45 protein-coding genes (1 of these 45 running past the window's edge) are annotated in these 57671 nt (G+C 64.3%); 21 read left to right on the forward strand and 24 right to left on the reverse strand.

What is annotated here, in order from left to right:
- Both prpD and acnA read left to right on the forward strand, forming a co-directional pair.
- Positions 1-867 (forward strand): 2-methylcitrate dehydratase (gene prpD, locus QYH69_RS14500; RefSeq protein ID WP_308832563.1); only part of this gene is annotated, 867 nt, incomplete at its 5' end.
- 46 nt (positions 868-913) lie between these two features.
- Positions 914-3631, forward strand: coding sequence for an aconitate hydratase AcnA (gene acnA, locus QYH69_RS14505; RefSeq protein ID WP_308832564.1), 2718 nt, complete (start codon positions 914-916; stop codon positions 3629-3631).
- 64 nt (positions 3632-3695) lie between these two features.
- On the opposite strand, the gene QYH69_RS14510 is transcribed toward acnA, so the two are convergent.
- Both QYH69_RS14510 and QYH69_RS14515 read right to left on the reverse strand, forming a co-directional pair.
- Complete coding sequence (locus tag QYH69_RS14510; RefSeq protein WP_308832565.1) at positions 3696-5594, reverse strand: response regulator; 1899 nt, start codon at positions 5592-5594, stop codon at positions 3696-3698.
- 22 nt (positions 5595-5616) lie between these two features.
- Positions 5617-6225 carry a response regulator transcription factor gene (locus tag QYH69_RS14515; RefSeq protein WP_075159139.1) on the reverse strand — a complete coding sequence of 203 codons (609 nt, stop codon included), beginning with the start codon at positions 6223-6225 and terminating at the stop codon, positions 5617-5619.
- A 210-nt stretch (positions 6226-6435) separates the two neighbouring features.
- Here QYH69_RS14515 and QYH69_RS14520 point away from each other — a divergent pair, with 210 nt between their 5' ends.
- Together QYH69_RS14520 and QYH69_RS14525 are read left to right on the forward strand one after the other, a co-directional pair.
- The gene (locus QYH69_RS14520; RefSeq protein WP_308832720.1) at positions 6436-7020 is read left to right on the forward strand and encodes a response regulator transcription factor; all 585 of its coding nucleotides are present in this window, start codon (positions 6436-6438) and stop codon (positions 7018-7020) included.
- Positions 7004-7369 carry an Hpt domain-containing protein gene (locus QYH69_RS14525; protein ID WP_308832566.1) on the forward strand — a complete coding sequence of 122 codons (366 nt, stop codon included), beginning with the start codon at positions 7004-7006 and terminating at the stop codon, positions 7367-7369. Before QYH69_RS14520 ends, QYH69_RS14525 begins: the two co-directional genes overlap by 17 nt.
- Positions 7370-7508: 139 nt before the next feature.
- Here QYH69_RS14525 and QYH69_RS14530 read toward each other — a convergent pair whose 3' ends face one another.
- Complete coding sequence (locus tag QYH69_RS14530; protein WP_308832567.1) at positions 7509-8582, reverse strand: OmpA family protein; 1074 nt, start codon at positions 8580-8582, stop codon at positions 7509-7511.
- A gap of 96 nt (positions 8583-8678) precedes the next feature.
- The gene (locus QYH69_RS14535) at positions 8679-15926 is read right to left on the reverse strand and encodes a YadA-like family protein (protein ID WP_308832568.1); all 7248 of its coding nucleotides are present in this window, start codon (positions 15924-15926) and stop codon (positions 8679-8681) included.
- A gap of 486 nt (positions 15927-16412) precedes the next feature.
- Here QYH69_RS14535 and QYH69_RS14540 point away from each other — a divergent pair, with 486 nt between their 5' ends.
- From QYH69_RS14540 to QYH69_RS14600, 13 genes are all read left to right on the forward strand, one after another.
- Positions 16413-16721 (forward strand): Flp family type IVb pilin, encoded by a 309-nt coding sequence (locus QYH69_RS14540; protein WP_374992420.1) that lies wholly within the window; start codon positions 16413-16415, stop codon positions 16719-16721.
- 22 nt (positions 16722-16743) lie between these two features.
- Positions 16744-18279 carry a hypothetical protein gene (locus QYH69_RS14545; RefSeq protein WP_308832570.1) on the forward strand — a complete coding sequence of 512 codons (1536 nt, stop codon included), beginning with the start codon at positions 16744-16746 and terminating at the stop codon, positions 18277-18279.
- Complete coding sequence (locus tag QYH69_RS14550) at positions 18276-19154, forward strand: hypothetical protein (protein WP_308832571.1); 879 nt, start codon at positions 18276-18278, stop codon at positions 19152-19154. Before QYH69_RS14545 ends, QYH69_RS14550 begins: the two co-directional genes overlap by 4 nt.
- Positions 19155-19171: 17 nt before the next feature.
- Positions 19172-19948, forward strand: a complete 777-nt coding sequence (locus QYH69_RS14555) for a hypothetical protein (RefSeq protein ID WP_308832572.1) — start codon at positions 19172-19174, stop codon at positions 19946-19948.
- A 1-nt stretch (position 19949) separates the two neighbouring features.
- On the forward strand, positions 19950-20171 hold the full coding sequence (locus QYH69_RS14560) for a hypothetical protein (RefSeq protein WP_308832573.1): 222 nt from the start codon (positions 19950-19952) through the stop codon (positions 20169-20171).
- A gap of 25 nt (positions 20172-20196) precedes the next feature.
- Positions 20197-21282, forward strand: coding sequence for a Flp pilus assembly protein CpaB (gene cpaB, locus QYH69_RS14565; RefSeq protein ID WP_308832574.1), 1086 nt, complete (start codon positions 20197-20199; stop codon positions 21280-21282).
- 29 nt (positions 21283-21311) lie between these two features.
- Positions 21312-22991 (forward strand): pilus assembly protein N-terminal domain-containing protein, encoded by a 1680-nt coding sequence (locus QYH69_RS14570; RefSeq protein WP_308832575.1) that lies wholly within the window; start codon positions 21312-21314, stop codon positions 22989-22991.
- Positions 22992-23012: 21 nt separating this feature from the next.
- Complete coding sequence (locus tag QYH69_RS14575; RefSeq protein ID WP_308832576.1) at positions 23013-25040, forward strand: ATPase, T2SS/T4P/T4SS family; 2028 nt, start codon at positions 23013-23015, stop codon at positions 25038-25040.
- Between the two features lie 10 nt (positions 25041-25050).
- On the forward strand, positions 25051-25899 hold the full coding sequence (locus QYH69_RS14580) for a type II secretion system F family protein (protein ID WP_308832577.1): 849 nt from the start codon (positions 25051-25053) through the stop codon (positions 25897-25899).
- Positions 25900-25902: 3 nt separating this feature from the next.
- Complete coding sequence (locus QYH69_RS14585) at positions 25903-26781, forward strand: type II secretion system F family protein (protein ID WP_374992417.1); 879 nt, start codon at positions 25903-25905, stop codon at positions 26779-26781.
- 5 nt (positions 26782-26786) lie between these two features.
- Positions 26787-27137, forward strand: a complete 351-nt coding sequence (locus QYH69_RS14590) for a DUF192 domain-containing protein (RefSeq protein WP_075159151.1) — start codon at positions 26787-26789, stop codon at positions 27135-27137.
- Positions 27134-27988 (forward strand): pilus assembly protein, encoded by an 855-nt coding sequence (locus tag QYH69_RS14595; RefSeq protein WP_308832578.1) that lies wholly within the window; start codon positions 27134-27136, stop codon positions 27986-27988. Before QYH69_RS14590 ends, QYH69_RS14595 begins: the two co-directional genes overlap by 4 nt.
- A gap of 275 nt (positions 27989-28263) precedes the next feature.
- Positions 28264-28764 (forward strand): lytic transglycosylase domain-containing protein, encoded by a 501-nt coding sequence (locus QYH69_RS14600; protein ID WP_308832579.1) that lies wholly within the window; start codon positions 28264-28266, stop codon positions 28762-28764.
- Between the two features lie 4 nt (positions 28765-28768).
- On the opposite strand, the gene QYH69_RS14605 is transcribed toward QYH69_RS14600, so the two are convergent.
- The 6 genes from QYH69_RS14605 to QYH69_RS14630 all read right to left on the reverse strand — a co-directional run bounded on the left by QYH69_RS14605 (position 28769) and on the right by QYH69_RS14630 (position 35086).
- A complete protein-coding gene (locus QYH69_RS14605; RefSeq protein ID WP_308832580.1) occupies positions 28769-29515 on the reverse strand; it encodes an Hpt domain-containing protein in 747 nt (248 codons plus the stop codon).
- A complete protein-coding gene (locus tag QYH69_RS14610) occupies positions 29512-30153 on the reverse strand; it encodes a response regulator transcription factor (RefSeq protein ID WP_308832581.1) in 642 nt (213 codons plus the stop codon). Before QYH69_RS14610 ends, QYH69_RS14605 begins: the two co-directional genes overlap by 4 nt.
- Positions 30154-30605: 452 nt before the next feature.
- On the reverse strand, positions 30606-31451 hold the full coding sequence (locus QYH69_RS14615) for an ABC transporter permease (RefSeq protein ID WP_308832582.1): 846 nt from the start codon (positions 31449-31451) through the stop codon (positions 30606-30608).
- Positions 31452-31480: 29 nt separating this feature from the next.
- Positions 31481-32743: an ABC transporter permease gene (locus QYH69_RS14620; RefSeq protein WP_374992421.1), complete on the reverse strand. Its 1263-nt coding sequence runs from the start codon at positions 32741-32743 to the stop codon at positions 31481-31483.
- A 36-nt stretch (positions 32744-32779) separates the two neighbouring features.
- Positions 32780-33835: an ABC transporter substrate-binding protein gene (locus QYH69_RS14625; protein ID WP_308832584.1), complete on the reverse strand. Its 1056-nt coding sequence runs from the start codon at positions 33833-33835 to the stop codon at positions 32780-32782.
- Positions 33836-33994: 159 nt separating this feature from the next.
- Entirely contained in the window at positions 33995-35086 is a 1092-nt protein-coding gene (locus QYH69_RS14630) for an ABC transporter ATP-binding protein (RefSeq protein WP_308832585.1), read from the reverse strand.
- Positions 35087-35271: 185 nt separating this feature from the next.
- Here QYH69_RS14630 and QYH69_RS14635 point away from each other — a divergent pair, with 185 nt between their 5' ends.
- The gene (locus QYH69_RS14635; protein ID WP_308832586.1) at positions 35272-36897 is read left to right on the forward strand and encodes a PLP-dependent aminotransferase family protein; all 1626 of its coding nucleotides are present in this window, start codon (positions 35272-35274) and stop codon (positions 36895-36897) included.
- Between the two features lie 90 nt (positions 36898-36987).
- Here the strand turns inward: QYH69_RS14635 and QYH69_RS14640 are convergent, their stop codons facing one another.
- On the reverse strand, positions 36988-40974 hold the full coding sequence (locus QYH69_RS14640; protein WP_308832587.1) for a DUF748 domain-containing protein: 3987 nt from the start codon (positions 40972-40974) through the stop codon (positions 36988-36990).
- Between the two features lie 151 nt (positions 40975-41125).
- On the reverse strand, positions 41126-42598 hold the full coding sequence (locus QYH69_RS14645) for a DUF1254 domain-containing protein (protein ID WP_308832588.1): 1473 nt from the start codon (positions 42596-42598) through the stop codon (positions 41126-41128).
- Positions 42599-42836: 238 nt separating this feature from the next.
- Between QYH69_RS14645 and QYH69_RS14650 the strand changes: the two genes are divergently transcribed.
- From QYH69_RS14650 to QYH69_RS14660, 3 genes are all read left to right on the forward strand, one after another.
- Positions 42837-43478 carry an FMN-binding negative transcriptional regulator gene (locus tag QYH69_RS14650; RefSeq protein ID WP_308832589.1) on the forward strand — a complete coding sequence of 214 codons (642 nt, stop codon included), beginning with the start codon at positions 42837-42839 and terminating at the stop codon, positions 43476-43478.
- 85 nt (positions 43479-43563) lie between these two features.
- Entirely contained in the window at positions 43564-46044 is a 2481-nt protein-coding gene (locus tag QYH69_RS14655; protein WP_308832590.1) for a heavy metal translocating P-type ATPase, read from the forward strand.
- A gap of 184 nt (positions 46045-46228) precedes the next feature.
- Complete coding sequence (locus QYH69_RS14660; RefSeq protein ID WP_308832591.1) at positions 46229-48205, forward strand: Cache 3/Cache 2 fusion domain-containing protein; 1977 nt, start codon at positions 46229-46231, stop codon at positions 48203-48205.
- 12 nt (positions 48206-48217) lie between these two features.
- Here the strand turns inward: QYH69_RS14660 and QYH69_RS14665 are convergent, their stop codons facing one another.
- From QYH69_RS14665 to QYH69_RS14720, 12 genes are all read right to left on the reverse strand, one after another.
- On the reverse strand, positions 48218-48832 hold the full coding sequence (locus QYH69_RS14665; RefSeq protein WP_308832592.1) for a flavin reductase family protein: 615 nt from the start codon (positions 48830-48832) through the stop codon (positions 48218-48220).
- Positions 48833-49020: 188 nt separating this feature from the next.
- Positions 49021-49308 carry a hypothetical protein gene (locus QYH69_RS14670; RefSeq protein ID WP_308832593.1) on the reverse strand — a complete coding sequence of 96 codons (288 nt, stop codon included), beginning with the start codon at positions 49306-49308 and terminating at the stop codon, positions 49021-49023.
- 429 nt (positions 49309-49737) lie between these two features.
- Positions 49738-49896 carry a hypothetical protein gene (locus QYH69_RS14675; RefSeq protein WP_308832594.1) on the reverse strand — a complete coding sequence of 53 codons (159 nt, stop codon included), beginning with the start codon at positions 49894-49896 and terminating at the stop codon, positions 49738-49740.
- Between the two features lie 199 nt (positions 49897-50095).
- Positions 50096-51538 carry a hypothetical protein gene (locus QYH69_RS14680; RefSeq protein ID WP_308832595.1) on the reverse strand — a complete coding sequence of 481 codons (1443 nt, stop codon included), beginning with the start codon at positions 51536-51538 and terminating at the stop codon, positions 50096-50098.
- Between the two features lie 179 nt (positions 51539-51717).
- Complete coding sequence (locus tag QYH69_RS14685) at positions 51718-52338, reverse strand: YbaB/EbfC family DNA-binding protein (protein ID WP_308832596.1); 621 nt, start codon at positions 52336-52338, stop codon at positions 51718-51720.
- Between the two features lie 17 nt (positions 52339-52355).
- Positions 52356-53873 carry a Do family serine endopeptidase gene (locus tag QYH69_RS14690; protein ID WP_308832597.1) on the reverse strand — a complete coding sequence of 506 codons (1518 nt, stop codon included), beginning with the start codon at positions 53871-53873 and terminating at the stop codon, positions 52356-52358.
- 58 nt (positions 53874-53931) lie between these two features.
- Positions 53932-54357, reverse strand: a complete 426-nt coding sequence (locus QYH69_RS14695) for a hypothetical protein (protein ID WP_308832598.1) — start codon at positions 54355-54357, stop codon at positions 53932-53934.
- 36 nt (positions 54358-54393) lie between these two features.
- On the reverse strand, positions 54394-55155 hold the full coding sequence (locus QYH69_RS14700; protein ID WP_308832599.1) for a hypothetical protein: 762 nt from the start codon (positions 55153-55155) through the stop codon (positions 54394-54396).
- A gap of 23 nt (positions 55156-55178) precedes the next feature.
- On the reverse strand, positions 55179-56069 hold the full coding sequence (locus QYH69_RS14705; protein WP_308832600.1) for a peptidylprolyl isomerase: 891 nt from the start codon (positions 56067-56069) through the stop codon (positions 55179-55181).
- 112 nt (positions 56070-56181) lie between these two features.
- The gene (locus QYH69_RS14710; RefSeq protein ID WP_308832601.1) at positions 56182-56667 is read right to left on the reverse strand and encodes a hypothetical protein; all 486 of its coding nucleotides are present in this window, start codon (positions 56665-56667) and stop codon (positions 56182-56184) included.
- Positions 56664-57200: a YbjN domain-containing protein gene (locus QYH69_RS14715; protein WP_308832602.1), complete on the reverse strand. Its 537-nt coding sequence runs from the start codon at positions 57198-57200 to the stop codon at positions 56664-56666. The genes QYH69_RS14710 and QYH69_RS14715 overlap by 4 nt, the downstream gene beginning before the upstream one ends.
- Positions 57201-57327: 127 nt before the next feature.
- Positions 57328-57671, reverse strand: partial view of a hypothetical protein gene (locus tag QYH69_RS14720; RefSeq protein WP_308832603.1) — the final stretch only. Its footprint extends 358 nt past the window's final position; only the last 344 of its 702 coding nucleotides appear in the window; its start codon lies off the right edge, out of view; it ends in the stop codon at positions 57328-57330.

Below are 57671 nucleotides of genomic sequence, written 5' to 3' on the forward strand. Positions count from 1 at the left end.
AACGCGGTGTCGCTCGCCTTCGTCGACGGGCACTCGCTGCGCACCTACCGCCATGCGCCGAACACCGGCTCGCGCAAGTCGTGGGCCGCCGGCGACGCGACCTCGCGCGCGGTGCGCCTCGCCCTGATCGCGAAGACCGGCGAGATGGGCTATCCGTCGGTGCTCACCGCGAAGACCTGGGGCTTCTACGACGTGCTGTTCAAGGGCAACGAATTCAGCTTCCAGCGTCCGTACGGCTCGTACGTGATGGAAAACGTGCTGTTCAAGATCTCGTTTCCGGCCGAGTTCCATTCGCAGACCGCCGTCGAAGCGGCCATGACGCTGCACGCCCGGCTCGCGGCAACGGGCCGGCGCGTCGAAGACATCAAAAAGATCACGATTCGCACGCACGAAGCGGCGATCCGCATCATCGACAAGAAGGGGCCGCTCGACAATCCGGCCGATCGCGATCACTGCATCCAGTACATGGTGGCCGTGCCGCTGATCTTCGGGCGCCTGACGGCAGCCGACTACGAAGACGCGATCGCGCGGGACCCGCGCATCGACGCGCTGCGCGCGAAGATCGAATGCGTCGAAGATGCGCAATACACGATGGATTATCACGACCCCGACAAGCGTTCTATTGCGAACGCCTTGACCATCGAATTCAACGACGGCTCGACGCTCGACGAAGTGGCGGTCGAGTATCCGATCGGCCACAAGCGCCGCCGCGCCGACGGCATCCCCTTGCTCGTCGAGAAATTCCGCACGAATCTGGCGCGGCGTTTCCCGGCAAAGCAGCAGCAGGCGATTCTCGATGTGTCGCTCGATCAGGCAAAGCTCGAAGCGATGCCGGTCAATGAATACGTCGATCTGTACGTCATCTAGTTCAGAAACGTAGCAACGTCATTTCCTCGAACCCCAGGAAAAAACCATGGCCCACAACCTCCACAAAACACTCAAGGAATTCGACAGCGGTTCCGGCAAAGGCAAGTATTATTCGCTGCCGCAACTTGGCAAGGCACTGAACGTCAAGATCGAGCGACTGCCGGTCTCGATCCGTATCGTGCTGGAATCGGTGCTGCGTAACTACGACGGCAAGAAGATCACCGAAGAACACATCGAGCAACTGGCGACCTGGAAGCCGAACGCCGCGCGCGTCGACGAAATTCCGTTCGTCGTGTCGCGTGTCGTGCTGCAGGACTTTACCGGCGTGCCGCTGCTCGCCGATATCGCCGCGATGCGCGGCGTGGCCCAGCGCTCGGGCAAGAACCCGAAGTCGATCGAGCCGCTCGTGCCGGTCGACCTCGTCGTCGACCACTCGGTGCAGATCGACCACTTCCGCGAGAAGGACGCGCTCGACCTCAACATGAAGCTGGAATTCAAGCGCAATAACGAGCGCTACCAGTTCATGAAGTGGGGCATGCAGGCATTCGACACGTTCAAGGTCGTGCCGCCGGGCGTCGGCATCGTTCACCAGGTGAACCTCGAATACCTCGCGCGCGGCGTGCACAAGAAGAGCGACAACGGCGATACGCTCTACTACCCGGATTCGCTGGTCGGCACCGACAGCCACACGACGATGATCAACGGCATCGGCGTGGTCGGCTGGGGCGTCGGCGGCATCGAGGCCGAAGCGGGCATGCTCGGCCAGCCCGTGTACTTCCTGACGCCCGACGTGGTCGGCGTGCAGCTGTCGGGCAAGCTCCGCGAAGGCGTGACCGCTACCGACCTCGTGCTGACCATCACCGAAATGCTGCGTAAGGCGAAGGTGGTCGGCAAGTTCGTCGAGTTCTTCGGCGAAGGCACGCGTTCGCTGTCCGTGCCGGACCGCGCAACGATCGGCAATATGGCGCCGGAATACGGCGCGACGATGGGCTTCTTCCCCGTCGACGAAAAGACCATCGACTTCTTCAAGGGCACGGGCCGCACCGATGCGGAAATCGCGGCCTTCGAAAAGTACTTCAAGGCGCAGGAGCTGTTCGGCGTCGCCGGCGAAGGCGAAATCGACTTCACCACGGTGCTGAAGCTCGACCTCGGTACGGTTGCTCCGTCGCTCGCCGGCCCGAAGCGTCCGCAAGACCGCATCGAAATCGGCAACGTGCAGTCGACCTTCAGGGACCTGTTCTCGAAGCCGGTCGGCGAAAACGGCTTCGCGAAGAAGGCGGCCGACCTCGACGCCGAATACACGACCACCAATGGCGTGAAAGTGAAGAACGGCGACATCCTCATCGCCGCGATCACGTCTTGCACGAACACGTCGAACCCGAGCGTGCTGCTCGCCGCCGGCCTGCTCGCGAAGAAGGCTGTCGAAGCGGGCCTCACGGTCGCGCCGCACATCAAGACGTCGCTCGCGCCGGGATCGCGTATCGTCACCGAGTACCTGACGAAGACGAACCTGCTGCAATATCTCGACAAGCTCGGCTTCACGCTCGCCGCGTACGGCTGCACGACCTGTATCGGCAACGCCGGCGACCTCACGCCGGAACTGAACGAAGCGATCACGAAGAACGACATCGTCGCGGCAGCTGTGCTGTCGGGCAACCGTAACTTCGAAGCGCGTATCCACCCGAACATTCGCGCGAACTTCCTCGCGTCGCCGCCGCTCGTCGTCGCGTACGCGATCGCCGGCAACATCACGCGCGACCTGATGACCGAGCCGGTCGGCAAGGGCAAGGGCGGCAAGGACATCTACCTCGGCGACATCTGGCCGACGAGCGACGAAGTCAATGCGCTGCTCAAGTACGCGCTCGACGCCGACGCGTTCCGCTCGAACTACTCGCAGCTCACGAAGAAGGGCGACCTGTGGAGCAAGATCGAAGGCGCCGAAGGCCAGGTCTACGACTGGCCGAAGTCGACCTACATCGCGGAGCCGCCGTTCTTCGGCGACCACTTCTCGATGGAGCCGTCGTCGAGCATCGCTGCTGTCAAGGGCGGCCGTGCGCTCGGCGTGTTCGGCGACTCGGTGACGACCGACCACATCAGCCCGGCCGGCTCGATCAAGGAAGACTCGCCGGCCGGCAAGTGGCTGAAGGAAAACGGCGTGCAGAAGGCCGACTTCAACAGCTACGGCTCGCGTCGCGGCAACCATGACGTGATGATGCGCGGCACTTTCGCAAACGTGCGGATCAAGAACCTGATGATCCCGGCGAAGCCGGACGGCACGCGCGTCGAAGGCGGTCTGACGATTCATCAGCCGAGCGGCGAACAGATGTTCATCTACGACGCCGCGATGAAGTACATCGACGAAGGCACGCCGACGTTCGTGTTCGCCGGCGAAGAGTACGGCACGGGCTCATCGCGCGACTGGGCCGCGAAGGGCACGCAACTGCTCGGCGTGAAGGTCGTCGTGGCGCGCAGCTTCGAGCGGATCCACCGTTCGAATCTGGTCGGCATGGGCGTGCTGCCGCTGCAGTTCAAGGGCGCGGACAGCATCCAGTCGCTTGGCATCACCGGCGAAGAGACGTACGACGTCGAAGGCCTCAACGACGACTTCAAGCCGCAGCAGGAAGTCACGCTCGTGATCCATCGCAAGGATGGCGAAACGAAACGCGTGCCGGTGCTGCTGCGTATCGATACGCCGATCGAAGTCGACTACTACAAGCACGGCGGGATTCTGCCGTTCGTGCTGCGTTCGTTGCTCGCCGCCTAAGCGCTTGCGAGCAACCCGCCTGCGTTTTGCAGGTGCTGCGCCTTCGCAAGAGGGCGCGGCAACTTTAGAAGCCCAGCGCTGCTGGGCTTTTTTTATGGCTCGGCGACGGATCGGCGCATGGTTCGGCGAAGATTCGTCGCAGGCAGGCGTCGAGTGTATCGAGACCGGCCGGCTTCGGCAGTATCGCGGCGAAGAGCGCGAGCGGCACGACGGTGCCGGCGATCGCTCCCATCGAATCCGGTGTTGCGGCTGCTTCGGCTCTTTCGGCTCTTTCGCCCGTCATCAGCACGACCGGCGTCGTGCCCGACGGTTCGCGGTTCTTTCGGCGAATCCGCCTCGCGAGCTCGACGCCGCTCCCACCGGGCATATGCAAGTCGGTAATCACCAGGTCGAAGCATTGCCGCGTCATCGCGGCCAGCGCGCCGTCGACGTCGGGGGCGACGATGCTGCCATAGCCGAGCACGTCGAGTTGCCGCGCAACGACTCTGCGGTTGATCTCGTTGTCGTCGACCACGAGCACGAGACGCTGCGCCGCAGCGGCAACGCGACGCGGCGCTGGCACGACGGCGTACGCACGCGGCCGCTTGACGCGCGTGTCATGGCTCACGCTGTGCAACGCGCACACGCGCTGAACCGCGCTCCACGAGAGCGGGTTCACCGACAGCGTGAACCGGCCTGCGATCTCGCGCAATCCGCCTGGCACAAATGCCTGGGATACCGCAATGAATCGACTCGCGCACGATGGCTCGGGCAGTGGCGCATGCTCATCGGCAAACCAGAGTTCGACGTGCTCGGGCGCGGGCATCCCCGCCGGCACGACATCGACTCCGAGCCTGTCGAGCAGATCGCTCAGCGCGACGCGCTCGTCGCGCGCGTCCAGGTCGACGACGGCCGTGCGACGGCCGCGTTCCGACGGCAGACGCGCGAGACGGTCGACCGTAAACGGCGCATGGAACGCGACGCATACGCCGAACGTCGCGCTATGGCCGATCTCGATGTCGCCGCCCATGCGCCGCGCGAGCACACGGCACAGTGCAAGGTCCCGATCGCCCAATGAGCCCACGCCGGCGGGTCGATCGCCGTCGACGTTCTCGACGCATGCGTGAACATCGGATTTCAACGCACTTGCCTGCCCGTCATCGCTGACGCCGATGAATACCTGCTGCGCGCCCGCGTTCAAGGTTTCGCCGCGGGCAGCGAGCGTGAGCCGGCCCGCGCCGACCGAATCGATCGCCGCAGCGAGCAGATTGAACACGATCTGGCCGATGCGCGCGCGGTCGGCCAGCACCGATGCAGCCACCGACCGGTCGATGCACACGCGCAATTGGATGCCTTTTGCCGCGGCATGAGGCGCGAGCAGCACGACCGCACCGTCGATCGCGCCGCGCAGATCGACCGGTGTTTCGTCGAGCACGATTGCACGCGCGTCGACCGGCGAGGAATCCAATCCGTCGCGAACTGCCTGGGCGAACGTCGCAAGCGCCGATCGGACCACCTGCGCAACGGGCGTGGCGGCAAACGGCGCGGACCGGCCCGCCGCCTGGCTATCCGCTTGTGCTTCCGCCTCGTTCAGCATGTCGACGAGCGCCTGTGCCGGACCGCACGCGATACGCTGCGCGCGCTCAGCGACGCGTGCGCGTTCCAGTTCGGCGGCAGCTCTGCGCCGCCGCGTGTCGGTCTGCATATTTTCGATATGCGCGTGTTGAACGGCAGCGGCGCTATGCAACCGGGCAAACGCTTCCTCGTAGCTGCGCGCGCGGCGCACGGCTGCGGCGAGTACCGCGCGTGAACGCGACAACGCGATCAACGCCGACACCACGATGCCGGTCGCCGGAGCGCCAAGCAACGCAAACGCACAGATCGAAGCAAGCGACGCCGGATGCTGCGCCACGCCCGAACGCGCGGCCTCGCCCAAGCGCCGCACGCGAGGCCACGCGCCCGCGCCAATGACGGTTTCACTCATCGTTTCCAGTTCAGACCCAGGTTCAGTCGATCAGCTTGTGATGCGTCGCGAACTCGATCATGCCGGCAAGCGATGACAAGCCCAGTTTCTCGCGCAACCGGCTTTTATATGTGCTGACCGTTTTATCGGATAGATATAGCCTCGTGGCGATGTCCTTATTGCTGACGCCGCGCGCCAGATATTGCAGTACTTCGACTTCGCGCGGAGACAGGCACTCGAGGCCTGCGTCGCGATTCGCGTTGCACGCTTCGACAGGAAAGCAGTCATAACCGAGCAATACCGTGCGTACTGCGGTCAGCAATTCGCCGAGTTCACGGCCTTTGCTGACGTAACCATTCGCGCCGGCAAGCCGGGTATGACCGGCCATCACATGTTCCGGTTTTGCCGACAAAACCAGTAAGCGGATGGTTTCGCTTTGCGCGCGAATTCGGCGGACCATCGAAAGACCATCGAGTTTTGGTAAATCGAGGTCAAGAATGGCGAGGTCGGGCGTTTCAGAAAGAATCATTTTCAGGCCGCCTTCGCCGTCTCCACATTCGCCGATGACCTGCATTTCCGGATCTGTGGCGAGCATACTTGCCACCGTACCTCGCACCATCGGGTGGTCATCGACAATGACGATTCTCTTCATTAACAGCCCTCATTTACCGAGGATTGAATTTTTGGATCCGAGCTGAATCGGGTGGATAAATCAGCAAAATCAGGTACGATTATATCAATCCTATATCGTCTGGATTCCTTATCGTAAAGTGCGAGATATCTGTATTGCCCGTATGATTTTTCCTACAAACCGGCTTAAAAACTGACACTTCCAATTATGATCATGCCGCGCTCCAGCATTATGGTTGTCGACGATCATCCCGCAATGCGTCTCGCACTGCGCCAGGTGTTCAGCAAAACCGGCGAATTCGACGTCGTCGCCGAAGCGGCAACCGCCGTGCAAGCGCTGCAAATGAGCGAGACCGCCGCACCACAACTCGCGATCGTCGATTTGCGGCTGCCGGATCTCGACGGCATCGAGCTGATCCTGTCGCTGCGCAAGGCACGGCCAGAGATGCGCATTCTCGTGTTCTCGTCCGCGGACGAACGCATTCATGCGTCGCATGCCAAAGAGGCCGGCGCGCATGGCTTCGTCAGCAAGGCACGCGAGCCCGATGAACTCGTCGACAGCGCGCGCCTCGTCCTTTCGGACTTCACCTGTTTCGCAACCGAAACGCAAAGAAAGCGCGGCGCCGTGCTTTCCGAGCGCGAAACGGCCGTGTTGCGAATGCTGATCGGCGGCACCAGCAATGTCGACGTCGCAAAGGCTCTGGGCATCAGCCCGAAGACGGTCAGTACCTACAAGACACGACTGTTGCGCAAGCTCGCGCTGCGCACCGTCATCGACCTCGTCGAATGGGCGAAGTCGAATGGCATCCGGCACTAGGCGCCGCGGCTGGTCCGATCTGATCGGAGAGGGACCAGCCGATTTGCGGGAGGCGCTGATCGAAAGCACGCATGCGGATCTGCGAGAGGCGCTCGAAGCGCTATGCGCACGCGACTTCGAGCGCGCCGAATTTATTGCGCATCGAATGAAGGGAACGGCCCGGCTGTTGGATGTTCATGCAACGATTGTTGCGTGCATCGCGCTCGAGACACAGTGCCGGCAGCGCGATGACGCACGGTCGCGCACGGCGTTGTCGCAACTCGAGCGCAGCTTCGACGCTGCGTTCCAGGCACTCGACGCACCCGCACAGTCGATCGACCCAACGCGTTCGTCTGAATCGGATACCTGAACGATTTGCAAACACGGGGCGAGTCAACGCAGCTGTGCGTCACGCGCGGTACTGCATCGTACATGGCAAAGCGGCCGCCGCACCGTTTTCGTGCGGGGCCGCATCATCTGCGCGGAAGCGCCTTGAGCCGGCCTCGGCTTTAATCGCCGGGCTGCTGTGCACCGCTCGCCGGACCCGAACGCGTGAAGTTCATTTCCACACGGCGATTTGGCGCAAGACACTCGATCAGCTGTTCGCGATTGCGCTCGTCGCACTGCACGACCGGGTCCGCCTTACCGTGACCGCGCGCGGTCATCGGCACGCTGATACCGCCCCTCTGCAGGTAGTGCCGCACGGTATCGGCGCGCTTCTTCGACAGTTCCCGGTTGTACGCGTCGCTGCCGAGCCGGTCGGTATAGCCGTCGATCCCGATGCTCCTCACGTCGTCGACCTGCTTCAGATCGTCGATCAGCTGGTCGAGCCGCGCGCGTCCGTCCGGCAGCATGCCGGCTGCATCGCCGCGATCGAAGCGGAATGTCGTGTCGCCGCGCAGCGTGATCTTCGGTTCGATCTTCGGCGTCGACACCACCGGCGGCGGCTTGCACGCCTCGAGCGCCGCGCTGATACCGGACAGCGTCTGCGTCACGCGATCGACGCGTTGTGCGCTGTCGCTGAAGTCGCGCGTCCACGCTTCGTGACCCGCGTGGATCATCTCGACTTCGGAACACGCCGTCAGCCGCTGCGCCTCGATACATGTCGGAAACTCCGGCGCGCTTTTCGCGGCCAGGATTTTCTGCCACACGTCGGGCCGCACGACCGTCGCCGTGCGCAACTCGGGATTCTCCGCCGAGAGGTTGTTGCCGGTTTCGAGCGATGTCGTGAGCCGGTCCGCTTCACGCAGCGCCTCCTCGACAAAGCCCCAGTGATTGAAGTGGCCGCGCTCCTGCCGTGCGGCATCGGCCCAGCATTGCGCCTTCGCGCCGAAATAATTGTCCTTGCGTGCACCGAGCGCCTGCAGCCGCTGCTGCACAGCATCGGCCATCTTGCGATTGTCGGCGCCACGGTAGGTATCGAGCCATTGCGGCGTCGCCGCGCCGGCTGCGGCGTCCTGCGCCGCGCCGAATCCGGTCTGCAGGACCGTCGCGTTCTGCACCTGCAACTGATCGCGTGTCGCCGACGCCGAGCATCCGGCAAGCAACGCCGCGCACGCGAGGGTGATCAATGAATACTTCATGTTTGTGTTCCATCAGGAATGGGCCGCGCGGATTTCCCGCGCAGCCCGGTCAGCTACACCGAGGTACCGGTCTCAAATCGATGCTTCGTGGGCTGGCTAGTTGCCGAACACGATGCCGACACCGGCGCGCACGATCGTGCTGTTGCCGCCAGCGCTCGAGACGCCGAGGTTGTAGTTGATGGTGCCCTTCTCGTTCCAGCGCGACACGCCAAGGCCGAGCGCCGCCGTGCCGCGGTAGCCGGCGACGCCCGCGTTCAGCGTCGTGCGGCCCGGCAGATACGGCGTGACGATGTTCAGCGCGGACGCCGCTGCAATACCGCGGCGATTGTCGCGATCCATGTCGTTGAGACGGCTCTGGATACCGTTGACCGCGCCGCTCAACTGTCCCACGTTGACCGCATCGGTCGGCGCCGAGCCGGCTGCGACGTTCGTGATCTGACGTTCCGCGCCCGCCGCGCCAACCGACACCGTGTTGTCGCGATCGGCAACGGAGTTCGCGCCGAGTGCGACCGCGTTGGTCGCAGGAGCGGATGCCTGGACCCCGAGCGCGACGGACTGGTCGCCGCCGGTCACCGTGCGCGCGCCGATCGCGATTGCGGCGGTGCCCGATGCGATCGAACCGTTGCCGATGGCGATGGCGTCGGTACCGGTAGCGGAGCCGGTCGGCAGATCGTTGGTCCGCGGGCCGGAGTTATTGTTGTTCGTGTCGATCCTGTCCGTCACGTAGGTCGTCACATACGACTGCATCTGGCCCAGATTCACCGCATCGAACGGATCGACGGCGTCGGCCACGTTTTTCAGCTGCGTCGGCGAACCGCCTGCATTGAACGTCACGCTCGCCTTCGACGCGTTGTCGTACGCGACGAACGAGTTCGTCACGACGCCGTTCGGATCGACGTTGAGGCCGGCCGCTTTCAGCTGCTTGAGGTTGACCGCTTCGAGGTCGGTTTTCGCGTCGGCGACATTGCCGAGCGTGACGGGCGGGCTGCCGTTGACGCCGCCGAGCGTGACCTTGTCGCGCGCCGAGGTATCGTAGACAACAGGGTTCACGTTCGGGCCCACGTCGGAGCTGGCGATATAGGCATTGACCTCATCGAACGCGCTTCCGACGTTGTTGTATGTCTTGCCGTTGACCGAATACTTCGGCTTCGACACCTTGCCATCCGCGCCTACCGCCGCGCCGCCACCCAACGCGCTCGCAATCGAATCCGCCGTGCCATACAACTGCGCACCGTTGATCGCATCGCCGCTCGATACGGACACCGCGCCCGCCGCAAGGTTGGTCAGCGTGACCGGCGCGCTGGCACTGGTGCCGCCGAGCGTCACGCGGTTGTGCGAGGTCGTGTCGTACTTAACCGCCTCCGCGTCGCTGACGACGTCCCCCGAACCCATGGTCGCGGCCTTTGCAATCGCCGAACCCACGTCCGTGTATGTCTGTCCGTCGAGCGTGTACGTGGGCTTTTTCACCGCGCCGGAAGCATCGAGACCCGCACTGCCGCCCAACGCCGCAAGCACGCCTTGCAGTTGGCTCACGTTCACCGCATCGTAGTTTCCGGTGCCGGCCGCCACGTTGACGATCTGTCGCTGCAACGCCGCGCTGCCGACCGAAATCACATTTACCCGATCCGCCTGCGAGCCCGCGCCCAGCGCGACCGCGCCCGGCTTGCTGGCAACCGTCGACGAGCCGAGGGCCAGCGTATCCTTGCTTTCGGCAGCCGCGAGGTAGCCGATCGCAACGGAGTTTTCGGCATCGAAGCCCGTCGTCGCGCTCGCGCCGATGGCCGTCGTGTTGACGCCGAGCGCGCCCGCTTTCGCCCCGACCGCCGTCGAAGCGGTGCGCAGGGCGCCCGCAGCCGCACCGACCGCCAGCGCATTCGGTCCGGTTGCCGCCGACGATGGTCCGACCGCCATCGCATTCTGATCGTCCGACGCGCGCGTATCGACGCCCGGCGTCGTATTCGAACTCACCGCGATATAGTCGGTCACCGACTTTGTCGCGCCGAGCAGCATCGACTGCACGCCCGCCGTCTTCACCACCTTCTTCTCGAGCGCCGACAACTGGCCGACCGTCGCCGCATCCGTCGCATCGATGCCGTCCGCAACATGGGTCAGCCGCCGTTGCACCGTCGAATTGCCGAACGATACGACGTTCGTCGCGTCGGTCATCGAACCGGTGCCGATCGCAATCGAGTTGTCGTGCAGCGCCTGGGCGTTCTTGCCGAACGCAATCGAATCGGCATTGCGCGCTTTTGCCTCACTGCCGAACGCCATCGATCCATCGCGATCGGCCACGGCGCTGTAACCGATCGCGACGCTGCCTTTGCCCTCCGTCGTCGCCGCGCCGGGCCCGATCGAGACCGATCTGTCGGCACGCGCCAACGCGCCGCTGCCGACCGCCACCGCGCTGCCGCCGGACGCCTTTGCTTCGGGAACCGAAGGATCGTCATTCGGCGCGGCCACGCTGATGTACTTCGTCGCCGACGTCACATCCGAATTGATCGTGTCGACGGTATAGCCAACGGCCGCAAGCGCGGAGCCGACGTCGTTATAGGTCTTGCCGCTGATGTTGTACGCGGGCGCCTTGATCTTGCCGTCCGCCCCCGCAATCGCACCGCCGCCCAGCGCAGCCGCCGCGCTCGTCGCCGTGTTGAACAGCTGCGAGCCGTTCACCGCGTCGCGGCTCGCCGCGGCAATCTGGCCCGCGCCGACGTTTTTCAGCGCAACGGTCGCCACGGCCGCCGTGCCGCCGAGCGTCACCGCGTCGTGCGACGTCGAGTCGTACAACACGGAATTCGCAAGACTCGCCGACGAACTCGCAGCGACCGCGGACTTCAGCTGGCTCACGTTGACCGCGTCGGTACTGGCCGCACCCGCCGCGACGTTCGTCACGCGGCGTTCCTTGCCGACCGAACCGACCGAGACCTCGCCGATCGCCGTCGTGCCCGAAAGCTCCAGCGAGCCGGGCTGGTAGGCGGGCGTGTTCAGATTCGAAACCGTCAACGCATTCGAGCCGAGCGCAACCGAATTCGCACTCGTTGCGCGGGCATTGCCGCCGATCGCAATCGAATCCGTGCCCGTCGCCGTCGCCGCATCGAGCGTCGAGTTCGCGCTGAAGTATTTGATGCCGCTGCCGTTCGTGATGTTGTTCACGACGTTGGTCAGGTTCGTCACGTTGCCCGTGACGTTCGCGACGTTCTGGTTCGTCTCGAACAACTGGCTGCCGTTCACCGCGTCAGTGCTCGACGCGCTCAGCGTGCCCGCCGCGAGCCGCGTGATCTTCGTGCCGTCCGTGCCCTTCAGCGTGATCGTGGCGCGCGTCGCATCGTCGTACGCGACGAATGCGTTCGTCACATGGCCGCTCGTGTCGATGCTTGCGCCCATGTCCTTCAACTGCTTGACGTTGACCGCGTCGTTGTTCGCCTTGCCGTCCGCAACGTTGGCAACCGTCACCGGCACCGATGCGGTCTTGCCGCCGAGCGTGACGCGCGTTTTCGACGTGTCGTCGTACGAGACGAACGAGCCCGTCACGCCGCCCGTCGAATCGAAGCTCGCGCCCATGTCCTTCAGCTGCTTCAGGTTGATCGCGTCGGTATCCGCCGTGCCTGCCGCAAGATTGGCGATCTGCCGTTCCGCGCCGGCCGCACCGACCGACACTGTATTCGCGCGATCGGCAAGCGCGTTCGAGCCGAGCGCAACCGAGCCATTCGCCGTCGCACGCGCGTTGCCGCCGATTGCGACCGTATCCGCACCGGTTGCCGACGAATCGGCCAGCGTCGAATTCGCGTGGAAGTACTTGACGCCATTGCCGCCGTTCGTGATGTTGTTCACGACGTTGGTCAGGTTCGTCACGTTGCCCGCCACGTTCGAAACGTTCTGGTTCGTCTGGAACAGTTGCGCGCCGTTGACCGCATCGGTGCTGCCTGCACTCAGACTGGCGGCGGCAAGACCCGTGATCTTCGTGCCGCCGCTGCCTTTCAGCGTCACCTGCTGTTTCGTCGAATCGTCGTATGCGACAAAGCCGCCGTTCACGTTGCCGCCGCTATCGAAGCTCGCACCGAGATCCTTGAGCTGCTTGACGTTGACCGCGTCATTGTCCGATTTGCCGTCCGCGACGTTCGCGAGCGTCACACGCTTCGTCGCGCTCGTGCCGCCGAGCGTGACCTTGTCGCGCGCGGTCGTATCGTATTTGACGGCGTCGGCCGCGCCCGCACCCGATATCGCCGCCGCCGCGATCGCCGAGCCGACATCGGAGTACGTCTGCGTACCCACCGTATACGCCGGCTGTTTTATCGTGCCGTCGGCGTTCACGTCTGCGCCGCCGCCGAGCGCGGTCGTTACGCCTTTTAACTGATCGACGTTGACCGCGTCGTACCGCATCGTGCCCGCCGCGACATTGACGATCTGCCGCTGCTTCGTGCCGTTGCCGACCGACACGGAGTTTGCGCGATCCGCAACCGAGCCCGCGCCGAGCGCGACCGCGCTCGACGCCCCGACCGTCGCGCCCTTACCCAGTGCCACGCCGTTGTCGGCCGCGGCCCACGTCACGGCATTCGTGCCGACCGCTATCGAACTCGTGCCGTTTGCGATCGACGATGTGCCGAGTGCGAGCGTATCCTCGGTTTCCGCACTAGCCAGATAACCGATCGCCACGCTGTTCTTCGCATCGAAGCCCGTCGTCGCGCCGACGCCGACCACCGTCGCGTTGATGGCAAGCGCCCCCGCTTTCGAGCCGACCGCCGTCGAGCCCGTGCGCAGCGCGCCTGCACCGGCGCCGACCGCCAATGCGTTCGGACCGGTCGCCGCCGAAGTGGGGCCAACGGCCATTGCATTCAGATCGTCCGAGGCGCGCGTCGCGGCGCCGGGCGTCGTATTCGGACTCACCGCAATGTAGTCCGTCACGGCCGACGCGCCGAGCAGCGTCATCGATTTCAGGCCTGTATTTTGTCTGTTCAGTTGCTGCTGCAGCGCCGTCAACTGACCGACCGTGGCCGCGTCCGTCGCATTGATGCCGGCCGACACGTTCGTCAGGCGCTTCTCGCCGCCGGTATGCCCGAACGAAACGGTATTGGCCTCATACGCCTGGGCGCCCGAGCCGATCGCGACCGCGTCGTCGAACTGCGAACGCGCGCCCGTGCCGATCGCGAGGCTGCGACTGCCGGCCGCGAACGCGCCGCCGCCGATCGCGGTCGTCTCGCTGCCAAGCGACATCGACTCGCTCGCGTTCGACACCACCTTCACGTACTTCGCGGTGACCTGCACATCCTTGCCGACCGCGCCGATCGCGTTCATCGCGGAGCCAACGTCGTTGTATGTCGTGCCCGAAATCGTAAACGTCGGCGACGTCACCGTGCCGTCCTGCTGCACGGTCGATCCCGCTCCGATCACCTTCGCGACGCTGTTGGCGGTCGCGAACAGCTGGCTGCCGTTCACCGCATCCTTGCTGCCCGCTTCGAGCCGCCCCGACGCGAGATTCGTCAGTTGCACCGGCATCGATGCGTCGACACCGCCGAGCGTCACCTTGTCGTGCGCGCTCGTATCGTAGGTCACGCCGTTCGCCGAGCCGGAGCCGATCTTCGCGTTGACCGCCGATAGCGCCGAACCGACGTTGCTATAGGTCGCGCCGTCGAGCGTGTACGACGCCGACACTCGGCCGTCCGCGCCGACCGTCGACGAACCGCCGAGCGCGCCCGCTACGCTCGACGACGCCTGATAGAGCTGCGCGCCATTGACCGCATCGCTGCTCGATGCGGTCACCGCGCCGGCGGCCAGATTCGTCAGGGCGACCGGCGCGCCTGCGCTCGTGCCGCCAAGCGTCACCTTCGTATGTGACGATCCGTCGTATTTCACCGCGTCCGAAGCGCTGCCGCCGCCGTTGGTTGCAAGCGCATCGATTGCGGAACCGACGTTGTGATAGGTCTTGCCGGCAACGGTGTACGACGGCGGCGTAATCGATCCGTCGGCCGTTTGGGCGTTCGCATTGCCGCCCAGCGCCTCCGCCGTGCTTTGCGCAAGTGCGCCGACGCCTTTGCCGAAGTCCTGAAAGCCCTGGTTCGTCGCCGCCGCGAGCGCGAACATCTGCGAACCGTTGACGGCGTCCGTGCTGTTCTGCGTGATCGCGCCCGCGGCGAGATTCTTGACCGTCACCGGCTGCGAGGCGCTGATACCGCCTAGTGTCAGCGACGTGCGCGCCGAACTGTCGTATTGCACGAGATTCGGCACGCCGCCCGTTATGGCGCTCTGCACCGTCGTGTTGAGCTGCTTCAGGTTGACCGCGTCGGTATCGTTGGTGCCGGCCGCGAGGTTCGTCAGTTGACGCTCGAGGCCGGGACTGCCGATCGACACCGTGTTCGCGCGATCCGCGCGCGAGTTGGAGCCGATCGCCACTGTGTTGTAGGCAAGTGCCGTCGAGTTGCCGCCGATCGCGACCGATTCGCTGCCGCCCGCGGTCGAATCGGCGAGCGCCGATTTCGCGTGGAAAAATTTCAGATCGGTCGTATCCGGCGGCGGGGGCGGTGTCACGCTGCCGCCGCCATCGATGCTCGCGATCGCCGCGTTCAGCTGGTTGACGTTGACCGCATCGGTCCCTGCGCTACCCGCGGCAACGTTGACGATTTGCCGCTCGGCGCCCTGCTTGCCGACCGATACCGTATTGGCGCGCGTCGACACCGACTCGTAGCCGAGCGCCACCGAGTTGCGCGCGAGCGCCGATGCATGCGCGCCGAGCGCCGTCGACGAATCCGCCGAGGCAAGCGCCTGTCCGCCAAGCGCGGATGCAAAGGCGCTCGTAGCCTGCGCTTCGCCGCCCAGTGCGACCGCGCCATTGAGGCCATTCGCCAGCGCGTTGCCGCCGAGCGCGATGTTTTGCGCTCCGTTCGCGCGCGCGCCGCCACCGATCGAAATCGCATCCGTGCCGCTTGCCGACGACTCGGACAGCGACGAGTTCACATGGAAGTACTTGAGGTTGTTCCGGTCATACGTGTACGCATAGGCATCCGCTGCATTGACGCCGTTATAGGTGATGTTCGTCGTATTGCCGCCGCCGTCGGCGCCGCCGCAGAAGAACAGGAAACAGAACCAGTCGTTGGTCGGCTTTGGCGTGGCCGCGCCGCTCACGCCGTTCGTGCCGTTCGTGCTCGCCAGATTCGCCGGCACCTTCGGCACCACCCCGGTATCGGCCGCATAGGCCAGGCCGACCGCCCCGAACGTGGCGGCCGACGCGACCACTGCCGAAGCGATATTGCGCGCGCGGCGATTCGATTTCTTGCCGGCGACCCGTGCGGTTTCCGCTGCCGCGACATAAGTACCCGTAGACTCATTCCAGACTGACTTGTAAGCCCTATTCATTCCTCTTGCCTTCTCACAATTAAATTGATGGATCTCTCGTGCGTGCGCATTTGAATGGCGACAGACGGCTTTCGATAAAGCCTGACGATCGGATTTAATCGATCAGATCAGACCTTCTCGCGAGGTCAATTTAGCTTTGCAAGGGAAACAAAAAAATCAGGGAAGTTTGCGCGTGCGTAGGGTTTTTCCGAAAACGTGAAGAGAAAAAGGAATTCGGACAAGCGACACAAAGCGATGAACGCAAGCATCTGTTTGATTTTTATATAGTTATTACGTGCACACCGATGTCGAACAGGTTGCGGCGTTAAAGTTTAGGAAAAGGTCAGCTCATGCCAGGAAGTTTCCTGGACTTCAACGCTTTCCGTTTCTATATACTGAGTCGCGACGCAATCGAATAAATAAATATCGCCGGTCGCGTCGAAAATGCTCAATACCGATTTAAAGCCTGTTTGCTTTTTAAAAATTCCATTATTTCTTTTATTCTTTATGATCGACTTCATCAAACTTCCGGTTCGCCGCGGAAAAGTCCGGCAATTCGGTCAGGGTATGACCGAATACATCATCATCGTCGCGTTGATCGCGGTCTCGGCGATTGCCGTGTATGCATCGTTCGGCAAGACGATTCGCACGCAGACAGTCGGACTTGCGCATGAGATGTCCGGTACGGATTCGACAACTGATGTTAATAACGCGAAGGACGCTGCCGCCAGGGCACGGGACGATGCGGCCAAAGACAAAGGTATGGGCGCATACGGAAACAGCGGCAATAAGGACGCAGGCACGGGAGACAAATAACGCCTGACGCTTCCAGTCCATCATGCAACGCTCTGCCCGCAAGGGCAGGGCCAGATTCGCCGGCACACGTGGGCAGGCGCTGGTCCCTGCCCTTCTCTTTCTGCTGGTCGGCGGCATCGGTCTTTATGTCGCATTCGGCTCGTTCCAGATGACCGGCGCGAAGATCAAACTGCAAAACACCGCCGACGCAGCCGCTTATAGCGCTGCCGTGCTGCAGGCACGCGACTACAACTTCGCGGCCTATACGAATCGCGCGATGGTCGCAAACCAGGTGACCGCGGCGCAAGTCGTCGCGCTGAAGTCGTGGATCGACGAACTCGATGCGACGTATGCCGGCAATCCCGATACCGAAGACCTGATTCAGACGGCGGCCGCCCATCCATCGTTATGGACCACGCCGAACCGGCGGGGACGCCTCGACATCGCCCCCGTGCGCAACGCACTCGACGCCTTGCTGCCGACGCTCGCGCAAGGCATCGGCTCGATCACGCGCGCGCTCAGCGACGCGCAGACCGGTTATCACATGGCCCTCATCACCGCGATTCCCGAGACCGCGGATGCGGTCGCGCGTCGCAACCAGTCCGACACGCATGTGACATCCGGCTATTTCACGAGCGAACGCAACGCCGTACAGCTCATTGCGTGGCAATCCTATACGACCAGCGTCACGCCGGCCGGCAAGCTCGATAACGATCATTTCGCCAATGTCGTAACCGATGCGCAGACGCTAGATGGCTTCGTCAAGCGGCGCGTGTCGTCGCGCAGTGTCGCACCCGACTATCAGCAACTCGACGATCAGGCGTCCGCGACGTGCCGGCCTGCCGGACGCATCACGATCAATGTCACGCATGTCGGCGGCACGCAGTTGCGCACCGACAAGAAAGGCTGGCAATCGATCGACGCGAGCACCGCGCACATCATCACGCCCTGCACGGGTCCCGTCGATACGATCGCCGGTCATGGCGGTAGCACGAACGGCAATACGCGCGGCTATATGACGAACCCGCCTTTCGTCTCGTGGAGCGACTGGAAGGGCTACGGCGGCTATTACAACTTCGGCGACCACACGAGCCCGACACCGGGCCTGCTGATTCCCGACGCAATGGCGCAACAGTTCACGCTCGGACCCGGCCCGTCTCTCGATGCGAACAACGGGGGCCTCCTGCCTTACGAGGACATCGCCGGCAACCCGACCGCCGAAGACGCGCCGCGCATCACGATTGAAGTCGAACGCGAGGCGGACACGCTGAACAGCACGCCGGGGCCGAGCGGCGCGGCGCGGATGCAAGTCGACAACGGCAGTGCGCACGGTGTGATGCGCGCGCTCGCCAGTGCTCAGGCGTACTTCGTGCGGCCCGCGGAAGATCCGTTCGGTGCGTCGACAAGCGGCGCGCTATTGCATGCGAGCGAATGGCTGCGCGCGGACGGCAAGCGCGAATATCCGAGCATGTTCAGTCCTTTCTGGCAGGTGCGGCTCGCACCGGTCACCGATAGCGAGCGAGCCGCCGCGCGCGAAGCGCAGATGCCGCACGATACGCCCGCAGCGAGCCGCCGATGATGTCTCACACGAGAACACGCGCGAACCTGCGCACCGCCGACAAAGGCCAGGCGATGGTGGAATTTCTCGTTGTCACGATGTTCGCCATCGGCGTGCTGTTTATCGCGCTCGCGATGCTCGGCAAGTTCAGCGACATCCGCAACAAGACGCTACTCGGGGCGCGCTATGCAGCGTGGGAGCGTTCAGTATGGCTCGACGTCGAGACCGAAGCATCCTCCGATAGTGCGCGCGGCGAACACGACTGGTTCGCCGCATACGGCAGCGGCGCATTGCAGTTGACAAAAGGCGATGCCGCGATCCAACGCGAATTCATACAGCGGACCATCGCGGCAAACGGCGCACCGCTGCTCGGCACCGATCGCGACGCGGAGCGCCTGCCCGCGGCCAGCCAGGCCATGTGGCGCGACCACAGCGGCGCGCCATTGCTTGCCGCCGCACAGGATGTCGTCGCATCGACCGGCGCGGAGCCAATCGCGGCGGCAGCGCTCGCCTCGTACACCGACGCGCCCTATGGAAGCGTGCGTACGGCAAACGGCGCGAGGTACCGTGCAGCACTCGAACTGCCGACGCGCAATTTGCAGTCGGGCACGGTGAGCGTCGCAATCGGCAAACAAAGCGATGCACTGAAGCGCCTATGGCCGACATTCGACGGGCTCACGTTGACCGACACCAATGCGCTGCTAACCAACACATGGTTGCCCGAAGGGGCGGCGAGCGGGCGCGCCCTTTTCACGCGCGCTGTTCCGGCCGCCAATGCAGAGCTGGTTCCGTCTGACCAGTACCTGCGTCTGCGGCGCTATGCGCCGGAAATCGATACGCTCGAGTTCGGCCGCGTGCGCGACGAAGTCGTGCCGAACGATCGCCTTGCTCCATGAAGCAGACGTCATTTCCCATGTGTTTCCTGATTCAGCCGCTGTCGCGCCGCGTGACGAACCGGCTCGGCCTTTGCGCCGCGCTTCTGTGCGCACCGTTGCCGCACGCGGCGGCGGCACAGTGCGAGCGGATCCCGGTTCAACCCGAACGCGTCCAGGTTATCGGCCACGACATGCTGATCGACGGCATTCCGACGACGGTTTTCGATCTGCAGTTCACCGGGTCGGCCCACGAGGTATCCGACGCGTTCCGCGCGTTCTGGACGCGCGAAGGCGTACCGGCGAAAGCGCGTCTCGAATCGTCGGGTCTGCTGCTCAGCGCGCTCGACGGCCCCTGCCACTATGTGCTGCAGGTCGCCCCCGTGCGCGAAGGTCCGCACGCGAAAGGCCTGATGAGCGTCATGCGTCTCGCCGGAGGCGATACGACGCACCACATCCCCGACGCAGCGATACCGCTGCCGCCAGGCGCAACGCGCGTCTCGGACGTCGAAAGCCGCGACCCGGGACAGTCCGGACGCACATCGATCGTGCGCGTTACCGGCGATGCGGCGCAACAGGCGCGGCGTTATAGCGACATGCTCGCGGCGCAAGGCTGGAGCGCAATTGCGATCGCGCCCGCTTATGCCGTAAGCGGCACGGCGAACGGCGCCGACGATGGCGCGATCGACGGTGCCCAGCAGGTTGCCGGTACCGCCATCGCGATGCAGCGCGGCAGCGACCGCATCGACGCCGTCTTCTCCGGCGGCAGCGGCAACGGCGCCACGCAAGCCGTCATTCACCTAACGAGGATTCGTTGACATGCAACGACATCATTGCTTCCGCGGAGACCGGTCCAGCCGTACCGGCCGCGCCGCGCTGCCCTGCCGGCAATACGGTCAGGCCGGCGCCGAGTATCTCGTCGTCGCGAGTGCACTCGTGCTCGCGCTGCTGTACGGCTCCGAACTGCCGCCGGTCGCCGCGCTGATCGCCGCGCTCAAATCGTATTTCGGCGCATACAGCTTCGCGCTCTCGCTTCCCTGATGCATCTGCATCCATTCGATTCGTCATGCTCAAGAAAATCAGATTTCGTTCGTTATTCGGCAACGCGTGGGTCGTGCTGTTCTTCGCGGTGTCGATTGCCGCGCTGTTAACTTTCTTCGTCTATCACTATCTGGCCGACCGCGAAGCGCGGCTCAAAGCCGAGATGTCCGGCAGACGGACACGCGCCGGCGTGGCGGTGGTCGTGCCGAATCGCGACGTGCCGGCCGGCACGCCGCTCTCGAGCAGCGACTTCGTCTCGCGCGACATCGCCCCCGACCTCGTCTATGACGACATGATTCGCGTCGCGGACTTCGACGCCTATCGCGCATCGAAGCTCGTGCGTCCCGTCCTGCATGGCCGGCCGTTGCGAACCGCCGATATCGACGCGTTGCGCGGACGCGATTTCTCCGACATCCTGCCCGTCGGACAGCGGGCGCTCACGCTCGAGATCGACACGGTCAACTCGACTGCCTCGATGCTGCGGCCCGGTAATCGCGTCGACGTCTACTGGGTCGGCATGAGTCTCGATGCCGCAGCCGGCACGTCGCGTCAGCCCGACGAACGCAGGATCGTCCGGTTGCTGATGCCCGACGTGCTGATTCTCGCGACTGGGCAGGACGTGCGCCCGCGCAGCGCCGACGGTCCACAAGGCAACGCCGCCGGTCCACAAGGCAGCGCCGACGGCGGCCGCGCGAACACGAACTACAGCACCGTCACCGTGCAGGTGCCGTCGGCGGACGCGGCCCGGCTTGTGCTCGCGCAGCGCGTCGGCACACTGCGTCTGATCTTGCGCAATAGCGACGACAAGCAAACGGAATTGCCCGTCAAGCTGGCCGAAAGCGATCTGTTCCCGTCCTCCGCGGCGACGTCGCGCGACGCATCGCTCGTCGAAATCATTACGGGCGGCGGCGCGTCCGGTTCGACGACACGCGTGTCCGGCTCCATGGCCGACGAACGCGCGCCGGCGATTGCCGCAACGCCGCGCCTGCCCGTTGCCGATGCGCCGCCTTCCGAACCGGCCGCCGCGCCCGCGAGCCTCTACGACGAGGCCAACGCAATCGCCCGGCAGCTTCAGCAACACAACTCGCGCAACGCGCCGAATTCGAACTAAAGCACCTCCACACACGCTTTGGATTTCAGATGAAAGTAAGTCACTGCATTGCGGCCAGCCGTACGACGTTGCGCCGCGCGTTCGTTCACCTCCTGCTCGGCACCACGTACGCACTGGCCGTCTACGGCGCCGCGCATGCCGCGGTCGACCCGGCGCCTGCCGCCACGCGCGATGTCGCGACCGATGCGGCCGTCGACGGCATGCTCGAGATGTATCGCGGCGAAGTGAGAATGCTCGACGTGCCCGGCACGATCAAACGTATCGCGATCGGCAACGGGAAGCTGATCACCGCCAACGTCGTCGACGGCAAGCTCATGCTGCTTGGCGAAAACGCCGGGATGACCTCGCTCGTCGTCTGGAACGGCAACGGCGTCGCGCTGCAGGCCACCGTGCGCATCGCGAAAAGCGACGTAACCGCGACCGCGGCGCAGTTGCGCAGCGTACTGGCCGCCGTACCGGGACTGCGCGTGCAGACGGTGGGGCCGAATATCGTGCTGGCGGGCGCCGTGCACCGCGATATGGCGCCCGTGGTCAAAGTCGCGATCGCCGACATGAACAACGTGATCGATACGACGACGATCGACGAAGGCGACGCGTTGAAAAAGACTGTCCACTTCAAGGTGCAGATCATGGAAATCACGCGCACGGGGCAACGCGAGCTCGGTATTGCGTGGGACAGCCAGTTCAACGGGCCGCAACTGACCGGTCAGGGGTTCGCGGGCAGCAGCGTACCGGGCGCGAACTTCTTTTTCGCTGGCCTCGCGAGCTCGCTGACCTCGCGCATCAACTTCGCGATCAACAAGGGCGACGCATATATTCTGGCCGCGCCTGAACTCAACGCGAAAAGCGGCGGCACGGCCACGTTTCTGGCCGGTGGGGAAGTGCCGATTCCCAAGGCCGGCGCGCTCGGCACCACCGATGTCGATTACAAGCCGTATGGGATCAAGCTAAAAATCAAGCCCGTCGTCGACGCGGACAACATCATCTCGGCGAACGTGCAGACCGAGATCAGTCAGATCGACCCGTCGGTTTCATACGGCGGCTTCCCGGGATTTCTCACACGCAGTGCGACGTCCGACATTTCGCTGCGCGCGGGCGAAACGATTGCGATCTCGGGACTCGTCAGCGCGGACGCACTCGATGCGTCCAACGGCATGCCGTTTCTCGCGCAGTTGCCGATCATCGGCCAGCTTTTTCGTTCGGACAGTTTTCGCTCGAAAAAAAGCGACCTCGTCATATTCGTGACGCCGCTTATTTCGGACCCGACGCGCGCGCCGAACACCGATCTGCTCGCGCGCTCGGACAAGGGCGCGAGTCTTTATCGCGAGCACTTCGGCAATCCGAGTCCGCTCGGCGATGCCGCGGGCCCGGCCCCAGCGCCGGCAGTACCGAACACGCACGGCGACGGACGAGCGCCTCTATCGATCATGCCTGGCGCGCCGGACGTTGCACCAGCGCCTGCACCGTTGACGCAGATCGAAGAACACGACGCGCGTTTGCCTACGGCGATAGTGACTCCGGTCAAGCCCGCGGACGAAATCGCGCCTCCGATAACAGGAGAAGCGCAAACGGAAATCCATTCCGCCACGCCAATCGGCCTCGCTGAAGCGACGTTGATACGCAACGCGCAACTGAGTGCATCCGACCTGCCCGCGGCGTCCACTGCGTCGATGCTGATACCCGCGGCGCCGGCAAACGAAAGCCACTGAGCGATTTCACGGAGCCCAATCATGCTGAAGCTGCAGATCCATACGCGAAACGCGCCGGTGCGGACGATCGAAATCGAACGCAGCTGTACGATCGGCAAGCGTCCCGACTGCGACGTGATCGTCAAAGGCATACTGATCGGCAAGGTCCATGCACGCCTCGTGCGCGAATACCATGCGTGGTATCTCGAGGATCACGGCGGGATTGTCGCCACGCTCGTCAATGGGTCGCCGGTGGTCCGCTATGGTCCGCTCAGCGAGACGGACCAGATCGAGATCGGCTCGACCGTGATCAGAATCGGTTCCGCCACACGGACGTCGGCACCCGCTTGCGCGGCCGGTGCGCAGCCGCCTGCAAGCAAACCGCTCGCCGAAGCCGATGCAACGCGCGCGGATGTGCCGGCTTCGTTCGCTGTCGACCATTCGCAAGCGACCGTGCATGCACCGGCAAGGCCCGCTGTTGCAGCGGAGCAGGCCGATATGCCCGGGCTCCCGACTCGCGGCCCGATAACGGGTGAGACGGGCGATGCGTCGAATGTGGGTAGTACGACGCGTGACGCGGCAGAGGCATCGATAACCGAACTCGCACGCAGACCGCCGTCATATGGAACGCGCGTTCCCGGTGCTTCTCCCTTTCCGGCGCCGCCGCTGGAAGCACCGCACGAACCGGTCTTGCCGCAACCGGCTACCACGCGCATCGGTGCGGCGGCGCCCTCGTCCCGTACTGAGCCTTCCGCTGCACAGCCCGCCGACGCAACCGCGCTCGCGTCGATCAACAGCGCGGCCGGCGTCGAACTGCGCAAGCTCGCGCATATGAAAGTGATCGCGGCGCTCGATCTTCGGCGTCTGAATGTGTCGCGGATGGCCGACGAAGAGTTGCGTACCACGGTGGGCGACGCACTCGATGAAATCCTCGCGAACGACCTGGCATTTCGTCGCAGCGATATCGATGTCAGAACGCTCAGAAAAAGCGTCTTCGACGAAATCATCGGGCTCGGCCCGCTCGAGGAACTGCTTGCCGACCCGGGCATCAGCGAAATCATGGTCAATTGCCACGATGAGATTTTCGTCGAACAGAACGGGCGCCTCGCCCGCTCGCCCGTGATCTTCACCGACGACCGGGCAGTGCTCGGCGCGATCGAACGGATCGTCGCACCGATCGGCCGGCGTATCGACGAAAGCTCGCCGATGGTCGACGCGCGGCTCAAGGACGGCTCGCGCGTCAACGCGGTCATCCCGCCGCTCGCACTGAAAGGACCTAGCATCACGATCCGCAAGTTCTCGCGCCGCACGCTGACCGGCGCCGATCTGATCGCGTTCGGGTCGATGTCGGCGGATATGCTCGAATTCCTGCAGACTGCCGTGCGCCAGCGCGCGAACATCGTGATTTCGGGCGGCACCGGTTCGGGAAAGACCACGCTGCTGAACGTACTGTCCGGCTATATTCCGGATGACGAACGGATCGTCACCGTCGAGGATGCGGCGGAACTGCAGCTCTCGCAGCCCAATCTCGTTTCGCTCGAAGCACGCCCAGCGAATATGGAAGGCAAAGGCGCGATCCCGATCCGCGACCTCGTGAGGAACTGTCTGCGGATGCGGCCGGACCGGATTGTCGTCGGCGAATGCCGCGGCGGCGAAGCGCTCGATATGCTGCAAGCCATGAACACCGGCCACGACGGCTCGCTCACCACCGCGCATGCGAACTCGCCGCGCGACTGCATTGCGCGCCTCGAAGTGATGACGCTGATGGCAGGCCTCGACCTTCCCGTTCAGGCGATTCGCGAACAGGTCTGTTCGGCCGTCGACATCATCGTCCAGCAATCGCGCTTTTCGTGCGGTTCCCGGCGCGTCACGCACATCACCGAAGTCAGCGGTATGGAATCGGGCGTGATCCAGTTGCAGGACGTGTTCGTGTTTCGCGAAGCGGGCTTCGGCGAGAACGGCCGGATTCAAGGCGATTTCGTCCCGACCGCTTACATACCCGACTTCTATCAGGACCTGTTACGCCGAAGCATTGCTGTGAACACAGACATCTTCACGCGCAACGAATGAAGGGATCGCCATGAACCTGATGGTCATTCTCGCAATGACGTTCGCCGGTACCCTCGCTTCGATCTGGCTGCTCGCGCGTGCCGGCAGTACCGCGCTCGCGCAGCGCACGCAAAGCGTCGCGCGCGATGTCGAACAGTCGCTCGCGGACGCATTCGTATTCGTGAACCGCCAGCGCGTGCTCGGATGGACCTTGCTTGCAATGCTGCTGTTGCCCTGCCTCGCATTCGTGCTGAGCGGCAGCGCGATCGTTGCGCTGGCAACGGTGCCGGCCGCGCTGACGGTTCCAAGGCGCTACCTCAAATGGATGCGGAACAGACGCTTTGCAACGCTCGAACGCCAGTTGCCCGATGCGCTGCTGATGCTGGCAGGCGCGCTGCGCGCCGGTGCGAGCTTTCCGATCGCGCTCGAAAGCACGGTCGCGGAAACCAGCGCGCCGATTTCGCAGGAACTCGAACTGCTGATGCGCGAAATCCGGCTCGGCATCGACCTCGACATCGCGATGCGCAACATCGAGGCGCGCATTCCCGTGCCCGACTTCCTGATGGTCACCGCGGCCGTCACCATTACGCGCGAAGTAGGCGGCAATCTCGCCGAAGCGCTCGAATCGGTCGCAAGAACACTGCAACAGAAGCTGCAAATGGAAGGCAAGATCAGGGCCCTCACGTCGCAAGGCCGTATGCAAGGCATCGTGATGACCTGTCTGCCGCTCTTTCTGATGGCGGTGCTGCGTTTCATGGAGCCGGCCGCCATGGCCCCGCTTTTCAGCGAGCCGATTGGATGGGGCACGCTCGCCGTGATCGCCGTGATGGAATTCCTCGGCTATCAGGCGATTTCCCGTATCACTCGCATCGACGTGTAAATCATGCTTGTCATTTCGATCATCGCCGGCGTGGGCATCACGCTGGCCAGTTTTCTTCTGCTGTGCTCGTTTCGCGATCTGGCGGGCGCGGTGCCGAACGAAGATCGTGCGTGGCTCGATCCGCTGCCGCCCTTGCTCAGAGTCGTCTGGCCGCTCGTGAACTTCGTTGCGCACCACGGTGCGCCGTACTTCAGTGCAGCACTTGTCGAACGCACTGAAACGCAATTGCGCCTGACGTCGCTATCGTTTCTGATGAACGCTCGGCAATTCATTGCGTTGTCGCTGATCTCTGCATCCAGCGCGGTGTTCGGCGGTTCGTTGCTGGCCGCCGCGGCCAACCTGCTCTGCTGGTGGATGCCTGCCGTCTTCGCCTTGCTCGGGTACGGTTATCCGCGTCTATGGATGCGCGAAGTGCGGCGGCGGCATATCGCCAGGATTCAGCGCCATCTGCCGATCTATCTCGACTTCCTGACGTTGGCCGTCGAAGCCGGGCTCAACATCAACGGCGCACTGCATAAAGCGGTCGAGAAAGGCCCTGATGGCGCATTGCGCCGCGAGCTGGAACACGTGCTGCGCGATCTGAAATCCGGGTTGAGCCGTACCGATGCGCTGCGGCGCTTCGACGAGCGTCAGCGCATCAAGGAAGTCTCGAACCTCGTCGGTGCGATCGTGCAGGCGGAGCGCATGGGCTCGGGCCTTGCGAAGACGCTGCGGTTCCAGTCCGAGCAGCGTCGTGCCGAGCGCTTCCAGCGTGCCGAAAAGCAGGCGATGGAAGCGCCCGTCAAGCTCGTGTGCCCGCTGCTGGTCTTTATTTTCCCGGTCACGTTTATCGTCCTCGGCTTTCCGATTGCGATGAAGTTCATTCAGGAGGGCCTGCTTTGAGATCCATGAAAAGTTCTTTTCTGACGATCGACGGGCACGCTTGCGGGATTCGCGTCTCGACGGCTGCGTCGATGCGCGACCGCATGCGCGGGCTGCTCGGTCACAAGCGCCTTGCCACCGACGAAGCGCTGCTGCTCGTGCCTTGCCGCTCGGTCCATACATTCGGCATGGGATTTCCGATCGACGTGCTGTTCATCGACCGGCAGTGGCACGTCGTAGCCATTCATCGGTGCGTACCCCAGGCTCGTATGCTGTTTTGCCTGGGCGCGAAGCGCACGCTCGAGATGTCGGCCGGCATGGCGGACGTGCTGTCGATCAAAACCGGCAGTTGCATTGGGCTCGAGGTTTACGCATGAACGGGTGCAAAGTGCGCCCGGCGCCGCTGCGCATCACGCAGCAGGAAGCGCGTTCGTTGCGCGCGCAACGGGGGCAGGCGATCAGCGAATTCATCGTCATCGCGCCGCTGCTGCTCTTTTTCTGTTTTGCAATGGTGCAGTTCGTACTGCTGTACCAGGCAAAGGCCACGCTCGACGTCGCGACGCTCGAAGCCGTGCGGGCGGGCGCCGTTTCGCATGGTTCGATGGCCGCGATGCAAGACGGCCTCGCTCGAGGCCTCGCCCCTCTCCATGCTCGCCGCGCCGATGGCGACGGCATGCAAGCCGCGCTGCAGCGCGCGAAAATCGATGCGGCCCGGTTCAGTTCGATCACGATCGTGAACCCCACGCGCGAAATGAGCTCGGACTTCGCGCGACCGCGCTTCTACCCGGCGGAGGGCGTGAGCCACGTCGAGATTCCGAACGACACGCTGATGTATCGCAATCCGTCGCCCGGCATGCGCTCGCGCGTCGGCATTCAGGATGCGAACCTGCTCAAGATTCGTGTGCATTACTGCTATGACCTGTATGTGCCGCTCGTCAACAAGGTGCTGTACTACGCCGTCAATGTGATCGGCAACGTTGCGCCGAACGGTCTCTTCGCGCGCGAGCCCGCCGATGCGGAAGGCGACGTTTTCGGCGCGCCACGGCGGCCCGATACGCTCTGTCGAATCCGGCTCGCCGACGGTATCGCGACGAGCCGTTGGCCGCTTGCGCTCGAATCGGAAGCGATCGTGCGCATGCAATCGCCGTTTCGCGCCGAGGCTGCGCACGACACCGATTCGTTGGCGCGGCCGGCGGACGCGGCGGCGCCCGTCCGCATGCGCAGATGATGCGCCAACGCCGTCGCGCACGAAGCGCGCCGCTTCGCACCAGACTCGCAAGCGCTGCGATAACGGCATGCGCATCGCTAGCCATCGCGTCGCAAAGCGCGGCAAGCGCGCGCGCCGAGCCACGCGGCGACACGTCGCGCGTCATCATGATGATTGGCGGCGCTGTCGAAGATCACGCAGATGAACGTATCGTTCGCGCCGGCATTGCTTCCGATGATGTGCACGAAAGCGTATCGCTCGTCCTTCAGTTCGAAACGCCACGACGCGCAACGGGCGTGAAGGATAAGGTCCTGGTGCTGTTCCCGCTCGTCGAGGAAGCCGCGCGTGCGGTCGACCTCGACAGCGCATTGCTGATGGCGATCATCGACGTCGAATCGGCGGGCGATGCGCGCGCGCTGTCCGTGCAAGGCGCGGCAGGGTTGATGCAGCTGATGCCGGCGACGGGCCGGCTATACGGTGCTGCGGACCGATTCGACGCGAGGCAGAATATCGCAGCGGGCGCGCGCTTCCTGCGCGGACTGCTAGCCCGATTTGGCAATCTGGAGCTGGCGCTCGCCGCGTATAACGCCGGCGAGGAAGCCGTGCGCCGCTTTAACGGTCGCATTCCGCCTTACCGCGAAACGCAGCAATACGTGCCGCGCGTGATCGAGCAATACGAGCGCTACCGGCAGGCGGTGCTGGCCCTACGCACGCAATCGGGTCGCGCGGCTTCCGACACGCAGCGCTCGCCGGCACCGCCCGTCGAAACCGCCGACGCCGGCGCCCGCCGCCGCTGATGCTTCAGCAGCCGTGCATCGGACTTCGGCTGGGCCGCCCCAGCATCTGTTCCATCACCGCGTTGAGGCTTTGCACGACGCTCGCGAAAACCGGCAATATCGCGCGCGCTTTCACCGCGTCGCCGCACAGCGCGGACTGCTCCATCCGCGACGCAAGCCGAACGACATTGCCGCAGCGAATCAGCTTCAGCGACCCATTGAGCCGATGCGCAACCTTGCCGAATTCGGTCCATCGCGCGCCGCGCGCCGCATCGTGGAGGGAGGCCAACGCATCGCGGTTCGTATCGATCAGGATACGCATGAACTCGCACGCGATTGCGTCGTCGCCGCAGGCAAGCGTGTCGACTCGCGCTTTCAGCGAACGGCGGTCGCTCGCGATCAGCACGACCGCGCAGCGTCCTTGCGCCGTCGTGCCGCCATTGACGAGCGGCCATGGCAAGCCGTCGGCGAACATGCCGTTCAACTCGGCGACAAGCGTGTCATGCTCGCGGTCCTTCAGGAACGCAAATCGCATGTCGTGGGTATCGGATGAGATGCCCGAACGCGCGAGCGTCGTTCCGATCTGCTGCGGGTCGCACGTCAGCAACGCAAGCCGCACCGCCCGCTGGCCGCTTTCCGCGACTTCACCGCATGCAAACGGTTCGCGGACCGCATCGACGCGCCGCGACTGCGGCACATAGCCGCCGGCCGGAACCGCACGTCTTTCGGCGAGCGGCATACGCTCGCCGCATTCGCGATACCGGTCCATCATTGCTGTGTCGATGCGATGCCGCAGCGCCGGGCAAAATCGACGAGATCGACGAGCGTGTCCACGCCGAGCTTTTGCAGAATGCGTGTCTTGTGGCTGCTAACCGTCTTGTTGCTGATGAACAGCGCCTCGCCGATCAATTTGTTCGACATGCCCTTCGCGAGCATCTGCAAAACAATCAGTTCCTTGTCCGATAGCAGGTCGAGCCTCGCGTGCTCGCTGAACTCTCCGGCCAGCGGTGCAACGATCTTGCCGGACGTCACGGGAAAAACACTGTACCCGGACAGGATCGCCTCCACACCGCGCACGATCTCGCTGATGTCCTGTGTCTTGCTGACGAAACCCTGCGCCCCGGCGCGCACCGCGCGCTGCACGAACGTCGGCGTATCGTGGCCCGACAGGATCATGACGCGGATGTGCGGATGTGCAAGCCGCAGACGCGGAATCACGTCGAGACCGTTGATACGCGGGATATCGAGGTCGAGAATGGCGAGGTCGGGCAAATGCTGGCGCGTCAGTTCAACCGCCTCCTGGCCGTTTCCCGCCTCCACCACGTCTTCGATGTTGGCTACCTGCGTCAGATGCGTTTTGATCACGAGACGCAATGCCGGGTGATCGTCCACGATCATAACCATAGTCATGACTTTGTTCTCCAAATTATCTTTTTATCAATCATCCGATCCGACCAGACCGCGATGACACGCTATCCGTAGACCCGAATGTTTATCACGCGCCATCCGGTGGGCGGTCATAAAGATTCATTGCTACCCGCCCGATGCTTTATGCATCACCTATGTGTCACAAGTGCGGTCGCCCCTTCATTGTTTCCTACGTCTGCGTTGCCGTTTTCACGAAGGTTCGAGGATAAACAGGTTGACGCGCTCAAAGTCCAGGAAATTTCCCGGCGTGTTGTCGGATTCGTCAGGTATTGAAATTTCGCAGAGCATGAGCATGCGCATACGGACGCGCACGGGCAGCGAGCGAGCAATGCGATCGGAAATGCGGTTCGGCTAGCCGCCGCCTCAGCGACGCTAGCGAGCGCAACATAGGGAAAGGGAAAAAACGGGCGGAGCAGTGCGCCAGGATGCGCGACTTACTCGCGTACGGCGCGCGCCGCATTGCGGCCGCGCAGCCACTCGAGCGCGAGCAGCAGACAGGTCGAAAAGACGATCAGGATGGTGGCGAGCGCAGCAATCGTCGGGCTGATGTTCTCGCGAATGCCCGTGAACATCTGGCGCGGCAGCGTCGTCTGGTCGGCGCCCGCGAGAAACAGCGTGACGACGACTTCGTCGAACGACGTCGCGAACGCGAACAGCGCGCCTGAGATCACCCCAGGCGCAATGACTGGCAGCGTGATGCGAAAGAACGTCTGCAGCGGATTCGCTCCTAGCGACAGACTCGCGCGCACGAGGTTGAAATTGAATCCCTGCAAGGTGGCGGCGACCGTCGTCACGACGAACGGCACGCCAAGCGCCGCATGCGCCATGATGAGCCCGGCATACGTGTTCGCGAGCCCGAGCGGTGCGAAGAACAGATACATGCCGACGCCGACCACCACGACGGGCACGATCATCGGCGAGATCAGCACCGCCATCAGCAACGCCTTGCCGCGAAAATTCGCTTTCGTGAGACCGATCGCGGCAAGCGTGCCGAGCACCGTCGCAAGCACGGTTGCCGAAGGCGCGACGATAAAGCTGTTTTTGGCAGCCATCCGCCATTCGTCGGAGGCGATCAGGTTCTGGTACCAGCGCAACGACCAGCCTGGAATCGGATAGACGAGAAACGTGCTCGACGAGAACGACAGCGGCACGATCGCCAGCACCGGCAGCACGAGATACAGCAGCGTGAGCACCGCAAGCACGCGCAACGTGAAGTACCACACGCGCTCGATTAGCGACGTGTGCGGCGCGAACATCGGTTTGGCGAATTTCGTCGTCATCGCGGCAGTTTCCCGTGGGTTTCGAGCCTTCAACCGAGGCTGACTTGCGAGCGCGTGAAACGCCCGTAGATCACATACAGCACGAGCGTCGCGGCCAGCAACAGCGCGCCGAGCGCACAGGCCATGCCCCAGTTGATCGTCACGTTCGTGAAGTACGCGACGTAGTAGCTGACCATCTGGTCGTTCGGACCGCCTAGCAACGCAGGCGTGATGTAGTAGCCGATCGCGAGAATAAACACGAGCAAAGCGCCCGCGCCGACACCAGGGTAGGTTTGCGGCACGTAGACACGCCAGAATGCCGCGAATGGATGACTACCGAGCGAAATGGCCGCGCGCTGGTACGAAGGCGGAATCGACTTCATCACGCTGTAGAGCGGCAGAATCATGAACGGCAGCAGAATGTGCGTCATCGAGATATACACGCCGACGCGATTGAAGAGCAGCGCAAGCGGATCGTGAATCAGTCCGCTACCGATCAGCGCCTTGTTGATCAGGCCTTCGTTCTGCAGAATCACGATCCATGCGGCAACGCGCACGAGTATCGACGTCCAGAACGGAATCAGCACGAGAATCATCACGAGATTCGCGCGGCGCTCCGGCAATGTGGAGATCCAGTATGCGAGCGGATAGCCGAGCAGTAGCGCGCAAAGCGTCACCACGAAGCCGATCACGAACGTGCGCGCGAACACCGCGAGGTAGATCTGCTGATCGGGATCGGTCGGCATGATGTGACCGAACGCATCCTGCCGGTGATCGAGCGATGCGAGCAGGTAGAACGGCGAATACAGGCCACCGTTCTTCGCAATCGCGTGCCAGTATCTGACGTCGCCCCAGCGATCGTCGATTTCGAGAATCTTCGCGCGAATCTGCGCGGCCGGCAGCGCATGGCCCGCGTCGTCGACGAGCGGCATCGCGCGCGCGGTCTTTGCGACGAGCGAACGATAGCCCGGTATTTCGGTGTTGAGCCGACGCGCAAGCGCGCCCATCGCATCGCCGTCGGCGACCACGGTCAGGTCGGCGGCGAGTGCGGCGTAGGCCGCGTCGCCAGGCGGCGACTTCAGATCCCAGTCGCGCAGCGCGGCGCCTGTGCGCGGCAAGGCCGTAGCGATTTCCGGGTTCTGCACGGCGCGCGTCAGCAACGCGCCGATCGGCACGACGAAAATCAGCAGCAGGAAAATCGCAAGCGGCGCGATCAGCAATAGCGCCATCACGCGCTTGCGCGATTCGGCGGCCTTGAGTTCGCGCTTGAGCCTGCCCGCGGATTCAGGCGTCGAATCCGCGGCGATCGTGATTGTCGTCATGCCTTCAGCCCTTGTCTATTCCGTCAACTACTTCGACGCCCACGACGCAAACCGCTGTTCGAGTTCATCGCCGTGGTCCGTCCAGAACGTCAGATTCTGCAGCACCGCGTTCTTGCCGTTGCTCGGCGAATTCGGCAGATTCGCGAGCGTCTTCGCGTCGAGCGATTTGATCGCCGCCTCGTTCACGGGTCCGTAAGCGATGTGCTTTGCGTATTCCTGCTGCGGCTGCGACGAGATTGTGTAGGCGATGTACTGCTCGGCCAGCGCCTTGTTCGGCGTGCCCTTCGGCATCGCCCAATAATCGAGGTCGTAAATGCTGCCGTTCCACACCACCTTCAGATTCTTGCCCTCTTTCTGCGCGGCATCGATGCGGCCGTTATAAGCGGTCGACATCACGACGTCGCCGGCCACGAGAAACTGCGGCGGCTGGGCGCCCGCTTCCCACCACTGGATATTCGGCTTCAGTTCATCGAGCTTCCTGAACGCACGGTCCTGACCTTCTTTCGTCGCGAGCACCTTGTACACGTCTTTGGGTGGGACGCCGTCGGCCATTAGCGCGAACTCGAGGTTGTAGCGCGCGCCTTTGCGCATGCCGCGCTTACCGGGAATTTTCTTTACGTCCCAGAAGTCCGCCCAGCTCGCCGGCGCCGTCTTCAGCTTGTCCGCGTTGTACGCCAGCGCGGTCGACCAGACGAAGATGCCGACGCCGCAAGTTTGCGGCGCTTCGGGAATCAGGTCGGACTTCTTCGCGATCTTCGACCAGTCGAGTTTTTCATAGAGGCCTTCGTCGCAGCCGCGGCCGAGGTCGCCCGATTCGACTTCGACGACATCCCAGTTCACGTGCTTCGCCTCGACCATCGCCTTCACTTTGGCCTGCTCGCCGTTGTATTCGACCGCCGTGACCTTCGCGCCGCTCTTGGCTTCGAACGGCTGGTTGAATGCGGCCTTTTGCGCATCGCCATTTGCGCCGCCGAAATTCACTACCGTCAATTCCGCCGCGCCTGCGTGAGCGGCAACGAATACGGCAACGGATGCCGCGACACCGATCGCAACTGCACTGCGCGCTTGCCCGCTTTTTTTCATGATGACCTCCTCGCTTATTGATGGTCTGCCTGACAGGGTCTTACGTGAATGCGATCAATGGCTTTGCCGCTTGCAGCCGCGTTTGCAGTGCATTTACTGCTGCGTTTTCGGCTGCGTTTGCCGCACCAATGCTTCATGCGAACACATCGTGCGAACACGTCATGCAAATACGCGCAGATGCTCCGGCGCGAATTCGAGCGCTACCGGCGCGCCCGGCGAGAAGCGTTCGATCGCTTCTGTGCCGAGCGGCACCTTGACGAAACATTCGTCCTGTTGCGCCAGCCCACAACGCATCCGCACGTGATCGCCGAAATAAATGAGGCCGCGCGCTTCGCCAGCCAGTGCATTCGGGCCGCGTTGCGAAGCGTTCTGCGCGAGCTTCATGCGTTCGGGACGAATACAGGCGACGCCAGGCGTGCCCGCCTGCGCGCCGCCAATATTGCGCCCCACGAGCCGCGTGCCGTCGACGAGGTGGAATTCGCAGTAGTCGCCGTCGACCTGCGCGATGGTGCCGCGCAAGCGGTTGCTGTCACCGATGAAGTTCGCGACGAACTCGTTGCATGGCGATTCATAGAGACGATCGACCGTGTCGAGTTGTTGCACGATACCTTTGTCGAATACCGCGACGCGGTCCGACATCGTCAACGCCTCGCCCTGGTCGTGCGTCACATAAACGAAGGTCACGCCGAGCTTCTCGTGCAGCGATTTCAGCTCGTACTGCATGTGTTCGCGCAACTGTTTATCGAGCGCGCCGAGCGGCTCGTCCATCAATACGAGCTTCGGTTCGAACACGAGCGCGCGCGCCAGTGCGATGCGCTGCTGCTGACCGCCCGAGAGCTGCGCCGGATAGCGTTTTGCAAAGCTCTCCATGCGCACCATCTTCAATGCGTGATTGACCCGTCCTGCGCGTTCTGCAGGGGAAAGCTTGCGTACGGTCAGCGGATACGCGACGTTCTGCTCGACAGTCAGATGCGGAAACAGCGCGTAGTTCTGGAACACCATGCCGATGTTGCGCTTGTGCGGCGGCACTGTATTGAGCAACGTGCCGTCGAGCCAGATCTCGCCGCCGGTCGGAAATTCGAAGCCCGCGAGCATCATCAGGCAGGTGGTTTTGCCGGAACCGGATGGGCCGAGCAGTGTGAGGAACTCACCCTGGTAGATATCCAGATCGAGTTGCTTGACGACGAGCGTTTCGCCGTCATACGTCTTGCGCACGCCTCGAAAACTGACGATCACGTCTTCGGTTTTCATGTGGGCTGTCTCCTTGGCGCAGCGCCGCCTGGTTGTCCGTAGTGTCTGCGGCTCCGGTCCTCCCGATGAGTCTAATCCCGGCTGTGGCTCCTTCGCCAGCGGGGGATTGCATCGATTGCGCGATCCAATATAGCCGGTTACGGTTCCACTTTATGGAACCATTTCATTATTCCGGATAGAACCACTTGGACACGGTCATCCTGTCGGATTGGCTCGCGGTGCGGCTGGCTACGCGCCGCGAGCGCGGCGACGCCGAACCCGCATATCGACAGCTGCTGCGGTTGCTTCAGCAAGCCATCCTGACGAGTCAGCTGCCGCCCGGCACGAAGCTGCCGAGTTCGCGCACGCTCGCGTCCGATCTCGGTATCGCGCGCAACACGGTGCTGCACGTCTATGACCAGCTGACCGCCGAAGGGTATGTGCTATCGACTACCGGCAGCGGCACCTACGTTGCGGATACACGGCCGGACTGCCGGGCGGTCAAGGTGCACAAGGCGGCCGCGGCCGGCGCTTCGGTCGCCGATGCGGCACGGCCGACCGATTTTGTGGAATCCGAAGCACGCGACGGCGCAGACGCGGCGCAACGCACATCCGACATGGCCCATCCGTCGCGGCCCACGGGCACGCGCGAGCTATCCGCACGCGGGGGCCGGCTGATCCGCGAGGCCGGCGTCTCGCCGAAACAATGGGGCGCCTTCATGCCCGGCGTACCCGACGTGTCGGAGTTTCCCGCCCGCACATGGAGCCGCTTGCAGGCGAAACTGTGGAAGCAGACCCACCCTGACCTTCTGACGTATGCGCCCGGCAGCGGCTATCGTCCGCTACGTCGCGCGCTTTCCGACTATCTGCGCGTTGCGCGTTCGGTGAACTGCACGCCGGACCAGATCATCATCACGACCGGCATTCATCAGTCGATAGACCTCGCGGTGCGGCTGCTCACCGATGTCGGCGACCGGGCTTGGGTCGAAGATCCGTGCTACTGGGGTGTGCGCAGCGTGCTGCAATCATCCGGGCTCACACTTGCGCCGGTGCCGGTCGACGACGAAGGGCTGAACCCGCGCGAATCCGATTTGCGCGCGCCGCCGAAACTCGCTCTCGTGACGCCATCGCATCAATATCCGCTCGGCATGGTGATGAGTCTCGCGCGACGCCGCACGCTGCTCGAATATGCGAAGCAGCACGGCGTATGGATTATCGAAGACGACTACGACAGCGAGTTCCGCTACGGCAGCCGGCCGCTCGCTTCGCTGCAGGGCCTCGACGAGGCGGGCCGCGTGATCTATGTCGGCAGTCTCGGCAAGATGCTGTTCCCAGGGCTGCGGATCGGCTACATGATCGCGCCCGAAGATCTCGTCGATACGTTCAGGACGGGCGTGGCCGAACTGTACCGCGAGGGGCAATTGATGCAGCAGGCCGTGCTGACCGAATTTATTATGGATGGCTATCTGACGTCGCATGTGCGCCGCATGCGTGCGCTGTACGGCGAGCGGCGTCAGATGCTGATCGACGCCATCACCGCGCGTTTCGGGAACTCGCTGCCGGTCATGGGCGACGAGGCCGGTTTGCACTTCGTGCTCGGCTTGCCGCATCAGGCGAACGATCGCGCCGTGGCGGCGGCGGCGCACGACGCCGGCGTGATCGTGCGGCCGCTTGCCGCGTATTACAGCGGCGAAGCGGCGGCGCAGCGCGGGCTGCTGCTCGGCTACGCGTGCGTGCCGAACGAAAAAATCGGGCCTGCATTCGCAAGCCTTGCGCAGATCATCGAGCAGACTTCATTGCAGGCGCGGCGAGCATCGCCGCATGCGGCATAAGGGCGGCACGGCATAAGCGCCACACGGCGCGGCGTGCAGGCGCGCGTATTGAAATCGACGTTGTTCTTCAAGTGCGCGGCGGTAGGGCACTTATTTCAGCCCGAAATCCACGCGTGTCGTCGGACCTTTATCCTTGATGCCGCTCGCGTCGAGCTTCGGCGCGACGATAAACACGCGGCCACTGTCGATCTTGCCGTCGAAGTATTGCTGCACTGCCTGCGCGCGCCGTTGTGCGAGATTGCGCAAGCTCGCCTCGTCGATCGGCGCATGTTCGGCAAGCGCGTTCTTCATGTCTTCGTCGGGCAGCGTCTTGGTCATGCCGATGAAATTGGACGGCTTCTTGAAGTCGGCATCCTTATATGCCTTCGTCAGGTACTTCTGGTATTCCTTCGAGTCAACGGTTACGTTCGACGTATCGACGCTCTCGCCGTTGCCGACTACATCCTTGAGCTTCTGCTGCTTGACGAGGCGGTCGACGTAACGCGTGCGCAGTGCCGGTTCGTCGACGGCCGGATCGACCCGGCCGATCAGGTCGATGCGCACCGACGGCTTATCCGCTAGTGCTTTCGCGATCGTATCGAGCTTCTGATCGGCCTCGTCGGAGAGCTTTGCGGAACCCGCGGCGAATTGCACATAGCCGTAGTCTTCGCTGTTGCCGCCGCCGAACGCGTGCGCCAGCAGAGAGAACGGCGCGGTCACGGCCCTTTGCAGCAGGTTCAGCACGGCGCGCCAGATCAACCCGCCGATGCTGAACTCCGGATTGTCGAGCGACCCGGACACCGGAATGTCGACGTCGATCTCGCCGCGCGAGTTTTTCAGCAGCGCAATCGCGAGCTTCACGGGCAGCTTCGTCGCGGTGTCGTTTTCGACGTGATCGCCGAAAGTCAGCTGATCGATGAACAGGTGGTTGTTCGCGCTCAGCTGATTGTTCTCGAGCTTGTAGTGCAGGTCGACGTTGAGCTTGCCCTTCGTGATCGGATAGCCCGCGTATTTCGCCGAGTACGGCGTGAGATTCGTCAGCTCGATGTCGTGCGCGGTCGCGGTCAGGTCGAGCGCGGGCTTCGCGATCAGCGGATTGACCGTGCCGCGAATCGACAGCGGTCCGTTCGCGGCAAGCTTCGCGGCGATATCGACGGGCGCCGGCGTCGTCGATTGCGTGCCGAATGCGCCGACCGTGCCGTGAATCGCCACGAGGTTGGCCGTGTAGTTCGGCTTGACGAAGTTGTCGGTATACGTGACGCGGCCGTTTTGCAGCACCAGCTGGCCGAAGCGCATTTTCACCGGCGCGCTGTTCGAGGCGCTTTGTGCGGGGTGCGCGTTCTGTGGCTGGCTGGCTCCGGCGGCCGTCGTTTGCGGCGCCGAAGCAGCCGGCGGTGCGGCGGCCGTCGCCGCGCTTGCCGTTTGCCCCGTCGCAGGTGTGCTCGCGGCGGCGGTCGCCGGCGCGGCGGCATGCGCGTCGCTTCCCGCGGCTTCGGCCGCCGCGGGCGGCGTCAACGGAATCGGCTCCTTGCCATCCTTCTTGTCGTCGTGCGTGAGCGAGCGCGATCCACCGTCGCCGGGCTTCGCGACGATGTCGCTCAGGTTCAGCTTGCCCTGCGCATCGAGCAGCACGCGGCCATAGAAATCGGAGAACGTCACGCGCGACGCATCGACGTCGGTGCCGCGCGCGTCGTAGTCGGCCTTCAGATTCGTCAGCGCGAGCGAACGCCAGCCCGCGAACGGACCGGACGTCACCTTGTCGAGCATGCGTACATCGACGAGCGCCGCGTCGCCGCGATATGACGCCTTCAACCCGCCGCCCGATCTGCCGTGACTGGCCGGCTCGTCGGCGAATGCAACGTCGCCTTTGGCGTTGAGCAGCGCACTGGCGACCGTCGCGTTGAGCCTGCTGCCGAAGTACGGCTCGAACGCAGCCGCATCGAGCCGGTTGGCGTCGAGCTTCAGTGCGAGCTTCAGCGGCGACGCGGTCACGTCGCCGCGCACGCCGAGCGTGCCCTTCCGGTTGACTGTCGCCTGCAGGTCGATCGGCAGCGGCCGCGTCAGGTCGTCGCTGATCTGCTGCACCTGCAACTGCAGCGGTGTGAACGCGACCTTGACCGGGCGCGCGGTGGTGTTGTCGGTGAAGGTTGCCGAGCTGTCTTTCAGATTCAGCGCGGCGATCGTGTAATGCCACGCGGGGCCGGCTTCCTGCGCCTTTTTCACCGCGTGGATCGCGGTGCGTTCCTGCGCTTGCTGATGTGGCGGGCCCGCGAGCGACAGCAGATCGATCTTGCCGTCCTTCTCGCGCATCGCGTCGATCGACAGACCGGTCGCCTCGATGCTGTCGATGTCGGCCTTGCGCGCGCCGACATCGACGGCTTTCAATGCCACGTGCCCTTTCGCGAGCGCGACCGCCGGTTGTTTCACGCCGGGCGCGGCCAGCTTCAGCGATTGCAGATCGAGCGTGCTCGCTCCCACTTTCAGGGCGAGCGGCGACTGCGCCCAGTTTGCGCTGAGCGAGACGCTCGCGCTCAGCGCTCCATCGAGCACCTGCGCGGCGGTGGCCGTGTCGAGGTACGGCTGCAGCGGCGGCAGGGACAGCGACTTCAGATCGAGCTTGACGTCGGCGGTCTTCGCGACCATGCCGAAGGTGCCGGACGCGTTCAGCGTGCCGGAGCTGTTCTTCGACGTCAGCCCGAGCGTATAGCGCGCCGGTGCCTTCGCGATCGACGAGAAGTCCGTGAGCGACATGCCGACGTTCGTCAGCGTCGTCGTGACAGGGCGCGATGCGGCGGCGTCGGCGACCTGGATGGTGCCGTCGCTGAGCGTGAAGCGTTTGATCGCGAGATCGAGCGGCGGCGCGGCGGCGGGTGCGGCCGGCGCCGCAGGTGCGCTGGCGGCGGCCACGGGGGCCGATGCCAATGCCGATGCGGCGGCATCGGGCGCGCTTGCCGCGGCGCTTGCTGCAGTGCCTGCTGTGTTGCTTGCCGCGGCACTCGCCGGAGCGCTTGCGGCCGCATGCGTCGCCGGCTGCGCGGCAAACATCCGCTGCACGCTCAGCACGCCATCCTTATCGCGCGCCAGATGCGCGGTCGGCGCGTCGATGCGGATGTCGTTGAAGTGATAGACGCTCTTGAGCGGCTCGAGCAGACCGGCGTCGACATGCACCGCGCGCGCCGCGAAGAACGGCGCCTTTTGTGCATCGACCACATCGACGTCCGCGAGGTCGCTCGTGCCCGTCACACGCAGTGTCGGCGTATCGCCCGACATGACGAAATTGAGCGTTAGATCGCTCGACAGCTTGCCCGCCTGCACCGTCACCGGCAGCCTGGTGGGCGCGTACGACAGCAGGCGCGGCACATCGAGCCCTTCGAATCGCAGCGACACTTCGGATTCGCGCGACGCCGCGAACGGCTTGGTCTTGCCGTCGATCGCCAGCGGACTGCCGTCGATCCGCATGCGCAACAGCGGCTTGACGAAGATGTCGGTCTTCGACGGCAGCGTCGCGATAAACGGCACGCCGAGCTTCCACTGATCGATGACGTGCTTCTCATTGAGCATCCGGTCATCGAATGTGATCTGTCCATTTTCGAGGCGGATGTTCGCCACCGAGAACAACGTCGGCTTGCTGTCGGGCTTCGCGGGCTGCTTTGAAAACTTGTCGATCAGATCGCTGAAATTGAAGCGGTTCGCGTCATAGCGAACGATATGGAATCGCGGCGAATCGATTTGCACTTCGTTGACGATCGGCGCTGCGCGAAACAGCGACATCCATGAGGGTCGCACGATCAGCCGTTCGATATCGACAAAGTCGCCTGCGCCGCCGCGTTCGCCGATATGAATGCGGTCGGCTTCGAGATTCAGCGTGTAGGGATTGAGCGCGATGCGGCCGATCGTGGCAGGACGGTCGAGTTGTTCGGACAGCTGTTGCGCGGCGATATGGCGGATCAGCGGCGGCGCGGCGAAGAAGCCGAGCAGCCCGAACAGCACGATGAAGATCAGTAGACCAATGACGACACGGCGAGTGCGCCGCGCGTGTGCAACGTTGCGTACGGCCTGGAGGGAGGATGAGAGCGTTGCTTTATTGAGGCTTGCCATTCTCGGTCGCGGATCGTGCGGCGGCAAGCCCGCCGCAGTGACGGAAGTCAGCGTTGCCGGAAGTATAAGTCTTGAGCCGCGGCGGCAGAGTAAATGTAAGAACGTTGTTACGCATTGCCCGCGAGCCGCCACGGCATGGACGGGCGCGCCGCTATTGCCGCACGATCGGCGGCGGCTGCCACGTGCCGTCGCTCGCCTGCGGTTTTGGCGCATAAAGTCGCATGACGAGCTGGAAGCCTCCGCGCGGCGTGGGCAGCCAGTTCGCGCCCTTGCGCCGCGCCGACGAAACCGTCACGTCGACCGAACCGTCGCGATTGCGACGCAAACCACGGCGATCGCCGACCGAGACGTGCGCGGTATCGCTGTCGTCGAGCGAACCTTCCTTCGTGTACGCGGTGATGGACCAGAAGCCGCGCACCGGCGGCCACTGGCCAGGTGCGAAATGGATGACGTAGCGATTCGCGCCATTGAGCAGGTGCCCATCGCTGTCGACGGTCGCGATGGCGCGCACCTCGTCGTCTTTCGTGCCGATCCCGGGTTGCGCATAGGCGACGTATGCGCGCAGTCCGTAATCGGGCCCATAGTTGCCGACGCCGTCGCCGAACCAGCTCCAGCCATTCGCGGTCAGCACGTTGGACGGTGCGGTCTGCACTCGCGCGCGGCCGTCGGCGAGCCCCGCGGCGAGTGCGCTGTCCGCGCCGGTCGGAAACTGTACGGGCTCGTCGGGCTTCACGCCGAAGTCGGCGAGGATGCTCAGCGCATGCGCGTCGGGCGGCGATGGCGGGTTGTCAGGCAGCGCTTGCGCGACGCGATCGAAGAAGGCTTTTGGATCGAGCGCCGCGACCTGCGCGTCGGGAGTGCCCGTGACCGGCATATCGCCGGCCGGGTAGCTGCGCGGCGTATCGGCCGGTTCGGCGGCGCCGGCGTAGACGTCGAGCGGCGCGACGCGCATCTCGCGCTGCAGCTTGCGGATCGCGGCAAGGTCGCGCCCGCCGTTCGACTGCACGCGAATGTTGAGCCATACATAACGCGTCGGCACCTCGACACGCTTCATGCCCTTCGGCAGATCGCCATTCCACCCTTGCGGCACGAACGCGACGGTCTGCGCCTTGATGCCGGTGACGCGCGCGCCGGTTTGCTCGGCCGTTGTAGACCACAGCACGTTGGTCCACATGTCGAGCGCACGCGCATCGACATAGCGGTTGCGCGAGTTGGGCAGCGACACGACGACCGGCTGCCCGGACACGTCGAGCCACGCGGACGAATCGATCGTGTCGACGCTCGGCGTCGGCCGGTTCGCCGCCCCGACCGGCGGCAGCGCCTGCGCGTGGCGCAGCGTGTTGAGCGGCGCCTGGCCCGGCCCGGTGCCGACCGCCGCGTCGCGCGCGACGCCCATCAGCACGAGCGGATAAGCAAACACGTATGAGTCCGCGACTTCGTCCTGAGTCCAGCCGGTCGGCTTCGGCTTCGAAATCGGCGAGGAACTGCAAGCGGCCAGCAAGACGGCGGCTATCAGCGAGACGCAAATGGCATAGCGGGAATAAAAAGGTAAAGGCGGGAGCACATGCGGCGGCGCATTGAGCCGCGAATTCAGCGAATCGGGTTCTTGGCGATTTTTTGTCATTCGACGAACAGGCGTCCGTAAGGTTACGTCGGTCAGGACGTGCGGGTCGCCGGGTCCGGCCCGCCGCGCGCCCGCCGCGTCTTCCTGATTCTGTGGATTATGTAGACGCGTTGTATCGTATCCGTGACATACAGGCAAGCATATCCGCGATAAGGAAGCGCACAGCCGCCATTTTCGCGTTACGTTTGCGCTTTTCCGCATTTTTCTGCGGGATCGTTTCAATGGAAGGAGCGACCTTATGTATATGCCGGCGCATTTCGAAGAGCAGCGCTCCGACGTGCTGCATCGGCTGATCGATGCCAATCCGCTCGGCGCGCTCGTCACGCTGGGACCGCACGGACTCGACGCGAACCATCTGCCGTTCGAGTTCGATCCGGCGAGCGGTGCGCACGGCACGCTGCGCGCGCATGTCGCGCGCGCGAATCCGGTGTGGCGCGAGGTGGCCGAACGGCCCGATGCGCTCGTGATTTTCCAGGGACCGTCCGCGTATATCTCGCCGAACTGGTATCCGAGCAAACACGAAGCACACCGCCAGGTGCCGACCTACAACTATATGGTGGTGCATGCGCATGGCCGCGTCGCCGTACGCGACGACGAACGCTTCGTGCGCGGGCTGGTCGCGCGGCTTACGCGCAAGATGGAAGCCGGCGAGCCCGCGCCATGGAAGATGGGCGATGCGCCTGAAGACTTTATTTCGCAGATGCTCGCGGCGATTGTCGGGATCGAGATCGAGGTGACGCGGCTGGTGGGGAAATGGAAGCTGGGGCAGAACAAGGAATCGGGCGACCGGCAGGGAGCGCTCGATGCACTGCGGGGGCGCGGCAGCGACGCGCAGCTCGAGGTGTCGGCGGCGATGGAGCGGACGTTGCGGAAGGGGTGAAGATTCTCTTGACCTTCCCATCATTGGAACGTCGATACTGGGTTTCATCGAGCGGTCCATCGGCCGCTGCAGGAGCCCCAATATCATGACCGACCTTGCCACGCCAGCCACTGCGGCCGCGTCTCACACGGCGCCGGCCACCGAGCTCGAAATCCAGGGCATGACCTGCGCCTCGTGCGCGATGCGCGTCGAAAAAGCGCTCGCGAAGGTGCCGGGCGTCGCGTCCGCGTCCGTGAATCTCGCCACTGAAAAGGCCACCGTTCAGCTGAACGGTGGGTCCACCATCGATCAGTTGATCGCCGCCGTCGAAAAGGCCGGCTACCATGCGACGCCGCTCGCGGCAGAAGCATCCGCTACTGCCGCTTCAACGGCCGGCTTCGCTAGCGCGGCGTCCGCCAAACCGCGCGACCGCGCGCGCCGCGACTTTATCGCGGTGCTCGTCGCTGCGCTGCTGACCCTGCCGCTCATCGTCCCGATGGCGGCCGAACCGTTCGGCTACCACGTGATGCTGCCAGGCGCCGTGCAGGTCGTGCTCGCGACGATCGTCCAGTTCGTGTTCGGCGCGCGCTTCTATCGCGCCGCATGGCGCGCGGTGCGCGCGGGTGCCGGCAATATGGATCTGCTCGTCGCGCTCGGCACGTCGGCCGCGTACGGCGTCAGCCTCTATCAGCTCGCGATGCATCCGGGCGACACGATGCATCTTTACTTCGAAGCGTCGGCCGTCGTCATCACGCTCGTGCGCTTCGGCAAGTGGCTCGAAGCGCGCGCAAAACGCCAGACCACCGACGCGATCCGCGCGCTCAACGCGTTGCGGCCGGACCGGGCGCGGATCGTCGTCGGCAACGACGAGCGCGAGGTGCCGCTCGCGCAGGTGCGCGTCGGCATGATAGTCGCGGTGCGGCCGGGCGAACGTGTTCCCGTCGACGGCGCGATCGTGCAAGGCCGCACGCATATCGACGAATCGCTGATTACCGGCGAAAGCATGCCGGTGCCCAAACAGCCCGACGACGCCGTCACGGCGGGCTCGATCAACGGCGAAGGGGCGATTACGGTGCGCACCGCGGCGATCGGTGCGGAGACGGCGCTCGCGCGCATCATCCGGCTCGTCGAGACCGCGCAGGCGGAAAAAGCGCCGATCCAGCGCCTCGTCGACCGCGTCAGTGCCGTATTCGTGCCCGTGATCCTCGCAATCGCCGCACTCACGCTGCTGGGCTGGCTGTTTGCGGGCGCCGGTGTCGAGACGGCGATTCTCAATGCGGTCGCCGTGCTGGTGATCGCCTGCCCTTGCGCGCTCGGCCTCGCAACGCCGGCCGCGATCATGGCCGGCACCGGCGTCGCCGCGCGCCACGGCGTGCTGATCAAGGATGCGCAAGCGCTCGAGACTGCGCATCAGATCAATGTCGTTGCGTTCGACAAGACCGGCACGCTGACGGTCGGGCAACCGTCGGTGACGGCCTTCGAGACCGTCGATGGCGCCGATCGCGACGAGGCGTTGCATCTGGCTGCAGCGGTACAACGGCATAGCGACCATCCGTTGGCTCGCGCGGTGGTCAAGGCGTTCGAGGCGGAGCGCGGTTCGCGCGCGAAGGCCGCGATTCAGGCCGATTCGCCGGCATCCGGCGGTGCCCTTGCCACTGCTGCTGCCGCCTATGCCGTTGCGAGCCTCGGCGCGGAAGCGGACGCGGGTGCCGACGCCCACGCCGGCACCGCTCATGCCGCGCTCGCGGAGGCCACGGCATCCGTGAGCGCACTTCCCGCGCGCGCGGTCCCCGGCCGTGGCGTCGAAGCCGATATCGACGGACGCACGATCGCGATCGGCAGCGGCCGCTGGCTCGCGGAACTCGATATCGCGCTGCCCGAGCGTCTCGCGTTGCGCGCGCAACAGCTCGAACACGCGGGCAACACGGTGTCGTGGCTGATCGCTCGTCCAATCGCCAGCGGCAGCGCAGGCGCTCATGACGGAGCAGGTACGATCCCCGGCTCCGCGACGTCCGCCGTGCTCGCGCTGATCGCCTTCGGCGACGCCGTGAAACCGACCGCGCGGGCAGCGATCGAGCGCCTCAGGCAGATGGGCATCAAGAGCGTGCTCGTCACCGGCGACAACCGCGGCAGCGCGGCGAGCGTCGCGGCCGCGCTCGGCATCGACGAGTTTCATGCGCAGGTGCTGCCCGCCGACAAGGCGCGCGTGATTCACGATCTGAAGATTCGCAGCGCGGGCGTCGTCGCGATGGCCGGCGACGGCATCAACGACGCGCCCGCGCTCGCCGCCGCCGACATCGGCATCGCGATGGCGACCGGCACCGACGTCGCGATGCATGCGGCGGGCATTACGCTGATGCGCGGCGACCCCGCGCTCGTCGCCGACGCGATCGATATCTCGCGCCGCACCTGGCGCAAGATCCGGCAGAACCTGTTCTGGGCGTTCGTGTACAACCTGATCGGCATTCCGCTCGCCGCGTTCGGCTTGCTCAATCCGATGCTCGCGGGCGCGGCCATGGCCTTCTCGAGCGTCAGCGTGGTGACGAACGCGCTGCTGCTGCGCCGCTGGAACGCGCGGCGCGGCTGAACGGGCCACCGGGCCGGCGCTGCGCGGCCCGGCCTGTCATTACATCCTGCTTTCGAAAGACTAAAGAAATCCGTCTGCGCTGCCGTTAACCCCTGACAGGTCGCGAGAAGTTCAATCGTCGGACAATCCGCCCGCGACACGAAACTGCGCATGCAGTCCCGTCCCCGTTACCGCCAGCACTGACATGGAATTCCCTTCTTTGCGCCGCGCCAGCGTCGGCGCCAGGCTCGCCATGCTGTCGTGCGCACTGGTGGCGTCGATCTTCGCGGCTTTCACATGGGCCGTGACGCGCTCGGCCGGCGAGCAGATCAACGAACAGGTGCTCACCCGCATCGCCGAAAAAGACCGCTCGATCGCCGACACGATTTCGCTGTTCGACAAGGCGCTTGGCGCTGAAGTCGGCCGCTCGATGTCGTTGTTCGAACACTTCATGCCGTCGGACTTCGCGCTCGACGAAACGCAGAAGGTGGATATCAACGGCGTCGCCACGCCCGTCTTCAAGGCCGGTGACAAGGCGCTCAATCTGGACTTCTCGATTCCCGACGACTTCCTCGCACGCAGCGGCGCCATTGCTACCGTATTCGCGCGCACCGGCAACGACTTCGTGCGCGTGACGACGTCGCTGAAAAAGCAGGACGGCTCGCGCGCGATCGGCACGCTGCTCGACCGCAAAGGCCCCGCCTACGCGCCGATTCTCGCGGGCAAGACCTACACGGGGCTCGCCGCGCTGTTCGGCAAGCGCTATATCACGCAGTACAAGCCGATCCTCGATGCGAACGGCCGCGTGATCGGCGCGCTGTTTGTCGGTGTCGACGTCGATGCGCAGATCGATTCGATCGAAGACGGCATCCGCAAACTGAAGATCGGCGACAACGGCTACTACTTCGTGATCGACGCGTCCCATGGCGCAGATCGCGGCAAGCTCATCGTCCATCCGACCGCGGCCGGCCAGAAAGCCGACGACAACAACGCGCCGTATCGTCAGATGCTCGACGAGAAGGAAGGGCGAATCGCGTATACGTCACAGGACGCGGCGCTCGGCGAAACGAGCGCGTCCGGCAAATACGCATCGTTCATTACCGTGCCCGAATGGCAGTGGCTGCTCGGCGGCATTGCGAAACGCGACGAAGTGATGGCGGAGGTCAACGCGACGCGCGACCGCTTCCTGCTGATCGGTTTCGTTCTCGTCGCGGTGTTCGTGGCGATCTTCCTGATCGTCGTGCGCCGCCTCGTGAGCCGTCCGCTCGAAGAAGCGGCAAAGGCCTCCGAACGTTTCGCGGCCGGCGACCTCAGTGTGCGCGTGGGCGACGCGAGCCGCGGCCGCCATGATGAAATCGGCCGTCTCATGCACGCGATCGACGGTATCGGCGAAGGGCTCGCGCGCATCGTGACGCAGGTGCGCGGCGCGTCGTCAGACATCACCGACGGCACCGCGCGAATCGCCGCCGGCAGCGGCGATATCGCGGCACGCGTCGCGACGCAGGCGAGCAGCCTCGAAGAAACCGCGGCGAGCATGGAACAGTTGACGTCGACGGTGCAGCAGAACGCGGGACATGCGGCGCAGGCCAATACGCTCGTCACGAACGCGTCGGCCGCGGCGGTGGACGGCGGCCGCGCGGTCGAGCGCGTCGTGTCGACGATGGGCGAGATCAGCCAGTCTTCGAAGAAGATCGCCGATATCACGTCCGTGATCGAAGGGATCGCGTTCCAGACCAACATCCTTGCGCTGAACGCGGCCGTCGAAGCGGCGCGCGCCGGCGAGCACGGCAAGGGTTTCGCGGTCGTCGCCTCGGAAGTGCGCGCGCTCGCGCAGCGCAGCGCCGCCGCAGCGAAGGAAATCGAAGCGCTGATCGCCGAATCGACGGCGCAGGTCGATAACGGTTACCGGATCGCGGAGGAGGCAAGCGTGACGATGCGCGGCATCGTCGATCGCGTCGGCCAGGTGCAGACGATCATCGGCGAAATCAGTGTCGCGTCGCGCGAGCAGTCGGGCGGCATCGAGCAGGTCAATCTCGCCGTTACGCAGATCGGCGAGGCGACGCAGCAGAACGCGACGCTCGTCGTCGAAGCGGAACGCGCGGCTGCGGAATTGCGTGAGCAGGCGGACCATTTGAGCAATGCGGTCAGCGTGTTCAAGGTCAGTGGAGCCGGGCGGAACTGAGGTAGCCCGGCATCAGGCCGTCGGCCGGAACATCTCGAACATTGTGCCGATCTCCGCGTAATCGGCGCGATATCCGGCGCGCATCACCGGATGCGCGGCCATCGTATCGAACCGGCCATCCTTCAGATACTGGTTCCGGATATGCACGCCGACCACTTGCCCGATCGCGAGGTAGTTGTCGATCGGCTTGCCGTCGAGCGAATGCAGCCGCACGACCTGCAGCAGTTTGCATTCGAGTGCGGCAGGCGATTCGCCAACGTGCGGCACCGATACATTGCGTCCCGGCACCGGCGTCAAGCCCGCGAGTTCGAATTCGTCGACTTCCGGCGGCACCGGCGCCGAAGTCTGGTTCATCTGCGCGGCGAGTGCTTTCGACGTCATGTTCCAGACGAACTCGCCCGTCTCTTCGATATTGCGGATGCTGTCCTTATACGACTCGCTGCAAAAACCGATCATCGGTGGAAACGTAGCAAACGCGCCGAAGAAGCTGTATGGAGCGAGATTGAGCCGGCCGTTTGCGGCGCGCGTCGAAATCCAGCCGATTACGCGCGGCGCGACGATCGCCTTGAACGGATCGTGCGGCAAGCCGTGGCCGACGAGCGGATCGTAGAAGTGAACATCGTTCATGTGGCGTTGCCTGATTCCCGGTGTGAGTTCGGTGCTTCGGACGAAGACGAAGTGTCCAGCATAGCGCACACGCGATGCACGTTGCCTGTAAACGAAACCGGCCTGCCGCATGATGCGCGGCAGGCCGGTTCAACCTCGCATGCGGCGGCAAGCGCCGCTGCACTCACAGCCGTTTCATATCGCACCCATTAACCGTGGTGATCGTGGTCATGGTCGTGACCGTGCAAGTCGCGATGACGATACGGATCGTGTGCGTGCGGATGGCGGTGCATCCATTCATCGTGCGACCAGTAGCGGTGGCCGTCCCAATAGCGGCCGTCGCCCTGCCAGCCGATGTTGATCGACAGGCCAACCGGCATCATGTGCGGTTCGCCATAAACCACCGTTTGCGCAAATGCGCCGGTTGCGCCGAGCAAAGCGCCGCCCGCGAGCAGCGTGGCAATCAGGGTGCGCGACGTCTTGTTCAAGGCTTTCATGTTCGTTCTCCCGTTCAGAGTTGTTGCTGGCGCGGGCCGCGGATGCGAGTGCGTCCGGCTTTGGCGCCGCGCTTGAGACCCACTTTAACGGTGGCGCCGATTTATAGACGTGAGCACTTGTAAGCGCGCATTTCACAAAACGGCAGACCATACGTCCCCGTTATGGGCGAATCGCCTGTCATTTCGGGACGAGGCTTGCGGCTGCACTGACGGAGTGCTTGCTTCCGATGTCAGCGACCGTTACATCCCTTTCGGCGAAGAAAGCGCGAGAAAGCCGATTCGAAGGCAGCAATCTGACGACAGCGCAGTTTGCCGACATATCTGCACAGGGCCGGAAAAGCAAAAGCCCGGACTGAACCGGGCTTTCGTTACTACGCTTTGACGACTTCGCGCGGATTACGCGAGTGGGCGATACAACTTGCGCCCGGACTAGTCGGTGAGACGGATGCCGAACAGCGTGGCTTGCGCACGGCGCAGGCGCTCCGCTTCACGTCGACGCGCTTCGAACGAGTAATCCGAATCGAGCGGCAGGTGCGGCGACGCAAAGAGGTCGCTGACCTTTTGGTACAGAGCAAAAAGAAAGTTCATGGCGACTCCCGGCTGTTGGTTGGTTGGGGTTTTCCCTTAGGACCGAGTATAGGGGTTTTCCCTAGATCGCGTCTAGTGCATCGCACAATTTTTTTGTAAATGCCGCGCAGCCGGGCGTCGTAGCGGTTTGTGCGTTGCATCATTACAACGGACGTGCGTGCCGACGGGCCGTCTATGCGCCGCCCGCACCGCTTCGGAATTAGCGCGGATGCGTCGTTGCCGTTGCGGCTGCGGACTTGTGTTTGCGCGCATGCGCGGTCTTCGCCGGCGAATGGGGCTCGGCGGGCTGACGCGCCGCGGCCGCTGCTGGTGCGTCCGGATTGGCTGGTGCATTGCCCGTGTTTCCTGCGTTGCCGATGGCCGCAGCCGGCGTCACGGACGACGATTCGGTCTGCAGCAGCGTCGCGAAAGTCGCCTGCTGGCCGAGCAGCGTCTGTTCGATGCGTTGCTGACGAACCGTCGTGTCATGCGCGAGGCGCACGAGCAACAGCATCTGCGCAACGCCGATCGCCACCGTCACGAGCAGCACGCCGACGACGATCGACAGCATCCGCTTCATCCGGCGCGAATGGTCAGCGGCCGCGCGACGCTGGTCGGCAATCACGCCGTACAGCGCATCGACGGTATCGGCGAATGCGGCCGCGCGTGCGTGGTCGAGTTCGGGCGTGGCGCGCGAGGGCGCGGGTTGCGCAGCGGCGCCGATGCCTGCAACGCCCGATGCGCCGAACAGCGTGCGAGGCGCCGAAGACGCGTACGGTTGCCGCGGCGGCTGTGCCGCGCGCGTGGCGTCGGCGGCCGGTCCGGTGGTGGATCCGGTGGATCCGGTGGCGTCGGTTGGAGGCAAGGCGTTGGCGCCACGCGACGCGGCAGGCGTCTTCGTTTCAGTATCAAGCGCAGCCGCATTGCGTGCGGCGGACGCCGCCGCCGCCGGCAGTGCATCGGACGAGACCGCACCCGCCGACGTACTCGGCTGCGCACTTGACTGCGCACTTGACTGCGCACTCGACTGCTCACTTGACAGCATACTCGGCCGTATGACCGGCGAAGACGCGACCGCGGACGTTTCGCGCGCGCCGCCCCCGTCATTTTCACTTTTCGCCTTCGCTCGCGCCGTGCCGGCAGGCGCGGCAGTCGCGTCAGCTGGGTTGCCCGGTTCGCCTGCAGGCCCGGTTCCTACACGCGCTTCCAGCGGCGGCGCGTTCGTTTCGTCCGCGCCGCGTGCCGCTTCGCGTCCCGTATCCCGCACTGCATCCTGCGCATGTGCCGCGGCGCGCGCACTCCGGCGCACTGCCTTCGTCTCCACCGGCGCCTCGACAACTGCCGCATCGCCGCCGTCCGCAGCCGCCGCCTCGACCGCGGCCAGCACCTCGTCGGGCAATTCGAACCCGGTCAGCGTCCCTTGCCGCACGTCGATGTTCATCGCCTCCAACGCCGCGCGCGTGGGATCGTCGGGGAACAGGTCAAGCGTGCCGTCGTCGGCGGGCACGTCGCTGAGTTCAGCGAGGCGCTGCGCCGAACGCGCGGCGCGTGCAAGCTTGTTTTCGGTTTCGGTCGAGACGGTGGAGGGAGCGGACGGGGTACGCGGCGCTTTCGAGCCGGAACGGGCGGGGCGGGAGGTCGTAGGTGCTGCGGGATCGGCCATGTTGTGTTCCAAAGTGTCCCCGGGAGAATCGGGTCGAGCGCCGATATTATGGACGACAAGCCGCAGCGATTCGATCCCGCCGTTGCGGGTCGCCCGGTCACACGTTGTACAAAAGAGTCATTCCCGCGCGGTTCGCGCGTCGCTTGAGCGTCGCTTGCGCATCGATTCGCGACGGCCGGTCACGAAGCGCTCGCCGCGCGCGGCGGCACGGCGTGCGGGCTCGCGACCGGCGCTTGCTCGAAATTCCCGCTCGACGTTCCACTCGAATGGCCACCGTCCGGCTGCGCATCGGGCTTCGCTTCGAGAACGAGCCGCACGCGCAGCGGCTGGCGCATATCCGCGGGTGGCGACACGCCGATTGCATGCGCCATCAGCACCGCGCGCAGGTCGTCGTCGGCTTGCGCGTCGCCGAGCGAATCGAATGCGACGCGCGTCACCGAACCGTCGTTGCCGATCCATGCGCGCACGGTGATCATCGCCGGCACCGTATCGGCCGGCGCGTGCTGCATCCGGTCCTCGAGAAACGCATGCAGTTCGTTCGCCGTATCGTCGTACGCCTCGAGCGATCGCTGGAATTGCTCGCCGACGACCAATGCATACGATATCCACGCTTGCGGCACTTCCGTGGTTTGCGCCGCCGCGTCTTGCGCATAACCTGCCATCGAACACGCAATCGCACATGTGCCGATTGCGTATGCGATTGTGTGTCTGATTGCGCGCTTCACTGTGCGCGTCATCCCCGACTTCATTGCCCACTTCATTCCGCGCTGCGGCGCGCGGCGTTCAATATCGTTCGTCATCGGATCTATCTCGCCCTTCACGCCGGATCGAACGGCAAATAAACGCGCGCGGTGCCGCGCTGAATCAGCAGCGCGGCATTGTCGTGCAACTGACGCAACTCGCCGGCGAGCTGATCGAGCGATGCGACAGGCGTGCCGTTCACGGACAGCACGATGTCGCCCGGCTTCAGTCCGATACGCGTTGCACGCCCGGCCACCTGCTCGATCAGCAAGCCATGGTCGAGCCCGAGCCGCTGCTGTTCCGCGATCGACAGCGGCCGCATCACAATGCCGAGTCGTGTCGACGGAGCAGCGGATGCGTTTGTCGCCGCGCCGCCGTTACTGTCGAGTTCGCCGACCGCGACGGTCATATGCGTTGCCTGGCCCGCGCGCCACACGAGCAGGTCGGCTTTCTGTCCGGGACGGATCTTCGCGACGGCGGTCAGAAGATCGACGGAATCGTCGACGTCGTGACCGTCGACCGCCAGCACGACATCGCCGGCCTGCAGGCCAGCCCGCGCGGCCGGGCCACGCGGGTCGACGACGCTGATCAGCGCGCCGTCGGGCTTTTCGAGTCCGAACGAACGCGCGAGCGCCTGGCTGACTTCCTGCAGGTTGACCCCGAGCCAGCCGCGGCTCACATGACCGGTCTTCAGCAATTGATCTTTGACGTCGAGCGCGACGTCGATCGGAATCGCGAACGACAGGCCCTGATAACCGCCCGTCTTCGAGAAAATCATCGAATTGATCGCCACGACGCGGCCGCGCAAGTCGAACAGCGGTCCGCCCGAGTTGCCGGGATTGATCGGCACATCGGTCTGAATGAACGGCACATACGCTTCGCCGGGCAGCGAGCGCGATTTCGCGCTGACGATGCCCGACGTCACCGTGTTCGCAAAACCGTATGGCGAGCCGATCGCCATCACCCAGTCGCCGACTTCGACGCGACGCGGATTGCCGGTCACGACGACGGGCAGATCGTCGGCGTCGATCCTGATCAGAGCGACATCGGAGAGCGCATCGGTGCCAACCACTTTGCCCTTGAATTCGCGCTTGTCGGTTAGTTTCACGTCGACGACGCTCGCATCGCCGACCACGTGCCGATTGGTCAGAATGTAGCCATCCGCGCTGACGATAAAACCGGAGCCGAGACTGACTTCTTCGCGATTGCCAATCACGCGGCGCGCAAGAAACGGCGCGAGCGGATTGCCGGGCGCGATGCCCGGCGGCAGTTGCACACCCATCTGCGTGACTTCGTGCGTCACGCTGATATTCACGACCGCCGACCCGTAACGCTTCGCGAGCGACGCGAAGTTCGGCCACACAATCTGCGCGGAACCCGCGCCCGAATTCGAGCCTGAAGCCGGACCCGAGCCCGGTTCGGCGGACGGCGATGCAGCGGCCGCGACCGTCTGGGCCGCTGCATCGTCGGTCATGGCGGCACGCGCCGCGCTCGCCGCCGGGCCCGCGCCAATCGATGCGAGCGCAACGAAGATCGTCGCTCGCGCTGCGTTGCGCGTTCTACGCCGTTCACCATGTCGTTTTGCGGCTGTCATAAATTCGTTCGCATTCTCGAAAACCACCTCGGCGCAGCGCAGCTTCTTCACGACGGCATCATTTGACCGGCGCAGGCGCAGGCGCCGCGGGCCGCTGCGGCGTCGCCGATTTGCCCCACGCATTGCCGAAGCGAATGCTCTCGGCCGAATAGTTGAAAGTGCCGACCTGGTTCGATGGCGACTTCGCCAGCGCTTCGGCGGCATTCACACCGCTAGCCGCGGCACTCGGCGTCGGCGCGAGCTGCTGGCTCAAGCAATCGTACGAAAGCGCCTGCACCCCGTTCATTTCCGCGTTCACGCACACGCGCTTACCGTCGTCGGGCGCCGCGGACTGCGTCGAGCTCGCGCCGTGGGCCGCGTCGGCAGGCACGTTTTGCGCCCATGCCATGCCGCACATCGCGCACGTCGCATAGATCGATACGGCGCCTGCAACCGGAATCGACAACATCACTGGCCGCCGAACAACACGTTTATGCAGCTTCATCACAAGCTCCTCTCATGATGTCCCCGTGTCGGCGCGCTACACGTCGACCGGCGCTCGCCCGGCCGCGGTAAAGCGCTGGAACTCCTTCACATCGGCCCGTTTCATCCAGGGCGGCGGAGTCTCGAGGAAGGAGGTGTCGCGACGCACCGTTTCATAATGGATCAACTGCTTCGATGTCGGAAACGGTGTCTCGCGCGGTGCGTTGTACATCATCTTGAAGAGCCGCGCCTGCGGACCACGATGCGTCCATAGGTCGCCGACATCGCGCACCGTCGCATCGAAGCAGAAGCGCACCCAGACCGGCCTGCCGCCCATTGCGCCTGCGCGCATGAATTGGGCCAGCGTCAGCAGCACATAAGGCAAGTCATGTTGTTCGATCGACGGATACGACCAGAGGTTCATCACATCGGCGTAACCGACGAGATAGATGAAACGCCGCACAGTCATCGATGGCGCCGCACGGCGCATGACCTGGAAATGACGCTGCCAGTTCTCGATAAATACGCCGCGCTGCTCGCGCTCGAGCACGGCATCGCGCTTGTGGCGCAAGCTCGGCGCTTCGGGCTGATACCACAGCGTCGATAGCGCGCAGCGCTCCTCGTCGCGCGCTATCAGATGGCGAAAGCGCCGGCCCTCGCCGCCGTCGGCAAGCAGCCTCAGTTCGCCGAAGCAAACGGGGCAATGCAGGTTCGCGTTGCCGTCGGCGCCGTAGTGCGCACCGACGACATGAAAACCGTGGCCGCCGACATTGACCTCGTCGAGTAGCCGCGCGGTTTCCGATGAAGTCTGGGTGCTCACTCGCATCGCCCCTTGCGCGCCGGTCAGTGAACCGCGGCCAGCGCTTTTTTCAGCGCGTCTTCGTCGATCGGTGCAGCCGTCGGACCGGCCAGCTTCGCCATATACGCCTGCGCATTCTGCGCCTCGCGTTGCTGACGCAGTTGCGCGCGCAACTGCTGTTTCACGTCGGCGAGCGGACGCACGCTTTGCGCACGCGTGTCGGTCAGCTTGATCACATGAAACCCCGACGACGTTTGCAGCGGACCGGCGATGTCGCCCGCCTTCATGCCTTCGACCGCCTTGCGGATTTCGGGCATCAGCAGGCCGTCGGGCACGAAACCCATATCGCCGCCGTTCGCTGCGCTTTGCGGCTCCTGCGAATTGGCCCTGGCGAGCGCCGCAAAATCGGCGCCTGCCGCGCGCGCCCCGCGCGCGAGATCGACAGCCTGCTTACGCGCCTTGTCGAGTGTTGCGGCATCGGCGTTGGCCGGCGTCGCGATATAGATCTGCGACAGGCGCACGGCGTGCGGCAACGTGAACAACTGAGGATTGCGGCTGTATGCCGCCTCGACGTCAGCGTCGGACGGGTAGTCGGCCGGCGGCGCTGAGACCGATGCGAGATAGCTGCGCAGGATCACGTCGCGCCGTGCTTCATCGATGAGCGCCGTAACTTGCGGCTGCTTGTCCCAGCCCTTCGCACGCGCTTCGGCGAGCACTGCCGTCATCGCGAGCTTTGCGCGCACGAGCTGATCGAGCTTCGCTGGGTCGGCCGCGAGACGCGTCCTGACATCGGGGCTCAACGCCTGCAGGAACTGCGTCATATCGGCTTGCGTGACGGTTACGTCTCCTGCGCGCGCAACCACGTCGTCCTTCGCATGCGCCGCGCACGACAACGCGAGCACTGCGCCACCCACCACCATCGCAACCTTCTTCACGTTCGCCTCCCACTGCTGAAAAAATTGTCCGGCTCCGATGCGCTTGCCCGATGCAACTGTTCATACGGTTGCGCATGCAACTATGCGGTATCGGCGACCGGTGTCGGATGCTTCACATCTCGGCGCCCACCGACAGCCGCACCACCACCGGCTGCTTCATCAGGCGCGGCGGGGGCGCGCCGACTGTCTGCGCGAGCAGAAGCGCGCGCAGGTCGGCTTCGGCCGCATCGTCGCCGATAGCGTCGAACCGAACCTGCTCGACCTGGCCTGTGCGATCGAGCCACACGCGCACTTTCAGCGTCGGCGGATCGAACGGCAGCGGTGCGCCATCGGCCGTCTTTTGCGACGGTGCGAGCATGCCGGCGTCGGTGTCGACCCAGTTGCTGAAGTAATCATTGAAGCGATGCGCGGTTTGCGTATCAGACGAAAGCGCTGTCTGCAGCGTTTCCGACACACGCTGAGCATAGGCAAGCCATGCTTGCGGCGCCTTCTCGATGCTGACGTGCTGCGCGCCCGTGCCAGCCCACACGCTATGCGTAAACGCCAGCAGCGCCGCGCCGAGCGCGCCCGCTACGCCGGGCTTGCCCGGCCTGTTCATTGCGCGTCGGCCTTCGACGTGTCCGTCGCGATGCTCGCGAGGCCGGCAACGGTGACGCCTGCGGCTCCTTCCGCCGCGGCCATCGCCGGCCGATTGCGCAGATGCAGCAGGAATTCGCGAATCAGGCGGTCCCACAGCTCGATCAGCGAACGCAGATTGCGATCGCTCACGCCGCCCGCCACCACCACGTCCATTTCGAGCACGAGGAACGGCGCCTGCTCCCAGAGTCGCGCAAAGCGCTTCGTGCGATTCCAGCTCGCGACGATCTCCGCGGGCAATTCGCCCTGCACCTGCAGCGCGCAGCTCAGCGTGAAGTCGAGGAACGCGCCTGCTTCGGCGGCCGCATTGCCGAAGCGCACCGCGAAGCCGACGCCCTGGCTCGCGCTCATCAACTGCACGACCCCATTCTGCTCGGCCGCCGTCACGCGGTAGCCCGCCGCCTTGAACACATCGGCCATCTGGTCGACGCTGACGGCTTCGATGAACATCTCGTCGTTCCCCTTCTTCAATGCTGCGTTTGCTGCGGTCGTCATATCGTGTCCTGTTGTTTCGATCGATCGTGTGAACGGTCTGATTACCTCTGCGGGTTACGTCGATCACCTGAGTCGAAGGCAGAATGCAATGCCCGACTGCGTATGGTGCGACGCCTTCGTGACTGTGTTATTTCGCCGCAGCCGCTGCGGACGCGGGTATTCCCGATGCCGCCATGGCAGGCACCGCAAGCGCGTTCGGATCGTATTTGCCCTCATACAACTGATCGCCGTACCGCTGCGCGATCTCGTCGTACTTCACGCGTGCGCTCTGCGCGAACGGCTGGCGCGTCTTCATGAAGGTGCCGAAGTCGACGTGCTCGTATGCATCGAGAATGTCGTGCCCAACCTGATAGAGCTGCACATTCTTCGCCCGGCAGGTCTGCAGTTGCGTGTCGCGCGTCTTCAGCTCGCTTTGGGCCTGCCTGCGCTGCGCGTCCTGCAGGTGCGATTCGGCAAGCAACGCGTCGTACC

The sequence above is a fragment of the Paraburkholderia sp. SARCC-3016 genome, assembly GCF_031119615.1.
GTDB lineage: Bacteria > Pseudomonadota > Gammaproteobacteria > Burkholderiales > Burkholderiaceae > Paraburkholderia.

What these genes read in the sequence shown, in the direction of transcription:
- acnA (WP_308832564.1), top strand. Translation starts at nt 914, where the DNA reads ATGGCCCACAACCTCCACAAAACACTCAAGGAATTCGACAGCGGTTCC.
- QYH69_RS14510 (WP_308832565.1), bottom strand. Translation starts at nt 5,594, where the DNA reads ATGAGTGAAACCGTCATTGGCGCGGGCGCGTGGCCTCGCGTGCGGCGC.
- QYH69_RS14515 (WP_075159139.1), bottom strand. Translation starts at nt 6,225, where the DNA reads ATGAAGAGAATCGTCATTGTCGATGACCACCCGATGGTGCGAGGTACG.
- QYH69_RS14520 (WP_308832720.1), top strand. Translation starts at nt 6,436, where the DNA reads ATGGTTGTCGACGATCATCCCGCAATGCGTCTCGCACTGCGCCAGGTG.
- QYH69_RS14525 (WP_308832566.1), top strand. Translation starts at nt 7,004, where the DNA reads ATGGCATCCGGCACTAGGCGCCGCGGCTGGTCCGATCTGATCGGAGAG.
- QYH69_RS14530 (WP_308832567.1), bottom strand. Translation starts at nt 8,582, where the DNA reads ATGAAGTATTCATTGATCACCCTCGCGTGCGCGGCGTTGCTTGCCGGA.
- QYH69_RS14535 (WP_308832568.1), bottom strand. Translation starts at nt 15,926, where the DNA reads ATGAATAGGGCTTACAAGTCAGTCTGGAATGAGTCTACGGGTACTTAT.
- QYH69_RS14540 (WP_374992420.1), top strand. Translation starts at nt 16,413, where the DNA reads ATGATCGACTTCATCAAACTTCCGGTTCGCCGCGGAAAAGTCCGGCAA.
- QYH69_RS14545 (WP_308832570.1), top strand. Translation starts at nt 16,744, where the DNA reads ATGCAACGCTCTGCCCGCAAGGGCAGGGCCAGATTCGCCGGCACACGT.
- QYH69_RS14550 (WP_308832571.1), top strand. Translation starts at nt 18,276, where the DNA reads ATGATGTCTCACACGAGAACACGCGCGAACCTGCGCACCGCCGACAAA.
- QYH69_RS14555 (WP_308832572.1), top strand. Translation starts at nt 19,172, where the DNA reads ATGTGTTTCCTGATTCAGCCGCTGTCGCGCCGCGTGACGAACCGGCTC.
- QYH69_RS14560 (WP_308832573.1), top strand. Translation starts at nt 19,950, where the DNA reads ATGCAACGACATCATTGCTTCCGCGGAGACCGGTCCAGCCGTACCGGC.
- cpaB (WP_308832574.1), top strand. Translation starts at nt 20,197, where the DNA reads ATGCTCAAGAAAATCAGATTTCGTTCGTTATTCGGCAACGCGTGGGTC.
- QYH69_RS14570 (WP_308832575.1), top strand. Translation starts at nt 21,312, where the DNA reads ATGAAAGTAAGTCACTGCATTGCGGCCAGCCGTACGACGTTGCGCCGC.
- QYH69_RS14575 (WP_308832576.1), top strand. Translation starts at nt 23,013, where the DNA reads ATGCTGAAGCTGCAGATCCATACGCGAAACGCGCCGGTGCGGACGATC.
- QYH69_RS14580 (WP_308832577.1), top strand. Translation starts at nt 25,051, where the DNA reads ATGAACCTGATGGTCATTCTCGCAATGACGTTCGCCGGTACCCTCGCT.
- QYH69_RS14585 (WP_374992417.1), top strand. Translation starts at nt 25,903, where the DNA reads ATGCTTGTCATTTCGATCATCGCCGGCGTGGGCATCACGCTGGCCAGT.
- QYH69_RS14590 (WP_075159151.1), top strand. Translation starts at nt 26,787, where the DNA reads ATGAAAAGTTCTTTTCTGACGATCGACGGGCACGCTTGCGGGATTCGC.
- QYH69_RS14595 (WP_308832578.1), top strand. Translation starts at nt 27,134, where the DNA reads ATGAACGGGTGCAAAGTGCGCCCGGCGCCGCTGCGCATCACGCAGCAG.
- QYH69_RS14605 (WP_308832580.1), bottom strand. Translation starts at nt 29,515, where the DNA reads ATGATGGACCGGTATCGCGAATGCGGCGAGCGTATGCCGCTCGCCGAA.
- QYH69_RS14610 (WP_308832581.1), bottom strand. Translation starts at nt 30,153, where the DNA reads ATGACTATGGTTATGATCGTGGACGATCACCCGGCATTGCGTCTCGTG.
- QYH69_RS14615 (WP_308832582.1), bottom strand. Translation starts at nt 31,451, where the DNA reads ATGACGACGAAATTCGCCAAACCGATGTTCGCGCCGCACACGTCGCTA.
- QYH69_RS14625 (WP_308832584.1), bottom strand. Translation starts at nt 33,835, where the DNA reads ATGAAAAAAAGCGGGCAAGCGCGCAGTGCAGTTGCGATCGGTGTCGCG.
- QYH69_RS14630 (WP_308832585.1), bottom strand. Translation starts at nt 35,086, where the DNA reads ATGAAAACCGAAGACGTGATCGTCAGTTTTCGAGGCGTGCGCAAGACG.
- QYH69_RS14640 (WP_308832587.1), bottom strand. Translation starts at nt 40,974, where the DNA reads ATGGCAAGCCTCAATAAAGCAACGCTCTCATCCTCCCTCCAGGCCGTA.
- QYH69_RS14645 (WP_308832588.1), bottom strand. Translation starts at nt 42,598, where the DNA reads ATGACAAAAAATCGCCAAGAACCCGATTCGCTGAATTCGCGGCTCAAT.
- QYH69_RS14650 (WP_308832589.1), top strand. Translation starts at nt 42,837, where the DNA reads ATGTATATGCCGGCGCATTTCGAAGAGCAGCGCTCCGACGTGCTGCAT.
- QYH69_RS14655 (WP_308832590.1), top strand. Translation starts at nt 43,564, where the DNA reads ATGACCGACCTTGCCACGCCAGCCACTGCGGCCGCGTCTCACACGGCG.
- QYH69_RS14660 (WP_308832591.1), top strand. Translation starts at nt 46,229, where the DNA reads ATGGAATTCCCTTCTTTGCGCCGCGCCAGCGTCGGCGCCAGGCTCGCC.
- QYH69_RS14665 (WP_308832592.1), bottom strand. Translation starts at nt 48,832, where the DNA reads ATGAACGATGTTCACTTCTACGATCCGCTCGTCGGCCACGGCTTGCCG.
- QYH69_RS14670 (WP_308832593.1), bottom strand. Translation starts at nt 49,308, where the DNA reads ATGAAAGCCTTGAACAAGACGTCGCGCACCCTGATTGCCACGCTGCTC.
- QYH69_RS14675 (WP_308832594.1), bottom strand. Translation starts at nt 49,896, where the DNA reads ATGAACTTTCTTTTTGCTCTGTACCAAAAGGTCAGCGACCTCTTTGCG.
- QYH69_RS14680 (WP_308832595.1), bottom strand. Translation starts at nt 51,538, where the DNA reads ATGGCCGATCCCGCAGCACCTACGACCTCCCGCCCCGCCCGTTCCGGC.
- QYH69_RS14685 (WP_308832596.1), bottom strand. Translation starts at nt 52,338, where the DNA reads ATGACGAACGATATTGAACGCCGCGCGCCGCAGCGCGGAATGAAGTGG.
- QYH69_RS14690 (WP_308832597.1), bottom strand. Translation starts at nt 53,873, where the DNA reads ATGACAGCCGCAAAACGACATGGTGAACGGCGTAGAACGCGCAACGCA.
- QYH69_RS14695 (WP_308832598.1), bottom strand. Translation starts at nt 54,357, where the DNA reads ATGAAGCTGCATAAACGTGTTGTTCGGCGGCCAGTGATGTTGTCGATT.
- QYH69_RS14710 (WP_308832601.1), bottom strand. Translation starts at nt 56,667, where the DNA reads ATGAACAGGCCGGGCAAGCCCGGCGTAGCGGGCGCGCTCGGCGCGGCG.
- QYH69_RS14715 (WP_308832602.1), bottom strand. Translation starts at nt 57,200, where the DNA reads ATGACGACCGCAGCAAACGCAGCATTGAAGAAGGGGAACGACGAGATG.